The following is a 57,671-nucleotide window of genomic DNA, read 5'->3' on the forward strand; positions in this document are numbered from 1 at the left end:
GAGCGTTTTGCAGATTTATAAGGCCTTGTAGGACAAGGGGTGTGAAGACATGAAAAAGGACTTCACCCCAACCTTCGAGAAGATTTCAAGTGACCAAACCCGAATCTTCGAGGAGGGAAGTCCCACTTGTATCTTCTCCAGCCATCGCTATTTTCCTTTGAAGACTGGCTAGAAATTGAGTCCAGTGACCGATTACCGCTATTTTTCGGTGTATTGAACTTGCAGCCTTATACTTCGAAGTTGAGGAAACAGTCACCCCAAGGTGCGAAGCCCATTAACCGTGAAGCCATTCTACGCGCACTTTTGGCTGCTCCACTTGAGGGGATTTCAACGTTCACAAGGCTTCATGAACGGTTAGCGAGAGACATTCGGTTTCGTTACCAGTGCGGTTTCAGAATAGACGAAGCCGCCCCGTCGGTCTCCACCCTGAGTCGCGTGTTTGCGGCCATCGTAGAGATGAATCTCGCAGAGAAGCTCTTCATTGACCTGGTCAGTCAATGCAAAGAAGCGAACATCATTGACGGACGCCATTTGGCTGTGGACAGTGCCGGTGTGAAGTCGTACGAGAAAAAGCAACCCAAGTCCAGGAGCCAACAAACCGGCAATGCCAACTGGGGTGCAAAATACGATACCTTCGGTAACAAACTCGCTTGGTTCGGGTACAAAATCCACCTGGCTGTCGATACCGCGAGTGAGCTGCCGGTCGCTTTAGAGGTCACACCTTCAAACGTCTACGACGGGGAGATGGCCGCGCCATTGCTGGAACACGTCGTGAAGGCGCACGGTTGGAAAGTCGATTTCGTCATGATGGATGCTGGGTATGACCAAGTGAAAAACTACGAAGCTGTTCGTGATTATGGTGCACAGGCGATTATTGCAATGAACAAGCGCGGCGAAAAGGAACCACCGGAAGGCATGGCATCGGACGGGACACCGCGTTGCACAATGGGATACGACATGGTGTATTGGGGTGCTGACGGTGATCGACTGAAGTTCCGCTGCCCTCACGCGGTTGGGAAAGTGGACTGCCCGCTTGGTACAGCGGCTTGTTCACAGTCCAACTATGGCATGGTAGTCAAAAAGCGGATTACGGACGATGTACGGCGTTACTGCGCTCCTCATCGGGGCACGCAAAACTGGAAGCTGCTGTACAACGAGCGCACTGCAGTCGAGCGTTGCAACGCAAGGCTCAAAACCCACTTGACGGCGAATGATGTCCATGTGAGAGGGATCCAAAAAGTAAAGACGCACATGGTTCTCAATGCAATTGTAATGCTCGCGTCCGCGCTTGCCGTGAACGGAATCAAAGGACAACAGAAGACCGCGTAAAAAACGCACCATGAGATAACTTGTGGAATTTACACAGAAATGACCGACCGATATCCACTATATGTAAGGCGCTTTAGCTGTACTGCGATGCTGATTCTTTTTTCACTTCAACCAAAAACGCCATTCTGCAAAACGCTCGGAAGCAACTGTTCGTCCGCACCTAAGGCGTAAATGCCATAACTTTCGCCGAGATCGGCATTTAAATCGACCGTAAGCAAAGCTCCTTCCCTCGCTTTCTTTTCACGCCTCGATCAAGGCCGCAGCATGCGCGCGTATTTGTCCCAGCCAGGCGCGCAGCATGCGACGGTGACGGCGATAGAGTGTGATGGCGTCGCCAAACGAAATCTGGCTAAACCGCAGTTGCGCACCTGGCCGAACTTGCGCTAAACGGTCGAGATCGACACTGATGACGGTCGCAATTTTGGGGTAGCCGCCTACGGTTTGGCACTCTCGCAATAAGACGATGGGCTCCCCAGAAGAGGGCACCTGCACCGCTCCCGGCAACACGGGTTCGGACGTCATCTCGCCGGCAGGCACTGCGATGGTTTGTCCAAGCAAGCGCACGCCCATGCGATCAGACTTAGCATCCACGCGAAAGGGCGCACTCCAGAAGGTCTCTTTGGCCGCAGACGAAAACGCGCTTGCCTGCTCGCCGGCAACCGCACGCAGCCAAACGGGATCGTCCCCATCCTGCTCCTGCGCCCAGGCTCCCGCGAACCATTTCGCGACATAGGCATCCGTAGTCACCGCTCGCCAGGGACCATCTGGCCGATTGCGAGCGACAGGCCGATAGACAAGCCGGTCGCACGCCGAAAGCGGCTTGCCGATGCCATAGCGGGCTAGCGTACTGCGGCTGCCTAGTATCTTCTCTGTCTGCCAGCCACCGTTTACCGCCAGATACGCGCGGTAACCGCGTGCAGCCGCGCCTATGCGCAACCTGCTGCCCGAACACAGCCAAATCGGCCGCGCGGTCGGCAAAGGCGTGCCATCTGCGGCAAACAGCGCAAACGCTCCGCCGCATACCGCAACGACGGCACTCTCCGGGAAATCGATCTCCGGTCCCACTGCTGTGCATTCGATCACGGCCGCATCCGGCGCGTTGCCCACTAATGCGTTTGCCAACGCGGCAGACGTCGCGTCGAGCGCACCGCCCAGGGGTACGCCATAGCGCATGAAACCAACGCGACCTTCGTCTTGTACCGTGGTATACAGCCCTGGCTGTGCCACGCTTGCCTCAGCCAGCGGCCGCTCCTCATGTGTACGCCCGACGGATCCCATCGTATTCCTCCTCGTCGATGGCCCGAAACGTCACGCGCATGCCCGGCTCCAACCATGTCGGCGGCCAGCGCGCCGGATTGAACAAGGGCACTGGCGTGCGGCCGATAATTTGCCATCCCCCAGGCGTCGCAAACGAGTAGATGCCCGTCTGCCTCCCGGCAATGCCGACGGATCCCGCTTCGACCCGTGCTCGCGGCGTCGGCTTGCGCGGGGCGGCAATGCGTGGATCAAGCCCTGTCAAATATGGAAACCCTGGCGCAAAGCCAATCATCGCCACGTCGTACGATCCCGCCGTGTGCAGACGAACGACTTCGTCGGGTGCAAGCTTGGCATGGCGCGCGACTTCCTCCAAATCCGGGCCGAACGATCCGCCATAGCACACGGGGATGGTGATGGCATCTGGCCTTTCTACGTTTGTACTGGCTGCGGTGGCGCCCTCCAGCGCGGCGTCCACACGGGCGCGTAATGTATCGGGCGAGATTTCATCTGGATCGAAATAAATGGCGAGCGATCGGTAGGCGAGCACGCAATCGCGCACACCGGGCACCTGTGCAAGATGCTTTCGCAAGATCTGGTCTATGGTCAACAAGACTGCCGCAGCCTGGATGGATGCATTTGAAAAGGACTCTGGCAGGCGAAGCAGCAAGGCGGTATCTCCCATCCACGAGCGCTCGATGCTCCATGTTTCTGTCACCGGCGGCACGCCCCTGTCTCCATCGTTTACACTCATTCTAGCGAATTCAAATCGCAGAAGGGTGGAGAACGATGTCGCAGATGCAAAGAAACATCGCCAATGGCGGCACAGTGGATGGCGGCTCACCGCGCGTGACAGTGCTGATTCCGGCGTATAACCGGGCGGATTTGTTGCCGACGGCAGTGACAAGTGTTCAAGCGCAGACAGAAGGGCGCTGGCGATGCATCGTGATCGACGACGGGTCGACGGACGATACACGCGCCGTGGCAACACGCTTTGCCCAGAGGGACGAGCGGATAGAGGTTTTGGCGCTGTCGGAAAACCGAGGACTTGGAAACGCCTTACAAGCAGGCTTAGAACGTGTGAAGACGCCCTATTTTGTCATTCTCGACAGCGATGATTGGTTTTCTCCAGACGCCATTTCCCGCTGCCTAAACAAGATGGAACAAGCAGACGATGACGTCTCACTCGTCTGTGCAGATGGTGTGTATTGGGTTCAGGCGGAAGACGGCAGCCTACACCGGGATCGCGTGCAAAAGGGGCGCGCGTTTGCGGATAAGTACGAGTTTTTCTGTTATGGGCCGAATCTCGTACCGCGCTTTTTGCGCACCGAGGCTGTGCGCGCCGTAGGCGGCTTTGAGAACGATCCCGCGGGCCATGGCCGCTACCTGGAAGATAAACTGCTGTTGCTCAAACTGATTGCCCATGGTCGGTTCGCGTATGTCGAGCAGGAGTTGTACAACATCCGCCAGCACGCCCATAACATGACGCACCCAAGTGATCGCGCGCGGTTTCAGGCCATTAAGCGCCAAATGTATGAGCGCATGATGCGCGAATGGGGAGACGAATACGAGATTGAATGGGAGGAACATCCGGAGGGTTGGTTGGATGTCAAAACGTTGCACCCGCGTCGCAGATCGTAAGCGACCGTGGGAGCGGATCAACTGTGCCGCTCCCAGCGGATCGTGAGCTCGATGCGTTCCGGCTGTTCGCCCTGCCCTGCCATGCGCATGCGATAGGCAAGCTCAATGGCACCGCCAACAGGGGAGATGTCGACCGCGAGGCGCTGTGTACACGTCTCGACGGCGAGGGCGCCGTGGCCGACGGCCATCCGCGATGCCGCGATGTCTCCGGCACGAAACGTGTGTGTCCAATCGACGGCACCACGGCGCATCCAGGTGACGCAGTTGGGCTCAATGCGCAAGGTGATGGATGCGACCGCGTCTGCGGGCTCCTGCCAGTGCAAGAAGTGCACACCCCGGCGCTGGTACCAGACGGCCGCTTCGACCACCGCGTGCTCCGCGCCGCTCTCCCCCTGCGCCTTGGCATCGGTTTGGCGATGCCACGTCACGGTACAATCCCACTTTGCCGCATCCTCGCGGTCAGCTAACCAAAACATCGGCCATCAGGGCACAAACGCGAGCAAGGCCTCGCGAATCAGCTTGGCGGCGAGAATCTGCGTCTGCTCGGTGGGATCGATCTGTGGCGCGACCTCGACGAGATCAAAACCAACGACGTTGAGCGACTTCATGTATTGAATGGCACGAAAACCTTCGGGCGCGAAGATTCCACCGTGCTCTGCGGTGCCTGTGCCAGGGGCCGTCGCGGGATCGAACACGTCGATGTCCCATGTCACGTACACTGGCTTGCCATGGAGTTCAGGCAGCACAGAACGCAGAGGCGCGGCCAACTCGAATGGCGCAAAATGCGTATTTTCCCGCGCCCAAGCAAACTCTTCCCTGGTACCGCTGCGAATACCGAACTGGTAAACGCGATCCGGCCCGATGGCGTCGCAAACTTTCTTGATCACGGTCGCGTGCGAAAAAGGCTCGCCTTCGTAGTGATCGCGCAAGTCTGTGTGCGCGTCGATATGAATGACGCGCAAGTCGGGATACCGCTCGATGGCAGCTTGAATGGCTCCCCACGAGACGAGGTGCTCGCCGCCTAGGCCGATGGGCAGCTTGTCCGCCTCGTACAGCGCCTTGACGTATGCATAAATGCGCTCGATGCTCGCTTGTGGGTTGCCAAATGGCAACGGGACATCCCCCGCGTCAAAATAGCGGATATCGCTTAAGTCCCGATCAAGATACGGGCTGTATTCCTCAAGGCCCAGGCTGACTTCACGAATGCGCGCTGGACCAAGCCGCGCACCACTGCGAAACGACACCGTCCAATCCATCGGCATGCCATAAATCACAGCTTGTGCTTCATCGAAATCATGGGTGGCACCTATGAAGACATTGCCACTGTACGCAGGCAAAAACGGTTGCTTCACATCAAATGGAAAGCTCATTCGCCGACAAGCTCCTTCACAAAGTTCGGCAATGCGAGTGCCGCGTGATGAATGCCGAGATTATAGTACTTGGTATCCTCGACGCGAACGGCCTTGACGTCCTCAGGGCGATGCACCTTGCTGCCCATCGTGAAGCTCCACATGCCTGTTGGATAGGTCGGTACAAACGCCACATACAACTTGGCAATGGGGAACGTGCGCGCGACGTCACCGTAAACCCGGCGAATCAGCTCCTGGTTGACAAACGGCGATTCCGTCTGCGCTGCCATCAAGCCATCTGGTTTTAAGGCCGTATGTACGGACTCATAAAACGACTTGCTGAACAAGCCTACCGCAGGCCCGACCGGATCGGTGGAGTCAATGAGGATGACGTCGAATTCACCAGGATGCTCCTCCACGTAACGAATGCCGTCGACCACCTGTACGTCGACGCGCGGATCCGACAAGCCAGCGGCGATTTGCGGAAAATAGGTCTTAGATGCCTCGATGACACGGCCATCGATCTCGGCAAGCACCGCCCGCTCGACAGATGGATGCTTGATGACCTCGCGAATAATGCCGCCGTCACCCCCGCCCACGACCAATACGCTTTTCGGATTCGGGTGCGTGTGCAAGGGTACGTGCGCCAGCATCTCGTGGTAGACGAACTCGTCTTTATCGGTCGTCATCACACAGCCATCGAGCACCAGCAGCTTGCCGTACTGAGCCGTTTGATACACGTCGAGCTGCTGAAATTCGGTGCGCTCGCTATGAATCGTCTTTTCTATCCGCAAACCAATCGAAAGATTTTCATTTTGAAGCTCTGTAAACCACAAATTCGATTGCGCCATATGTATCCACCCTTTCTCGCGACGGTATTATACCAAACTCACAGGTTTGGTAAACGAGCGAGCGCGATCGCAGAAATATGGAATAGTATTCCTGCCCATGATGTACAATACCTGGAAACGGAATTCTTTCCTGTAACCGGAGGTGGCAGCATGGACCGATCCTGGCCTTCGTTCGCGGCGGACAAGCGCGAGGCAACTAAAGTGTTCCGCCGCCGCAAGTCGACGGCGCGGATTTTGCTGTCGGCCTTCTTTATCCCGCTTGGCATCGGCTTTGGCGGCATGTCCTTGCTTTTGCTTGGGTTGCGGCTGATGCCTTTGCCCGCGGGCGGCAGTGCGATGCCTACAGAAATTGAGAGCGCCGACGGCACGCGGATTGCAAACTGGACGACAACGGGTGAAGCGCCGCAGAACGTTCCACTGGCGAAGATCCCAGAACCACTCATCGCCGCAACTATCGCCGTCGAAGATCAAAATTTCTACCACGATCACGCCATCAGCCTCAAATCGACCGCCCGTGCACTGATCGTTAACCTACGTCACGGCGGCGTGGTTGAAGGCGGATCGACAATCACCCAACAACTTGCCAAAAACCTGTATCTGTCACAGGATCGAACGCTATCGCGCAAACTTCGCGAAGCCTTGTTTGCCATCCAGCTCGAATTGCACAAATCAAAAGATTGGATTTTGGGCCGCTACCTGAACGTCGTGTATTACGGCCACGGCGCATACGGCGTACAGGCGGCAGCGAAGCTGTATTTCAACAAACCTGTCCAGGATCTCGATCTCGCGGAGTGCGCCATGCTCGCCGGGCTGCCAAAAGGCCCGTCCATCTACTCACCCATCGATCACTTCGAGCGCGCCAAACAGCGCCAACGCGTGGTGCTCGAACGGATGGTTGCCACGGGTTACTTGACGCAGGCACAGGCGCAGGCGGCCGCAGCCGAGCCGATCCACGTCGCCGTGCATCACACACCGGTCGTCACGGCGCCGTATTTCACCGATCTCGCCGTCCGCGAAGCCAAACGCGTCGCCCATTTAAGCGACGCGGATCTCGATGCGGGTGCGGTGCGCATTAAAACGACGCTCGATCCTCTTTTGCAACGAGCAGCCGAGCGCGCCATTGCGTCTACACTGCCGTCACAGAGCGGCATTCAGGCTGCACTCGTCGCGATGGATCCGAAGACTGGCGCGATTCGCGCCCTGGTGGGCGGACGCGATTTCCGGACGAGTCCGTTTAACCGGGCGTTGGCGCCACGGCAACCGGGATCGACTTTTAAGGCGGTCGTCTACAGCGCGGCACTAGAACACGGCTGGACGCCGGCCAAGCAAGTCGACAGCAAATTGACGACCTTTGTCTATGGAACGTCGCCCGCCGACAGGTACACGGTGCACGACTATGCAGACGTGTACGCCGGAAGGCCTTTGACATTGCGCGAAGCCATTGCGCGATCCGACAACGTGTACGCTGTGCACACCAATCTCGCCATCGGCCCGCAAAACGTCGTCGAGATGGCACACCGCTTGGGCATCTCCGATCAGATGAAGCCGTACCCATCGCTGGCTCTGGGCGTTTTCCCTGTATCGCCCGTCGAGATGGCAGGTGCGTATGCGGCATTGGCCAACGGAGGATTGCGGGTGAGCCCGCACGTTGTCGACGAGATCGACACGCCGGAAGGCCGGACGGTGGTCGACGCACCAAGCGAACGCGTTCTGTCTTCGGATGTGGCGTTTCAGATGTCCGATCTAATGCAAAGCGTATTGGGTGACGCGGGGACGGGCTATGGAGCGCGGCCGTACTTACACGCGCCGGCGGCCGCCAAGACAGGTACCACCGACACCGACGCCTGGATGGTAGGCTATACGCCAAACCTCGTCTGCGCCGTGTGGGTAGGATATGACTCGAACCGCCCGTTGTCGGTGCCTGAATCGCATTTGGCAGCGCCGATTTGGGGGAAGTTCATGGGGACCGCGCAAGCGCACATGCCCGGCGGTTGGTTTACGGCACCTGCCGATTTGAAAGCTGTGCGGATCGATCCGCTGTCGGGCGGCGTGGCGACGCCAGAATGCCGGGTCGCAGAAACCGACTACTTCCGCCCAGGTACGGAACCGACCGAGCCATGCCCGTTGCACAGTCCTTCGACGCCGCAGCAGACAAAGCCCAAGTCTGGTTTGTTTGGTTGGTTGCGCAAGTTGTTCTAAGCGCGCCGGAGCCGAAATTGTGTGCTACAATGGCGGCAACACATGTAGGGGGCGTGTCTTGTGGAACAACGTTTGTCCGCGCGAGTACGAAATATTCGACCTTCGGCGACGATGGCCGTCGACAGCAAGACCAAGCAATTGCTGGCGAAAGGGCAGCCGGTTATCAACATGAGTGTCGGCGAACCCGACTTCGATACGCCCGTGCCTGCGGCGTTTGCCGGTGTCCGCGCCATCGTCAATGGCCAAACCCGCTATACCGAAGCAGCCGGTACCATCGCACTGCGCAAAGCGATTGCGCAAAAACTAGCGACGGAAAATGGCCTATCGTACGCACCTGAGCAAATCATTGTCTCCAACGGCGCGAAACACACGCTTTACAACATCTTCGCAAGCATTCTCGACGAAGGCGACGAAGTGGTTTTACCCGCGCCATATTGGACGTCATATCCCGAACAGATCAGCGTCGCTGGCGGCAAGCCGGTCATTGTGCAGTGCGGTGCACAAGCGGGCTTCAAAATGACCGCAGAAGCCTTGGAGAAGGCCATTACAACTAGGACGAAAGCCGTTCTCCTCAACTCGCCGTCCAATCCAACGGGCGCTGTTTATCACGAAGAAGAATTGGCGGCGCTCGGCGAAGTGTTGCGCCAACATGACGTGTATATCGTCCTTGACGAGATTTACGAACGCCTGGTTTACGGCGTCAAACAGGTCAGTCTGGCGGCCGTTTGCCCAGACTTGCACGACCGCGTACTCGTGGTCAACGGCTTCTCCAAGGCGTTTGCAATGACGGGTTGGCGGCTTGGTTACGTCGCGGCTCCAGCTGATGTTGCGAAGGCCATCGCCAGCTTTCAAAGTCATTCGACTGGCAGTCCAGCGACGATGTCACAGTACGCCGGGCTGGAAGCGCTCAAACATTTCGATCCGAGCGTCGTCGAAGTCTTTCGACGTCGGCGCGACACCTTGGTCTCCGGCCTCAACAGCCTAGATGGCATCCGTTGTCTGATGCCAGAAGGTGCCTTCTATGCCTTCCCGGATGTCACGGGTGTGTTCGGCTCGAAATACGATGGTCAAACCATCGAATCGAGTAGTGATTATTGCGAGTTGCTCCTTGAACATGCACTCGTGGCCAGCGTACCTGGCGAAGCGTTCGGCGCCCCGGGTTACGTGCGCTTTTCCTACGCCGTCGCCGACGGCGATGTCGTCGAAGCCATCGACCGGATGCGAGCCTTCCATCAAAAGTTGACGCGCTGAGCGACTTTCGTCTTCCAATATGCATGAGCCGCCCAACGGGCGGCTTTTTGCGTATTGATGAGGAATGCGGTTACTGGTCGGGCAAACTCATCTTGGCTCGCTCGATGACCCCGGCTCTGCAGGGTGAATTTCTCCTTCGTGATCAAGAATTTGATGATCATTTTGAATGGCAATCAGCCCAGCTTGGTCAAGCTCATGCAGAACTTCGAACAAACTGTCGCGCTTTGCCTCTGGAAGCGATCTGACAAATTTGTTGATATCCTGCCCCGGCGCCAATTGTACAAAATGAACGCCGCCGTACTTTGCATATAGGTCTCTGCGATATGTCAATCAGGCCAGCTCCTTTCCCCACTGCACACTTCGTCCGTAGTCTGTGCGCCAAGGCATGGGCTATGCACGTGCGATGGACGCCAGTCTGCTGGCACAGAGTCATGGCGACCGCCATACGATGTAGGAGCATCGAAGGGGAAGCGAGGTGTACCCCGATGAATTCGAAACGCCCTGCGGGGAAAACGACACAAACGCGAAAGTCGGCGACGAGGCCTGAACGCGGGCAATCGGCGCCGGGGCCTGCTCTGCGGCTTCCTGACGCGGTGCTGACCAAAAGCAGAGGTCCGCGTTCGGCCGCAGGTTCAAAGGGGCGAAGCAGTGGTCCTCGTAAAACACAACAACGAACAAGCCAAGGCGGATCGTCGTCCGTCGCTACCCCGAGCAAAAAGTCGCCCTCACTCTCGCAGTTGCTGTCGCCGAAAAACATGCAGGACACCTTAAAAACGGTGGGCAATCTGCGGAATATGGTGAAGAATTGGCTGAACTATTTGCAACAGGCGGACAAAATGCTTGATACGGTCTATGTCACTACGGGCACGCTCAAAGAGAGCGGCGTTCTCGATAAACTGCTTAAACACCGTGGCAAAAATTTGACCACCGAGGATTTCACCAGCATTTTAGCGGCCTTGATGGCGTCTCCACTGGGCGCCGGTTTGCTGGGCGGATCGAACGACAATGAAAGCAACCAAGCGACAAAGGCGAATCAGCAGCCTGTTCAAGCGCAGCCGCAGCAACAGCCACCACAGCAACCTGCGCAGATGTATGCGGGAGCACAGCCGTACCAGACACTGCCGCCTGCACCTATGTATCCACAACAGAATGCGGCACCTGGCTATCCAAACGCCTACGCACCGCCCGGAGGTTATCAGGCGCCGGTGTACGGTCCTGCACAGCCCTACACGCCACCGCCCCTGCCCCCCGGAAACGGGCAGCAAAGGCCACAGCCTGAGGGCGAATAGGCGCGTGAAACAATACGATTTGCCGGGGAAATTAGCTGTCCTTGCTTCTATGGCAGGCAGCTATTTTTGTGTTACTGGACTAAGGAACAAAGATCCTTCATGGGATGCCTTGGCTGACGATAGTCAGCGTTTGGCCCGAAGGTTTGGCCCGAAGAGCCAACCGCACGCACCGGACCAGCAGGTTTCGATTTAGGACGCCATTGTGCAAAGAGAGCTGTGCATGCATCAGCGGCCCAGTTGTTACAGTGTCCTCTGCCGCATCATCTGACGCCCAACCGACCATGGCGCGAAATGAGGACTCGCACAAACACCCAACAACGCCATCAACAACCCTGAGTTAAAGTCAGTCGCCAATGGCTCGAAAATTTGCCCGAATGATTGACCGAACCACCAGAATAGAATGGATAAGATGATTGAGAGCGAGGCAGCGAGCCGAGTTCTGTATTTGAAGAGCAGCATGCTCCCTAGGGTCAGTTCAATAAGCCCTAGCACAACTGATACAATGGCTCCTGCTTTGCCGATGGCCCCTGCCAGCCAAGGCGTTGCAATCATCTGCGTCAAGCCGGTTGGTGTTAAAAAGCTCGGCTGCAACTGCATAACAAAGCCGGCAATCATTAAAATCGCCAGTGAGATTTGCGCAAAACGGATGCTTCCGGCCCGCCACTGACGCGAATAACCGTCGTCTGTCGGCCAAATGGATATACCAATCAATGCGTAGATGAAAACCGCTCCCGGTGCACCTGACAAAAGCAACGTTTGGCCGGTAAATATCTGTCCAACGCCTTCGCCAAATACCCACACGATGCTACTCCAAATCACTGACGCAATGATGGCTGGCTTCAGCCAGTAATTCAACATCATGGCGACGCCCAGTGCCAATTGCACGAGTGCAAACAGCGTGTCCCATACAACAATGTGCCCAGTCACAAGGTGGGCACCCCAATTCACCAAGGTTGAAATCCAACAGGGCTGACCTTCGGCTGTGGGTAAAATGACTTGTTGAACGAAGGATGGACTGAACATCTGCGGTTTCAGTTGAAACACCCCGTCAAGGAACCAGATGCTTCCCAAAATGAACTGCACCGCACGACGTGAAACCATAGACTTCCCCCTCCTCGCCACCTTACTTTGATTTTCTCTCCGCAAGTCATGCCGCTACAAGCCGTTTCCCTCAACAACTTTGAACGTTTTGTCAATCCACCATGACGGCGATTTAACATCTCCTATGCGCATCGGACACTGAAGCCTCTAGCTAGACAAATGGACCTGCCCAAGCATTCCGCCATTCCGCGCAAATCGAACTCGCGAACGCTGACGAAGATACGCAAACCGCCCGGGGCTACTTCCCCGGGCGGTTTGCGTTCAGTCCTTTGTATTTTTCGGAACGAACTTCTTGATTTCCTTGAGCGTCTTATCGTCGACATTCTTGCCATACTTCTTGACAATCTCGTCGACGCTTGCGTTGGGTCCGTTCTTCGTGGCATCTGAATATGCCTTGACGAATTGCTTAATGCGTTGTTCGGGAACCGGCAAGCCAAGTTTATCTGCGAAATTTTTCGCCAGCGACTCGACCTGATTCGGGTCACGCCATTGATCTGGCGTCACCTTTTTGACGTCGTCGAGAATTTGAAAAATCGCTTTGCGCTTGCCAGCGAGGTTGTTTTTCAACGTGTCCAGCGATCCCGACGGAGCCGCCGCCACTTGCTGCGCTTCCGGCGCCGGCGACGCAGGAGCCGCAGTCTGCCGCTTAGGCCGCGATGAGCCTTTGCGGTTTCGTTTATTTGATGAAGCCGCCATGTCGCATCCTCCTTCTCCGTTTCGCTCCTAGCGGAGCCTCTCCTCAACGTATGTTGAAAGGCCGCAGGATGTCTCAGCGAAACGCCCGAAAGCGACAAAAATCAACGACTTCCATTAGCTGGCGAACCAAGTTTGGATGCCGTTATGGCACCTTGCGCACATGCGGACTACGCAGCCGAATATCGACTGCCGCGGCGAGAACCATCGCGAGCACCATCAAGGCCCCACCGGCACAAGCGAGAACGCCTTTGCTCGACGCCGCAAGGACAAGCATGAAGCCTACAATCATCAGTAAGCTAAGTCCTACGAACGCCAACACAAACGTCCGTACTGCACGTTGAACCGCCTTCATTGCAGAGTCCCTCCATCGCGAGTGCAATCGTCCACATCCTCGTTTATACAGGATCTTCAGCCACCTACGCGAGACATTTCGACTTTGCCCATCCGCTTCGTCTCCTGCGTGCGCAGAGCGGAGTATGCATCGCGGCGTCGGCGCCACAGGTCGGCAAGAAACTCCCGCACCTCGTCGTCGGAAGCGCCGGATCGCAATAACGGCCGAAGTGGCTTCCCACTGGTGGCGAACAGACAGGTGTACAGTTCGCCGTCCGCCGTCAGGCGCAGGCGGGTGCAACCCCCGCAAAACGGATGACTGACCGAGTGAATGACGCCGATCTCGCCCATGCCATCGAGATATCGGTAGCGCGTCGCCACCTCGCCGGGCACGCGCGGCGGCACGGCCTCCAGCGGATGAACCTCGCCAATTGCACGCAGGATTTCCTCCGCTGGCACCACATCTTCTAAGCGCCACCCATTGCTTGTACCGACATCCATGTATTCAATAAATCGCACGATTACGCCTGTGCCGCGAAAGCGCTCTGCGATGGGTACAACTTCCGACTCATTCCATCCACGGCGAACGACCACGTTGACCTTCACTGGTGTCAAACCTGCGGCAAGGGCCGCGTCAACGGCTTTGAGAACGCGTTGGACGGGAAAACCTACACCATTCATACGCGCAAAAATGTGCGGTTGAAGTGCATCCAGGCTCACGGTCACCCTGTGCAAACCTGCATCAGCCAAGGCCTTTGCACGGGCCGGTGTCAGTAAACTCCCATTTGTCGTCAGCGCGATATCTTGAACGCCTTTGATCTCCCGAATGGCGCCCACGATGTCGACAATCTCTTTTCGCAACAACGGCTCCCCGCCAGTCAGTCGAATCTTCTCGACGCCAAGTTCCACGAGAAGGCGCGCAGTGCGTGCCAGTTCTTGCGTCGTTAGCAACTCATCGCGCTGGAGAAATGGGTGGTTGGGACCAAACTGATCGATTGGCATGCAGTAGGGGCAGCGAAAATTGCAGCGATCCGTCAAGGAAATCCGCAGATCGCGCAAGGGACGTGACAGTGCATCAAGCAACTTGTGCTGATCTTCCCTCGTGTCAGCCATCGGCCAATCCCCCATTCCTATCGCCATTAGTGTACCACGCAATACGCAATCCTCCATCATTCCCCCAATGTGCTGTTTGCGGTACACTGATAGCGTGAAGCATCGCCGAGGAGGCAAGACGATGAACGTAGCATTGATAGCGCATGACAACAAGAAAGACGACATTGTAAACTTGGCCATCGCGTACCAAAACATTTTGAAGAACGTCAATCTCTTTGCAACCGGAACCACGGGACGTCGCATTCATGAGGCAACAGGACTGCCCGTCCACCGCTTTCAATCCGGTCCGTATGGCGGCGACCAACAAATTGGCGCGATGATTGCGAACGACGAGATGGATCTCGTCATCTTCTTGCGCGATCCACTCACCGCCCAGCCACACGATCCCGACATTACGGCCCTCCTGCGCATCTGCGACGTACATAACGTGCCAGTGGCAACGAACCTGGCGACCGCAGAGGCATTGGTGCGTGCGATGGAACAGGGACTGGTTGATTTCAAGCCGCGCGGCCCTGAAACCGACCGCTGAATCCAATCGCGAAAAAGGAGTGAAAAACCATGATAGAATCGCAGGCCTATGTTGAGCGCCGCCGGCGGCTATTCGAACTTTTGCCCGAGCGGTCGTTCGCCCTGCTATTTGCCGGTCAAGCGCCTTACATGTCAGGAGATCACCCATATAGTCCGTTTCACGTCAATCGCAATTTTTTGTATTTGAGTGGCATTGCGCAGGAGCACTCCATCCTGTTGCTAGCAAAATTGGACGGGCAGGAACAAACCCTGCTCTTTACCGAGCACGTCTCACCTACCGAAGAAAAGTGGACAGGAAAGCGCTTATCCGACGATCAAGCAAGATCCATTTCCGGCATCGAGACGATTCAGGACGTCGCCCAGTTTGAAGGGACACTCGGCAGACTTCTGCGCACGGGAGAATACGAGGAACTTTATCTGGATGTCGAACAAGACAACTGGGCGCAGACGGAGACGCCGGCACACCGCTTTGCCCGCGCGTTCCGCGACAAATACCCGGCGGTGCCGATTCGCAACCCCTATCCCCTCATCTGTCGGTTGCGCAGCGTGAAGGATGAAAGCGAGATTGCCCAGATTCGCGAAGCTTTGCGCATTACAAAAGACGGCATTCTGCGCATGATGCAGCATGCCAAACCGGGTATGAAAGAATATGAGTTAGAGGCGCATTTCGATTATGCTCTGCGTTCGCAAGGAGTGCGCGAGCACGCGTTCCCAAGCATCATCGCAGGTGGCGAACGCGCAACGGTATTGCACTATGTGACCAACGACCAGACCATTGCGGAAGGTGACTTGGTGCTTTGCGATCTCGGTGCGGCCGTCGGCGGTTATTCGGCGGACATCACGCGAACATTCCCGATTACCGGGAAATTCACCGACCGCCAACGCCAGTTATACGAAATCGTGTTAAAGGCGATGGAGGCGACCTTTGCTGCCATCCGACCGGGGATTACACTCGCTGAACTCAATGATGTGACGAAGATTACATACGCACGGGAACTGAAGGCCATTGGCCTCATTCAAGAGGACAGCGAGGTTTCTCGCTATTACTACCATAGCGTCAGTCACCGCCTTGGCCTCGACACGCATGACGTCGGATCGCCCAAATGGCCGTTGCAGCCGGGCGATATCATCACGGTCGAACCAGGCTTGTATGTCGCAGAAGAAGGCATTGGTATCCGCATCGAAGACGACGTCGTGGTGACAGCGGAAGGATATATCAATTTATCAGAGGATATCCCGAAGAGCGTGGATGATATCGAACGGCTGATGGCGAACCGCTAAGGTTGCATGGGGTGGGTTCCGCCCACCTCATGTCCCTTTGTCCTATGGGTTGCATCTTCTAGCGCGCCAGTTTAGACTTGAGATAGTCATGAAAGCGCATCCAAACAAGTTCATTCGTGTATGGCTTGAGCACGGGAATGGCCACACTGCTTCGCCTTATCAAATTGGGGGCGGATGCTCTGTGGCCATTGTTGTACCCATCGCGATGAACGTTGCCGAGGGAGGCTCGCCTTATGAAGAAACTGATGAACCAGCCGGATCAATACGTCGATCAGATGCTGGAGGGCATCGTCGCGGCTCATCCTGAACTCAAACGCATAGCTGGCACACAGGTGATTGTCCGCGCACATCCAAAGGCCAAGGTGGCGTTGGTCAGTGGCGGTGGCAGCGGCCATGAGCCCGCACACGCAGGCTATGTCGGTGTGGGCATGCTCGACGCGGCTGTCTCCGGCTCTGTCTTCACATCTCCGACGCCGGATCAGGTGCTTTCGGCCATCCGCGCGGTGGATCAAGGACAAGGCGTGCTACTTGTCATCAAGAACTACACAGGCGACGTCATGAACTTTGAAATGGCGGCTGATTTGGCGAGCATGGAAGGTATCGCGATCGAAAAAGTCATCGTCGCCGACGACGTCGCTGTCGAAAACAGCACCTATACGGTCGGCCAACGCGGCATCGCGGGAACGGTCTTCGTGCACAAGATAGCCGGTGCGGCGGCGGAAGCGGGAATGGATCTGGCGACAGTGAAACGGATTGCCGAGAAGGTGATTGCAAACGTACACAGCATGGGCATGGCCCTGTCGCCGTGCACCGTGCCCGCGAGCGGCAAACCCAGTTTCGTCCTCGGCGAAGATGAAGTGGAAATTGGCATTGGCATTCACGGCGAGCCAGGGACACATCGCGAAAACCTGCGTCTTGCCGACGAGATCGTCGACACGTTGCTGGATCGCATTCTCGCACACAGTGGCGTGGTGGATGGGGATGAGGTCGCCGTCATGCTCAATGGCCTCGGCGCGACGCCGCAAAGTGAACTCTACATCGCGTATCGTCGCGTGGCTGAGCGCCTAAGAGCCCGCAATATCGCAGTACACAAGGCGTTGGTTGGGGAATATATGACGTCTCTCGAGATGGCCGGGTTCTCCATCTCGCTGCTCAAACTGGACGACGAGTTGATGAGTCTTCTGGATGCCCCAGCCGACACGCCAGCCTATCGGCAGAGCTGACGAAGGAGGTGACACAGATGCTGACGTTGGAGACTTTGCAGGCGTTCATTCAGGCTTATGCCGCCCGTCTCGCAGAACTTTGTACCGTTTTGGACGATCTCGATAACCGCATCGGCGATGGCGATCACGGCACGAACATGGCCCGCGGGTTCCGCACAGCGGCGGATCGCATCACAGGCGAAACGTTTGCGGACCTTGGTGCGCTTTGTCAGGCTGTCGCGATGGCTTTGCTCGCAAGCGTCGGCGGCGCGTCGGGACCGCTCTACGCGACAGCATTTATGCGGTTCGCACAAAGCTGGAAGGATTGCACGAATGTCGACTTTGGGCAGGTGGCTACAGGCGTCGCCAATGCCTGTGAAGGCCTGCGAGCGCGCGGCAAGGCCGAAGTCGGCGAAAAGACATTGCTGGACGTATGGACGCCTGCGTCCGAGGCACTCGCGGCACAACCTGACGAGTACGGCATGCGCGCGGCAGTTGCACGTGCAACAAAAGCCGCCCTGGCCTCGCGCGACATTCCAGCCACAAAGGGCCGCGCCGCGTACTTGGGTGAGCGGAGTGTGGGTACGTGCGACCCCGGAAGTATCTCGAGTGCCGTATTCTTCGAAGAATTGGCCGATGCCACCGTAGGAGGTGTGACGAAAACCTCATGGCAAACGTCAGCCTGGTAATTGTGTCACACAGCAAGCAGCTCGGGGAAGGACTCGTGAAGCTATTGCGCCAGGTGGCGCCTGGAGTCGATATTCACGAGGCAGCGGGCCTCGGGGACGAACTTGGCACCGACGCGACGGCCATCATGGCCGCGTTGCAACAGTGCCCTAACACCCATGACATCCTCGTCTTTTTCGATCTCGGAAGCGCCGCAATGAACGCGGAGATGGCGTTGGAATTGGTACCTCCATCTGTCGCCGAACGTACGCGCATCGTCGATGCTCCACTCGTCGAAGGAGCCGTCGCCGCCGCGGTCGCAGCCAGAAGCCAGTTGCCGCTCGATGACGTGATGCAGCAAGCCGAAACAGCGCGAATCATGCAGAAAAGGCTGGGCTGAGCCGCGAGACTCATGCATAAAGAATGTGTCCACTCGGCCGCTCGCCATTGCCTAACGGCATGATTGCCCGGTTATGGCGCCGGGCGCGGCCGAGTTGCGAATATGATTTATCCATTAGGTGGTGACATTTGTGCGAAAGGCGATGCGCATCTCGGCGATGGTTGTTCTCCTTTTGGCATTCGTCGCATGGGTTGCAACGCTGGCTGTTTCCTACGTTGTCTGCAAGCAACTGACACACCCCGCGCGCAAACCGGTAACCGAAACGCCTGCGATCGATGGATTGGCCTATCAAAACATCCGTTTCCCCTCCCGCATCGATCACTTATCGCTTTCCGGATGGCTCATTCCGGCCGCGACAAAAACGGATCGCATCGTAATTGAGGCACACGGATACAGGCAGAACCGCATTCTGGATCACCCTGCTCTGCCCGTCGCCAAGGCGTTGCATGATGCAGGCTTCGCGGTACTCATGTTCGACTTTCGCGATGAAGGCAATTCCCCTGGCAACGAGGTGAGCGTTGGCGAGTACGAGGTGCGCGATTTGCTGGGCGCGATCGACTACGCACACGCCCACGGATACGCTGAAATTGGTATCATCGGCTATTCGATGGGTGCTTCGACGGCGCTCGAGGCGACCGCGCTCGATCCAAGCGTCGGTGCGACGATTGCCGACAGTCCCTTCGCCAATCTGCAAACCTATTTGCAACAAAATATGGGGACGTGGACACACCTCCCTGCCTTTCCGTTTGACGCGGAGATTTTTTGGGAGGCTAAACACGTGTTTCACCTCGATCCGACTGCGGTCGATCCGTTGCGCGATCTCGCCTCTGCCAAGCCGCGACCGATTCTGCTGATTGCAGGTGAAGCCGATACGACGATCCCGATGCAAAATAGCGAGGAAATCTACGCAGAATTGAAGCACAACCCAGAAGACAGATTGTGGCTCGTACCCAAGGCCGTACACGTCGGCGCTTATGACGTCGAGCCGGGCCCCTATCTCCACCGAGTTGTACAATTCTTCTCCACTTATCTACCTCGCACACGTTGAATTGTGCGTGCATGACGCAGACGACTTCCTGATTCGGCGGCATTGGTTGGAATACCGTAACTTCCCCTTCCGTTCTTCGGAATACCACCAGGCCGCCCGAAGCCATCCGCATTGATCAAACAGCATCCGAGAAAACCCTTTCCACGAAATCTCATTGCATCTGTGCGCAAACTATCGTAGATTATGTATAACGTTTTCGTAAAACGTTTTCCTTATTTGCGCATGCCGCTCATTTCCGCTTGCGTCGGATGCCATCCACGCTCGCGGATGTGGCAGCGGCCTTGAGGAAATTGTAAAAAAGCGCCCATGGCGCAACGAAAGAGGGGGAACATCATGAAAAGGTGGGGCATTGGCCTGTTAATCGGCATTGGCGTCCTCATCAACTACTTTGACAGGACAAACCTGTCTGTCGCGCAACAGCCACTATCCAATCTATACCACTTAAATGATGCACAGATGGGCATTATTCTCTCGGCATTCGGCTGGTCCTACGCGGCGTTTCAGTTGCCAGTCGGCGCCTTGCTCGACAAGGTCGGCGTCAAATGGCTCAACCGAATTGGCGGTATCATTTGGTCCATCGCCACATTTATGACCGCGCTTGTCAGCGGCATGGGACTCATCATTCTATCGCGCGTGCTGCTCGGTGTCGCCGAAGCGCCGGTCTTTCCCGCGGCGTCTAAAGCGACAGGTTACTGGTTTCCTGTGCGCGAACGCGGACTCGCAACATCGCTCTTCGATGCTGCAGCGAAGTTCTCCAACGTCATTGGCACACCGCTCATCGCCTGGGCCATTACACAGTGGGGTTGGAAAGGCGGCTTTTGGTTCACCGGCATCCTCAGCGTTCTCTACCTGATTGCGTACTGGATTTTTTATCGCGATCCGAAAGAGGCGCGCTTGTCCCCTGAAGAAGCGCAATTGCTGCGCGAGGGTGGTGCCCAAGAGGTCGGCGAGGCGGAAGGCGGCGTTGGCCGTAACTTGGCCTACCTGTTGCGCCAGCGCAAAGTGTGGGGCTTAACACTGGGTTTTGCCGCTTACGGATATTCATTTTACCTGTTCCTGACCTGGCTGCCCGGCTACCTTGAGAAGCAAATGCATATGTCCATTCTTAAGTCCGGCTGGTACACCGCGGGTCCGTGGCTCGTCGCGACCATCACCGACTTGCTCATCGGCGGTTGGCTCGTCGACAAACTGATTCAGCGCGGCCATGATGTTACGCGCGTGCGGAAAACAGTGCTCGTCATCGGTATGATTTTGGGTCTGGCCGTTATCCCAGCAGCCTTCACGTCGAATCCGAATGTCGCTGTCATTTGGATTGCCATTGCGCTTGGCGGTCTCGCATTCTCCGCACCCATCGGTTGGAGTATTCCATCGCTGATCGCGCCGAAAGGGACGGTCGGTACTGTAGGTAGCATCATGAACTTTATCAACAACCTGATGAGCATCGTCGCGCCAATCGTCACTGGCTTCGTCGTGCAGCGCACCGGCTCGTTTGAATCGGCGTTTGTCATCGCGGGCATCGTGCTTGTCCTTGGTATCTTGTGTTACGTATTCATGCTCGGTAAAATTGACCAGATCCCAGAACAAAGGGTGTGACCCAAACTGAACAGCAACCTGTGTATCGTGGGGCTCGACATGGGCACCACGTCGCTCAAAGTTGTCGCATATACGCTGGCTGGCGAGGAACTCGCCAGCCGTTCGACGTTGATGGAGACACATACCGATACGCACGGGCAGGCGGTGCAGGATCCCGAGGCCATCGTGCGCGCAGCAACCTCAACACTGACGGAGTTGGCTGCCGATCTCGCCGCACAAGGCGCCGCCATTGCGGCGATTGGCATCAGTGCCGCAATGCACAGCCTGATTGCGCTCGATGACCACAATACCCCCCTCACCCCGGCCATGACGTGGATGGACGCGCGCCCACACGCACAGGCACAAGCCTTGTGGCAAACCGAGTTGGGCAAGGATGTGTACCGACACACCGGCACGCCCGTCCACGCCATGGCGCCGGTCGTGAAGCTGGCCTGGCTACACGCGGACCAGCCTGAGTTGTTTGCAAAGGCCAGGCGCTTCGTGTCCATTAAAGAATACGTTTGGCACAGTTGGTTTGGCACCTGGGAGGTCGACTACGCCATGGCCTCTGCCACCGGCTTGCTCGACATCCAAACGCGCACATGGTACGCTCCCGCACTCGCATACGCGGGCATTGACAGCAGTGCGTTGTCGACCTTGGTTCCAGTCGACTTCGCTCGGCCCGCTTCGACTTTGCCTTTTGCGGACCAATTGCCGCTCGCCGATGAGGCCCTATGTGTCATCGGCGGTTCAGATGGAGTCCTCGCGTCGTTGGCCGCTGGCGCCATCGATGGCCGCGTCATGGTATTGACACTTGGCACCAGCCTGGCTCTGCGCACGGGTCACGACGAGCCGTCGACAGATTTGGAAAGCCGGTCATTCTGCTACATCTTGGATGATCATCGCTTCGTTCTAGGCGGGCCGAGCAATAGCGGCGGGGTCGTTCTCGATTGGCTGTACCGCAATGTGTTATCCGAAAGTGGAGAGGGGTTTGCGGAAAAGTTTCCCGCTCTCTGTGCAGAGGCCGGAACGACAGAGGCCGACGACCTCTATTGCGTTCCTTACATCACAGGCGAACGAGCGCCGATTTGGGACGAGACGACGAGCGCCGCGTTCGTCGGGCTCAAAGTCTACCATCGCCAACCGCACCTCATGCGAGCCGCCATCGAGGGCATTCTCTTTAATGCGTACTGGATTGCGCAACAACTGGTGAAGCAGCGAGGAAAGCCAGAACTGCTGCTGGTGTCGGGAAAACTGTTTCAACAACCGTGGGTGTTGTCATGGATTGCTAACTTATTCGAGTTGCCACTTGCCACGCAAGCTGAAATCGACGGTGCGACCTATGGCGCCGCCATGGTGGCCGCCCGCCGCGCCGGATTGGCCTTGGCCGCTCCACCGCTCCAACTGCTACCGACAAAGGTGGATGCAAAGGCTTCACAACAGGTACACCGCCGTTACAAACAATGGCGTGAACTGGTGCGAAAGTTACTCTGAGAAGGCCATAGCTACAAGGTCGATCCGCCCGGTACGATGTGCGATGGAAGGATGATATGGGCGGCTTCTGCCGGTTCGTCACTGGCCGCTTCGCTGCCATTCACGCGCTTCAGCAGAAGGCGCCCAGCCTCTGCCCCCATCTCTTCGACAGGTTGGCGCACGCACGTCAGGGTTGGGTCGACGAGTTGCGCCCAATCCGGTTCGTCGAACGTGGCCATCCCTAGCTTTCCCGGTACTGTTAAGGGCAATTGGCGCAACAACCGATATAACTGCATCATAATGAGGCCGTTTGCCGTATAGACGGCAATCGGCTCACCCTTATGGGCTTCTGCCATCTCACGTACGGCCCGTGCAGCTCGCTCCATCGTGCCAACATTCTGGCGATTGACATGAACCACCGTCGCGTCGGCTTTTCGGGCCACACATGCGTCCTCATAACCCTGCAGGCGCTCGACGCGAGTGGGAATCCCAGCTTCGTCTTCGGTCACGTAGACCACATGGCGATAACCTCGATTGAACAAGTGTAAAGCCATTTCGCGAGAGGCCTCACGATTGTTGGTCGCGATGGTATGCGTACCCTCAATAGCAAAAGCCCGGTCCACCAAGACAACTGGCATCTGCTCGGCCATCGCCGCGAGCAAATCGCCATTCTCTCCCCCAGTCTGCAACACCATCGCCTCGACGCGCTGCGCCAACAGCGACTGCACGACGTCTCGCTCGATGGCCGCGTCACCGCCCGTTTCACTGACGATGAGATGGTACCCGCTTTGTGTCAGGATGAGGCTGAGAGAGCGCAAGAAACCTACACAAAACGGATAGCTCATGTTGACCACGACAGCCGCAATCGATTTTGTGCGGCTCGCCTTCAAGCCTTGCGCCAACGCATTCGGCCGGTATCCCAACTCTTCGATCACCGCGCGAATGCGTTCCCGCGTCTTCTCGCTCATCGATTCGTAACGCCCATTTACATAGCGAGAAACCGTCGTGATCGACACACCAGCGCGATCCGCCACATCTTGAATGGTCACCCGTTTTCCCACATTCTGTTCCCCCATCGCCAGCCCCTATGACAACAGGCGGTAGAATGAATCCACCGCCTGCATGTCCATTATCCGGACCGTTTGAACAAGTGGTTGATCCCCCGTTTCAAACGCCCATCTATCGATCCCGCCGCAGGTCTTACACCTTTTCGACTGCGTGGCCGCCGAACTGGTTGCGTAACGCCGCCTGTACCTTGCCCGTAAACGTATCGTCCTCCTGCGAACGATAGCGCATCAGCAAAGACATCGCGATAATTGGCGTCGCCGCCTGAATGTCGAGGGCCTCCTGCACCGTCCATTGACCTTCGCCAGACGAGTGCACGACACCCCTGATTTGATCCAAGCGCGGATCGGCACGGAACGCTTTTTCGGTGAGTTCCATCAGCCAGCCGCGAATGACGGAACCGTTCGACCAGCAGCGTGCGACTTCCGCAAAGTCGTAATCAAACGGGCCTTTTTCGAGCACCTCAAAACCTTCGCCAATGGCAGCCATCATGCCGTATTCAACGCCGTTGTGCACCATTTTGCAGTAGTGGCCACTGCCAGCACGTCCCGTGTACACGTAACCGTTTGGCACTGCCGTATCGCGGAACAGCGGCTCGATGGTCTTGAAGACTTCGGCGTCGCCGCCAATCATATAACAAGCGCCGTGACGGGCACCTTCCATACCGCCCGACGTCCCGACGTCGAAAAAGTAAATCCCCTGCTTGGACAATTCCTCAGCGTGGCGGACGCTCTCTTTGTAGTACGAGTTCCCGCCCTCGATGATGATGTCGCCCTTGCTGAGCAGTGGCGTCAGTTGATCAATCAGGTTGTCGACCGGCTTGCCGTGCGGTACCATCAACCAAACGATACGCGGAGACTCCAGTTTGGACACCAAATCGGAAATCGATTCGGCTGGCGTCGCCCCCGCCTCGGCCAAGCGCGCAACGGCGTTCTTGTCGAGGTCGAACGCAACCACCTTGTGATTGTGATCCATCATGTTGAGGGCCAAGTTATGCCCCATCTTGCCAAGCCCAATAAGCCCGACTTGCATAGAGAACACCCTTTCCTACTCCTAGTCAGCTGTCTTTCTGATTTCAGTGTCCCGGCCGCGTCCTCTCCCTATACCAACGGCCGACTGGACAGAAGCGCCGATTTGCGATCACGCAGATATGTACCTTGCAACAAACGCTGTTCCACAAGCAGGTTTGCGCGATATACTTGGCACGTGGCGAACCATATAACGAGTACTTTCGGCCCGCGTCTTTCTTTGTGCCGTTGCGAACGCCCTTGGCGCTTCCTCCTGCACACAACTTCTATCATACCACATGCTGCGCACGGCTACTTCCGAGCGAGCAGTAGAAGCTGACAAAGGAGTTCAAACCATGCAAACAGCTGAAGAGATCATTCGCTTTATCGCAGAAAGCAAGAAGAAGACACCTGTGAAGGTATATCTTCGTGGCCAATTGGAACACATTCAATTCCCCGCCACCGTGCGACCGTTCGTCGACGGGAAAGCGGGAGTGGTATTCGGTGAATGGAGTGACATCGCGGCACTGCTCGAAGCGAACCGCGAAGTGATTGAGGATTTTGAAATCGAGGCGGATCGTCGCAATAGCGCCATTCCACTTCTCGATACCAAGGACATTCCGGCGCGCATCGAGCCTGGCGCCATTATCCGCGACAAAGTGAAAATCGGCGAGAATGCGGTCATCATGATGGGCGCCATTTTGAATATCGGCGCGGAAGTCGGGCCTGGGACGATGATCGACATGGGCGCAATTCTCGGCGGCCGGGCAACGGTCGGTGCCAACTGCCATATCGGTGCCGGTGCGGTGTTGGCTGGCGTGATTGAACCACCGTCGGCACAGCCAGTCATTGTCGAAGATGGCGTGCTCATCGGTGCCAACGCGGTCGTTTTGGAAGGCGTGCGCATTGGCAAAGGATCCGTGGTGGCGGCGGGCGCCGTCGTGATCGAGGATGTGGCGCCAGGAACGGTGGTTGCTGGCGTGCCCGCGCGGGTCATCAAGCGGATTGAAGACGTCGACAGCAAAAAAATTGAGCTGAAAGAGGAACTGCGGCGCCTATGAGCCGAATTGACGTTCACGCGGCGCGGCGGGCCCTTCATCGCATTCCAGAGCTTGGCTTTCAAGAGTACGAGACACAGGCGTATTTGCTGTCGTTGTTAAACGGGCTGCCGATGGAACATCTATCGATTGCGACTTGGCGCACGGGGATCATCGTCCATATCCGCGGGTCTGAGCCCACAGCGCGCATTGGTTACCGCTGTGACATCGACGGCCTGCCAATTCGCGAGGAAACCGGCTGTGACTTCGCCTCGACGCACGACGGCATGATGCATGCGTGCGGGCACGATGTACACATGGCGATCGCGCTGGGTCTGGTCGATCACTTCGCGCACGTGCAGCCGAAGGACGACCTGGTTGTCGTCTTCCAGCCGGCTGAGGAAGGCCCTGGCGGTGCACAGCCGATGCTGGCAAGTACGGCGTTTCAAGCTGTGCGCCCGGAAAAAATCTTTGCTCTGCACGTGCAGCCGGATTTGCCAGTCGGCGAGATCGGCATCCGGCCGGGCATCCTGTTTGCTAACACGTCGGAGCTCTTTATCGATCTCGTTGGCCAAGGTGGCCATGCGGCGTACCCGCACCGGGCCAACGACATGGTGGTCGCCGGAGCGCATCTGGTTACGGCGTTGCAATCGATTGTGGCACGCAATGTCGATCCGCTCGACGCGGCGGTCATCACGATTGGCCGCCTCGAGTCTGGCACGAAGCAGAATATCATCGCTGGTAAAGCGCGGCTTGAAGGGACGATTCGCACACTTGCGGCGGCTACGATGCCACGCATCAAACAGCGGATTGAGGCCTTGGTGGCGGGTATCGGTGAAATGTTTGGATGCGCGACCGAAATCGACTACGGTGCAAATTATTATCAGGTCTTTAACGATGAGGAACTGACGCAATCGTTTATGGACTTTGTCAGCAAACGAGATTTAGCCGTCGTGCGCGAGGTGCCAGCGGCGATGACCGGCGAGGACTTTGGGTATTTCTTAAAGGAGATTCCCGGTTTCTTGTTCTGGTTGGGCGCGTCGACGCCGTACGGACTGCACCATGAAAAAATGCTGCCCGACGAACGGTGCATCGATACGGCGCTGCGCGTCCTTATTCCGTATTTCAGCGAGCGCGGCTACCGCTGATTCGATGAATGCATACTCGTCGCGGGCGTTGCACTCACATCCAATGTTCGATGAAGTACCGGTGCACGCTCGACAGCATGACGAGGATGGCAAGCAGGGCAAAAATCACGGCGCCAACGGCGACTTGCGTTTTTCTCGACTTGGATCGCATCGCTTCGCCCCCAACCGGATCGGAATTCGGGCTTAGCTTGAGCCAACCCCACGCGTTTCATACGCAGGGGTTGGCTTTTTTGCGATCACGCCCGGCGTTCTTTGGCGACAAAGGCCTCGATGCGGCGAAGCGCTTCGCGCAGCACTTCGGGATCACATGCGTACGAAAGGCGGACATGCCCCTCGCCATACGCACTGAAAGCGTCGCCTGGAACGACGGCGACACCTGCCTCGGCGAGCAATCGGTGAGCGATGTTCTCTGACGTGTCACCTAGCGCAAGGGCGAAGGCGGGAAATGCGTAAAACGCACCGTCCGGGCGCACGAGTGGGATCTCCATGGCGGTAAACGCGGCGACGACGAGATCGCGATTGTGGCGATACAAGTCGCGCATCGGACGGGCGTCGCAAGCCCCCTCGGTCAGCGCGGCAAGCGCAGCGCGTTGGCTGATGGAGGACGCACAACTGACGCCATATTGGACAACCTTGGCCATCTCCGCGGCCACGTGTGCGGGTGCAAACGCGAAGCCAATGCGCCAGCCGGTCATACTGTGTGATTTAGACAGGCCGTGGATGACGATGGTGCGCTCGCGCATGCCAGGAAGCAAAGCGACGCTTTGCAGATGGCCGGTAAATTGCAGTTCACAGTATATCTCATCCGATATCACCCACACCTTGGTGTCGGCCAGCACCTCTGCCAGGGCCTGCAACCGCTCCAAAGGATAAACGACGCCGGTCGGGTTGACCGGGGACGCGAGGATGACCATCCGCGTGCGCGGCGATATAGCCCGCCGCAGCGCTTCTGGTGTGAGCAACAGCCCGTCTTGTCGCGTATCGACGTAGACCACCTGGGCACCGAGCAGTTTGACGATACCCTCATAGCCCGGATAGGCAGGCGCGGGAATAATGACTTCGTCGCCCGGCTGCACAAGCGTGCGCATGGCGACATCAAGCGCATGCGTGGCCCCGACGGTGACGAGTATTTCAGTTTCGGGATCGTAATCGAGACCCACGAGACGGCGATAATAAGCCGCGGCGGCCTCGCGCAACGCCAGTGTGCCGCGATTTGGCGTATAGCCCGTATCCCCCTGTGCGATGGCCTCTTGCGCGGCAATCCGAATGTGTTCGGGAGTCGGCAAGTGCGGCTGGCCAATGGTCAGCGACAAGGCATCCGGGTACTTGGCGACGAGCTCAGAAAACTTGCGAATCCCCGAAATCTGAATGGCTTGTGTGCGCGATTGAAACTCCACGTCAAATCCTCCTTCGCGGCAGTTGTGCCGGCATTTGACCGTGCCGGGCGCTTGCAGGCCGCCGCGATCGCTGTTATATTCACTGTGGATAGCGTAACACGAAACGACAATCACAGCGCTGTGTAACTGGCGGCTTTGCGTGGAGCACCACGAGGAAGCACAGCGAAAACAGTCGACCGCCTGGGCAGAACGTTACCCAGGCGGTCTTTTGCGTATATACAGGAATACTGAACATAGACAAACGCGGATACGTTTGCAGGAGGGGTAGACATGGCAGAACAGTTACTTGGTCGGCCGGTCGCATTGGCGCTCAGTGAAGACGTTGCCGCTGAGGCCGCGACATGGCAAGCTCGTGGCATTCAACCCAAGCTGGTTACGCTGCTCGTCGGCGATGATCCCGCTTCCAGCGTCTATGCTGCACAAAAGCGGCGCACAGCAGAGCGCCTTGGCGTCGAATTCGAGATTGTTCGCTTGCCACAAGCGTGCGACACGCATGAGCTCATTCGCCGCATCGAAGCGTTGAACGCCGATCCGCTGGTCCACGGCATCATGATTGAGATGCCATTGCCTCGTGGCGTCGATGTTCAACGGGTCGTCAGCGCCATCGACGCACTTAAGGACGTCGATGGCCTCTCCCCATGCCACTCCATTGCCAAACCCACGCCGGAGGCCGCCTTGTACCCGGCCACGCCACTCGCCTGCATTCGCCTGTTGAAGCACTATGGTTACAAGCTTCAAGGTGCCGACGTCACGCTGGTCGGCTGCGGCCAGACAGTTGGCTTGCCGCTGTTGCACCTGCTCATCGCCGAAGGTGCAACCGTCGCTGCATGTCACGAATTCACGCGCGATGTCAAAAGTCACTTGCAAAATAGCGAGATCGCCATCGTGGCTGTCGGTAAAGGTGGCTTGTTGCATGGGGAGATGGTTCACGAAGGCCTGACTGTCGTTGACGTCGGCATTTCGCAAGGCGAGGACGGCGAAGTACAAGGCGATCTCGCTCCCGAAGCGGCGCCCTTGACCAAGGCCTACACACCCACGCCTGGCGGCGTCGGAGCTGTAACAACCGTTCAGATCTTTGCCAATCTCATGCATGGCATGAAGCTACAGCACGATGCAGGCATGTTATAAAGATGGCACGGATTTTCTCACGGTCGGCCAGTTGACCCAAGCAACCGCCGCCACAGCAGACGACCGGCGATGGGCGCCGCGATTCGAAACACGGTGTTTCGCATATGGGCTATGCCTTTATTTTGCCACTGCATGACATCGCCAAACTGCCGTGTCGCATAAGCCATCTCGCGAACCCTCCTTCGTCGCTGGGCTGCATAGATGCGAAACGCCGCCGGGGAGATACCGACATTGCGTACGACGTACAACCACGTCGCCGCATCCTCCATCGCCAGCGCGCCGCCAAATCCCAGATTCGGCGTGATGGCGTGTGCCGCATCACCCATGAGCACCATGCGCCCCTGGGCCATCGGGCAGCCTGGTGGGAGGTCTTGAACGCGATGGCGCAAGACATCTGCGTCCGGCGTTGCCGCGATGCATGCGCGCACAGGCGCTGGGAAGCCAGCGAAAAGCCGCCGCGCGACGTCCCAACTGGCATCCTGACCGCCGAGGAGCCGATGATTCACCGTCGCGAACCAGTAGGTTGCATGCGGCGAAATGGATGCGTAGCCAAAGCGAACACCCTCTCCCCAATACTCCCACATGGTTGCCGGATCGACCACAGGCCCCTGGGCCATCCCACGCCATGCCGTATAGCGCGTCGGCCGCGGTTGTACGGGATGGATATGGTGTCGGGCTTGCGAATGAATGCCATCCGCGATAACAGCCGCATCATACGCGAATCTTCCATGCGATCCCTCGACCATCACGCCATCTGTCTGCTCCAAGACCGTCTGCACGCGTGCGTGAGCGATTTTCGGCCGCGATAGTGCTTCATACATGGCAAGCAGCAAAACATCGCGCCTGACACAGACCGGAAAACATCCATACTGTTTCCGCATCCAATCCAGCGGCAACTGGTACAACACTGCTCCCCAATCGGTTGCAATTCCCCCTTGGGTAATGGCGTTTGCTGCAACTCCGCTACCCAAATCGCCTATGCCAAGTTCGCTTAAGGCGCGAAGGGCGTTTGGCCACAGCGTGATCGCCGCGCCACCAGCCAATGGATCTGCGGCAGCATCGAAAAGTTGAAACTCGATATCAAGCTGCCGACACGCAAGCCCTGCGGCGAAGCCCGCAATGCCCGCCCCGATAATTGCCACGCGAGCCGTCAAGTTTCACCCCTCCCGCAATTGCTGATGGGCCGTAAATAGCTTTGGGTACGTTAAGAAGCCGATGACAATACTCGTCATGGCCGATCCCGCCAAAATACAGAAGAGGATCATCAATTGATAGCGAACGGCTTGCACCGGATCTGCCCCTGCGATGATTTGGCCAGTCATCATGCCAGGCAATTGGACGAGGCCTGTCGTTTTCGTCGAGTCGATAGTCGGAATCATACCCGCGCGAATGGCCTGTTTCAGTCGAGGGTATATGGCCTGTTTGGGACTACCCCCAAGTGCCAGGACAGCCGTAATCTCCGCGCGCCCATTCTCCACTTCGCGTTGCAACCGGTTGAGCAGGAGACCTGCGGCGACCATCGAGTTGCCGATGATCATCCCCGTGATGGTGATGACGTATCGCGCTTGAAACGGCACAACGCCAATCCCCAGCAACAGCCCTTGGGTAACGATCTCGGTGACGACGAGGCCTATGAGAATGGACCAGATGACACCGGGGATGCCCTTTGCACGGCCGCGTGCATTCCATGCCGCCACTGCGATGATCAGTGCGACCATGAGCAAGATAAAAACGGTCTGATGCGACGCAAAGACAAACTTCAGTATGTATCCAACCACCAGCAACTGAATGGCCGCACGCACCGCTGCGATCACGATGTCGCGCTCGACGCCAAGGCGCAACCACAGCGAAAGCACGAGTGACACGACGACAAACAGCAGCGTGAATGAGAGTGACAGATAACTCACGCTTCCCCCTCCTCTGCTTGGGCAAGAAACGATCGCAATTCCGCAGTCGCAGGTTCCACCAACAGGCGCTCGGCAGGTCCATCCTCGACCAAGCGCCCAGCTGTCAAGAACCATATATCGTCCGCCACTCGCCGAGCCTGGCGCAAATCATGTGTCACCCAAAGCATCGTGGTATGCAAGCGGGATCGGATTTCAAGCAGCGTTTCTTCTACCTCCCGCTTTGCATGCACATCCAGCGCCGAGGTGACTTCGTCAAGTAGCAGCACTTCCGGTTCCATCGCGAGCGTCCTCGCTAAAGCGACACGTTGTTGCTGGCCACCGGAGAGATCGCTCGCAGGTTTCGTCAGTAATTCTCGTGGGAGATCGACCAGTTCGAGAAGCCGCCCCGCATCCGTCAACGGACGATTGTGCAGTTTCAGCCCAAACAACACGTTGTCTTCGACGCTGCCCGGAAACATCGTGGCGGCTTGAAACACCATTCCGACCTTTTGCCGCAATCGTTGCACCGGCCAGTCGCGGATGTCCTGACCATCCACCTCAATCCGCCCTGCAGTCGGCGTACGCAACAGATTGCATAGTGACAACAGTGTACTCTTGCCCGCACCTGATGGGCCGATCACGGCCGCGGTACGGCCTCTTGCCAAGGTTGCAGTGACACCTTGCAGCAACCACTTATCGCCGCTTTGATATCCGACGTCCGCCATGTGTATCGCCACTTCATTCACAGATTTCTCCTCCGTCCTTTTCATGTTGTATACTGGCTCGGTGCAAGACTGTTGCAAACAACTTGGTCGTGCACGACAAATGGAGGTGTTCCTGATGTCTGACACACAAGCCTCTCGTATTGTGTTGGCGAAGCGCCCTACCGGTACGCCAGCCCAAGATTGTTTCCGCACGGAAACGGTCGCCCTCGGTGAGCCTGCCGACGGACAGGTACTGGTCAAAACGCGTTATCTTTCTGTCGATCCCTATATGCGCGGGCGCATGAATGACGTCAAATCGTATGTGCCGCCCTATCGCCTCGATGAGCCGATTTCCGGTGGTGCCATCTGCGAAGTTATCGCCTCGCGCGCTTCTCACTTACAACCTGGAGACCTCGTGCTCACGCAGACGGGCTGGCAGACACACGCCCTCCTTGCAGCTGAAAAGGTTCGCAAGCTCGATCCTGTGCCACAACCTGTAACACTTGCCCTTGGGTTACTCGGCATGACCGGTTTGACGGCGTATTTCGGCCTCATCGATATTTGCGATCCGAAGCCAGGCGAGACTGTCGTCGTCTCGGGTGCCGCTGGCGCCGTGGGTATGGTCGTCGGGCAAATCGGAAAAATCCTTGGCTGCCGTGTGGTCGGAATCGCCGGATCGGACGCCAAAAACCGATATCTGACCGAGGAACTTGGCTTTGATGCGGCCGTCAACTATAAATCGCCTACGTTCTATGAGGACTTGAAGAGGGCATGTCCCGACGGAGTCGATGTGTATTTCGACAACGTGGGTGGCCCGGTCACGGACGCGGTGATGAAACGAATCAACGACTTTGCACGCATCTCAGTATGCGGTCAGATCTCATTGTACAATCTTTCCGAGCCTGACGTTGGTCCCCGTATTGCGCCCATCTTGCTCACACGCAAGGCAAAGATGCAAGGGTTTATCGTGGGAGATTACCACGCCCGTTTTCCGGAGGGCATGGCTCAGCTATCGAAATGGTACAACGATGGTAAATTGAAGTCTGAAGAGACCATTATCAAGGGTTTCGACAGAACCATCGAAGCATTTTTGGGGCTGTTCACCGGTATCAATACTGGCAAGCTGATTGTGGAAGTCGAATAAGCTCATTGCGAAGGATTTCGTCAAAACCAAGGGCAAGCCGCATGTCTCACGGCTTGCCCTTTTTCCGCTTCAAATCTGCAATCCAGATCACCCGTGCCTTTTGTTAGAGCCGTACCAAAGATGATCATGAAAAAACTGACGATACATCCAAAGGGTAAGTACCCCGCCAAGTGCACAATGAAGCGCGAGAAACACGTATTTTCCAAGGAAAGGATGCGGTGAGTACAAATAGCGAAACGCAACGACGCCAACCAATTCGAAGTTGAACGCAAACAGAATACCGACCGTCAGTAGCGTCAACAGAACCTTGGTAACTCCGGACATGGTGCGAATCGCAAATGCCCCCCAAACTGCGACACGTTCTTTCGAGGATATGATTATAGCACGCAAATGGCCGAGCGTCACTGAATAGAAATAAGCGTTGATGACGCGGCGTTCGACAGCATGTGACGCACAGACCTTGTTAGACTGAAAGCTGCAGTATTCGCGACATGAACAATACGTCACAACATACAGTTGTTTCCGGTCAGAACGGACGCAGGATGGAGAGATGGCAGATGCGCAAAACATGGTGGACACGTTGTTTGTCAGCGGTGATTGCCGCTACGGTGTGGCTCACGCCTTGGGGCATGTCGGGAGACGACAGCGCCTCCTTACAACCCGTCCTTGCAGCCCAGACGGCATCGACAAAGAGCGCATCAAGTGTCACGACCCACGCGACAAGTCATACAACCACCAAGCTCGAACAGGCAAACGTACCGCAACGGCCAAAACCAGTTATTATCGCCATCGGATCGACAGGCAATGCGGCTCTTTGGATGAACGAGGCGATGGCGGAGTTAAATCTGCTGCCGTTGACATTCAAACCAACAAATGGCGAAAGCTCGCAAGCCGTGTGCAAGCAGCTCGAGCTTGCGCTTGCCGCCGGCACGTTGACGCCGATAGCCGGCTCATGGTCATGGAAGGCCACAGAACCACAGAGCCTCGTGCATCTGTGGAACCCGAACCTTGTGTCAGCGATCACAGAAGGCGCCATCATGGCTTTTGAGTCCGCACACGGGCTGGCGGTGGACGGCATTGCAGGACCACAGGTGGACAGCGCGTTGAAACAGGCGTTGCTCTCGGATCAGGCGGCCTCATTGCAGCCGTATACGTATATCACAGTCAGTGAGGCACGACCGGAGACGCTGCGCATCTGGCAAAACGGGAAAGTGGTCTTGACGACGCTCGCCAATACGGGTATTGCTGCTTCGCCAACTCCTATCGGAACGTTCCCGGTATTTGCGCAATATCTGTCACAGGACATGCGCGGTAAGGATCCAAACGGCGTTCCCTACAATGACCCAGGTGTACCCTATGTGAGCTACTTTGATGGAGGCTGTGCCATCCACGGCTTCGTTCGCGCTGGCTATGGCTATCCGCAAAGCCTTGGCTGTGTCGAATTGCCGCTCAGCATTGCAGAAAAGGTGTTCTCATACATCCATATTGGTACGCTCGTCACCATCCAAAGCTAAATACATTAGCTCGATAACAGGTTGATTTGGTAGAATGGGCGCAATCTCTTTCAGAGATTTGCAACGTAAAGGTGTCTATACGTTCAAGGAGCTCATCATGACCAAAACGACCCTTGCTTACGGCCAGCCGAGCAATGAGATGGATCATCAAAAACGTCTCGACTGGCCGTTGTTTGCACTACTTTTCATCTCTATCTTGATACATCTGCCTACTCTCAACATGCCGCTTATTTCTATTGACGCCTGGCGACAAACGGACGAAGAGAGTATTGTCTACCACTTTGTCCATAACTCGATGAACATCCTCCATCCTGCTGTCTTTTACGATGGTCTGGGCCCACAGCGGGTACAACTCGAACTACAAATCATACCTTGGCTCACAGCCTGCTTGGTGCACGTTCTCGGTTGGCATATATGGCTTCTCCACCTCATTCCGGACGCCTGTTTTAGCTGCAACGTATGGTTATGCTATCGAGTGGCCCGCGCCTTCTCTGCACCCGTCGGCATTGCCCGCACGGCAGCGGCCATGTATCTGCTGACTCCCTATGACATCTACTATGGACAAGCCCTCATGCCAGAAGTGGTGATGACCACGGGCATGTTGCTTTCCGTGTGGTCCACAGTCTGCTATGCAAAAAAGCCTACCTGGGAAAGATCCATTGTAACTGGACTGGCAATCTGCCTGATGTTGCTTGCAAAACTCCCATCCGCAACCGTTCTTCCTGCCTTGGCGGTTGTCGTCATCGGAGAACAGGGTTTCAGCATCCTCGCCCGCGCAAGGACTTGGGTACCCGTCTTCGTCGCCATCGCCATCACCTGGTTCTATACCGCGTACGAAGGCAAGCAGGCCGCACACGCATTCATCACAGGCGATACACATGCCTATTTGCTACAACACCTTGGCGACGTCTTTCATCCACAAACGTATCTGCAAGCAGGTTGGTTTGGGGCGACGACAGCCGTCGGCCTCGCCGTCGCGCCAGCCGCTTTATATGGCTGTTTTTGTGCATGCCCCAACGCCCTTGCCCCGTTTCGTCAAGCCTTTGCAGCCTGGCTGAGCGGCGCTTTTCTCTTCACCGCCTGGGTCGCTACGCACAATGCCTTGCATTACTACTACATCGTTCTCACCGTGCCGGCCGCGATGCTCGCCAGCTTGGGTCTATGGCAATTGTGGCGATCCCACCGCCTGCCATTGCGCACGATGGCTGCTGCCATCGTCTGTGGCGCTGTGACAATAAGCGTTGTGGCAACCCCGACTTACTATCAGCCAGCAGAAGCGCCCGCGTATCGGCTTGGAAGGCAGTTGCAGGCCGAGCTTCCCGCCAACGAAGGTATCGCCCTCGTCGCATCAAGTCCCATTCTGTTTGACTATGCGAAACGGGGCGGTTGGCGCTGGTACGGCGGCGACAAAACCGCTGCCTATGCACAATGGCTTCAGCAGAAGTGGAAAGTCGGTGCGGGTGTCGCCGTGATCGAAGACCCTAGGGCATATCCGGACTTATCCGAGTGGCTCAAAAAGCAATATGGCACGCAAGTCCGCGATGGCCATCTACTGGCCTGGCTTCCGCCGCGTGGAATGACGAAGGACGGCCGCGCTTAAAATACATTGCGAATCCGTGAAGACTTTGACTCCTTACATGCACGAGCAATCCATTTGCCAATCGGAGGTACTGTATGCCCAATCGCCACCGCCGCCCAGATCCGACAGAAGCCTTACAACGCCTTGGCGTCCCTCGCGAAGTCGCAGAACTGTGTGAGTTGCCCGGCGTCGGCCCGAAGATTGCCGCCGACTTATATCGCCGTCATCGCATTGCAACGCTCGAGGGTTTGGCGGAAGCTGTGACCCGTTCGCCGCGCACATTCCAGTCCTATGGTCACAACACCGTCGATCGCTGGCAACGAGATCTCCCTGTCCTACTCGAACGTCGCCACAGCTGGCCCATCGCCCTCGCCGCTCCGCAAGCAGACGCCATCTGTGCAGAATTGGCGAACCTCCCCGGTGTCACGGCTGTATCCGTCACCGGCAGCGTGCGACGCCTTGCGGCCATGAATCGGTGTATCGAACTCGTGGTTGCATGTGCGGATCGATCCGCCCTTGATGCGTGGTGCCAGAAGGCTGGAGCTGTGACACGCATGCCTGCCGATTATCCATCGGCCATCGCAACCATCCGCTGCACGACAGGCCGTGGTGCGGACGAATTGCCGGTACTGATCCACGTCGCATTACCGGAGGCGTTTGCGGCGGCACTGTTGCAAAGCACCGGCGATCCGACTCACGTCGAAGTCGTCACGAAACTTTTGGCAGAGGCCGCTTTGACATGGAGCGAAGTGGGACTTATGCATCGCGAAACAGAATCCATTCCGATTGCGTCTGAGGCGGAACTATACGCCCGCATTGGCTTGCCCTGGTTGCCGCCTGAGCTGCGAGAAGGCGAAAGCATGCTGCAATCGCCGTCCTTCCTCATACAGCAAACGGATATTCGCGGCGATTTGCACATGCACAGCACGTGGAGCGACGGCTCGCTGACCATTGCCGAATTGGCAGAGACCGCCGAACGCATGGGCTACGAGTATATCGCTGTGACGGATCACTCGCAGTCGCTCACCATCGCCCATGGCTTGACACCGGATGATTTGCGGCGTCAACGCAGCGAGATCGAACAAGTGCGCCGGCGCGCCAAAGTCCGTATCTTGCACGGCTCGGAAGTCGACATTCTGGCGGACGGAAGGCTCGACTTCCCTGATGAGGTGCTTGCCGATCTCGACATCGTGATCGCCTCCATCCACACCGTGTTCACGCAATCGCGCGATACGATGACGCGGCGCATCCTGCGCGCTTTGGCGAATCCATACGTGCACATCTTGGCCCACATGCATGGCCGGCTGATTGGCAAGCGGTCCGGCTACGCGGTCGACACGGAACAGGTGCTTGCATCTGCAGCGCGCCATGGCGTGATGATTGAGCTAAATGCCAATCCAAATCGCCTTGACATCTGGGATGAATGGATTCGCAAGGCGGTGAAGCTTGGTATTGCTATCCCCATCGACACGGATGCGCACGAGCCCGGCGAGATGAATAACATCACTTATGGCGTCCGCATGGGTATCCGGGGGTGGCTACCCAAGGCCCAAGTGCCCAATACCTTGTCCTATGCAGAGCTTAAACAGCGACTCGACGCGCGACGGATGCAGGCATCGGTCAAAAGATAGATGCAGTTGATCACAAAGGTGTGGCAGATGTCCGAATTTCGCATGATAGCTCCTGACCTGCAGATGGAAAACCTGTAGACTAGCAGTTGTGAGCCGCCAACAGCGGATAGACAACGAAGCTAGGGGGCTTTGTGATGAAGTTCGTATACTGGGTGATTGCCGTTATCATCATCATCGGAGGTTGTCTGTGGCTATTTAACTGGTTGCGCAGGTCCGACAGGCCAAGCGATGACTATTTTGCATTACTCGAAAAGTTGCAGGCTCGTCCCGACGACAATGCCTTACGAGAACAAATTTATGCAGTAGGCCGCAAGTTCTACAAAACCCGAATGAGTGGAATTGACGATGCCATTCAAATGGATGTCGATCTCGCTTTGCGCGGGGAACTCAAAATGCCTGTCGACGACAGGTACTGAGCCGCCGGCAATGGCCGCCACAGTATGGAGACGGCCATTGCCACGCGTCGAAATCTCAGGCCACTTCCAGTTTGGCGACAATAGCCGCCAACACTTGCAGCAGCAACTGTAGCTGGACGGCCAGCTCCGTTGCAACCACCTGAACGCGCACTGCATACGCGTTGTCGACGCGAATCACGCGGCGAATCCGCTGTGCTGTGCAGATCCGTGCGAGCAGGTCTTCCGTCACCTGCGAAGCCGCGTTCCCATCAGCGACGGACACGCTGAGAACAATCGCCAAGGCTAATTCAAGAGCAGCTTGCAGCGATAGAGCCGCTTGCAAGTCGTGGCTGTTAATTTCGACGTTTGCCGAGTCTTTTACAATGATGTCTAGAATGGAAGACTCGTTGTCGTCGATTTCGAGAATCGCATTCTGTGCGATGCCGGGATCCCCTAATGGCAATTCGGCCTGCGGCAACTCGCACGACTTGTCGACGTCGTAGTCAAAATCCGATGCCATAGGGCGAACCGTTGTGCGTCCTGCGTTAAGCAGCGGCATACGGTTGTCATGTCGCCGACGCCGGACATGCCGGTGTTTGTTTTTCCCCTTCACAGAACAATGCCTCCTTCTTGGCCGTTTGCGCGGCCCTCGACGAGGGTCTGCTTCTGGAACGCCCAAACAAGCCGCCTTCTAGGTTTCGTTTCGCTCCCCGCGGTGGACGCTGCAGGATCCGTTTCCTCTGCATTGGACTCCGGCATTCCCATGCGTGCCATGGCGTCGCGATATGCCTCTTCCAATACAGCGCGGATGCGCTCCAGCCGCTGGTTGGGTTCCGCTTCGTGCATACGCTCCCCTCCGCCAATCACAGGATTTCAAGCTTTGCAATGAGCGCCAAAAGCACTTGCAGCAGCACTTGGATATTGACACTTGCTTCCGTTGCCGTCGCTGTGACCGTCACATTGCGGGAATTCTCGATGACGGTGCGTTGTTTAATGCTCTGGCGAGTCCGGATTCGTTCAAGCAAGTCCTGCGCGATGTTGTTGGCTTCATTGCCATCGGCGATCGCGATGCTCAACACGAGTGCAATAGCCAATTGAATGGCCACCTGGAGATTTACGGCCGCCTGTGTGTCGACCGTGGTGACGGTAATTTCACACGAGTCCTTAATCAGAATGTGCTCATCGTTGAGCTGCTCTGTGCGAGCCGATTCCGTCGCTCCCTGTGAGACCCCGCCAAGTGTTGTAGCACATGGATGTGCCTGTTGTGGATCGAGTGCAGACCAAGTTGTGTTGGTTGCCAATGTTCCTCACTCCTTCTGTGGAATTACCACACTGTATGGAGTTTCCTAATAAGCCGTAAAGGACAGGTTCCCTAGGACAAACTCGCCAAATTCCCGTGCCGTGCGTCATTTCTTTCGCTTCGTCTCTACGTCCTCACTTGAGGATACCTTTTGCGATTGCAGAAAGTCCTCGACTTGTGCCTGCAGCGTATGAACGAGATCGCGCAGTTTGTCCCGCTCTTCGGGCGAGATGGGCTTGCGTTTCGCTTGCGAGATGTCGTGCTTGCGAAACACGTCCTCAATAAGTAAATCCGTCAGGTTTTTCGTCACACTGTCCATGTCGTGCATGAGAGATGCCTCCTTAGACTCAGATGTCGAGCTACAGTATGCAGACATAGCCATCCTGTCCACGACGGCCGTCCCACTGACCCGTTAAAATGGTTGATGGTGGAATCGCCAATGCGAGAAACCGGGTCGCCTATGCACAAAAAAAACGTGCGGCCCTGAAAAGAACCGCACGCTTGCACACTTTTCCTTTATATTAATTATTCGGATGGGACTGGAAGTCGAATCACCACAGTCGTCCCTTTACCGGGCTTACTCGCGATTTCAAGCGACCCCTTGTGTTCTTCAAGAATGCGCCGGCAAATCAAAATGCCAAGTCCATTGCCACTCGCCTTCGTCGAATAAAACGGACTGCCAATGCGCTCGAGTTGCTCAGATGTCATGCCTGGACCTTCATCGGTAAATTTGACGACCACCTGGCCATCGTGCCGAAACGCACGCACAAATAGACGCCCGCCCTGCGGCATCGCCTCAATCGCGTTTTTCATCACATTGATAAAAACACGCTTTACTTGATTGGAGTCGCCTGTCGTCCATAAGGGTTCATCCCCGATTTGCCGGACGATCTCGACGCTATGCATGTTCGCTTGCGCGTGCAACAGCGCGATCGACTCCTCCAAGCGCTTTCGGACGTCCAGTTGACCGTGCGTAATAGGCTGCGGCTTGCCGAACAGCAGCATCTCCCCGACAACGGCCTGAATCGACTGAAGCTCAGACTCCATAATTTCGCAGTAACGCACACGATCCTCAGGTGCCGCCTGTGGCATCAACTTCGTGAAGCCAATGAGCGCCGTCAACGGATTGCGGATTTCGTGTGCGACGCTCGCCGCCAATTGGCCCAAAGCGGACAGCTTTTCCGCATCGTAAAGCATCCGTTGCGCTTGCGCCAGTTGACTTTCGGCACGCTTGCGCTCGGTGACGTCAAGATGCGCTGACATGATGGCGGTCTGTCCGCGATAGCGAATGGTGCGCGCGAGCAACGCCGTGACAATCTCGCGCCCGTCGAACGTGCGCATGCGCCGTTCAAGCAAAGGTTTGCTGGCTGCTCCAGTTCGCATGATCCATTCGATCTCGCGACGAACCTCATCGACATCATCTGGGTGGATCACATCGAAAACCGGTTTGCCCAAGATTTGCTCGACGGAAGCCGCACCGAGCATCCATACCGCTTCCCGATTGGCGTATACCCAGCGACCAGCGAGGTGCACGAAGATAGGAAATGGCGCATCATCCAGAAACGTTCGATATTCCAATTCAAGTCGGCGCGCTTGCCGCGATAAGCTGTACGTACAGACGGCGCCTATCGCGAGCATTCCGACAAACCGAAGCCAAACCGAGAATCCGGGCCATTGCTTGCCGTAAATGCTAGATAGCATATAGTTTGCTCCAAAGTGCCACACGAGCGCGGCCACGATAAAATACAAGGTGTACACCGCCGGCGCCATGCGGTCCACGCGTAACCGTCTCACGGAGAAGCGGACGTGATTGCCCGAATTGCGTGATACAAAACCTCATTGACCGGCGTGGGTATGCCTAGCTGACGCCCAATCTGACATACCTTCCCGGCCAACTGTTCAACCTCGGTGCTTCGTTTGGCCTCGACATCTTGCAACATCGACGTTTTCCCGGTTGGTGCCATCGCATGTAGCACATCATCAAAACGAGCGATATCATCTTCTGAAAGATCAATGCCAAGCCGTTGTGCGATGGCAATCACCTCGCGCATGGCCATCGCCATGACCGTATGCGCGTCTGTAGATTGCTGAAAAACCCCGTAGGGCGCTCGCAGAATCGCCGATGTTTGGTTAACGCCAACATTGACCATAAATTTCCACCAAATAGTGTGCAAAATATCCTCGGGAATTTCATAGCCAATGCCTGCGCGCTCAAACAGTTCACGCACACGCTCGACCGCTTCTGCTTGTTCGCCCGACGCATCCCCAAAGCTGATATAGCCCAGGTTGCTAAACGTCACATCTCTGCCGTTGCGAACGGCATCGATGGCGATGCAGACGGCATGCAGGATGGGATTGCGCGGGTAGGCAGCGCGGATGTCATCTTCACTTGCAATACCGTTTAACAGAGACATGAAGATGGTGTTGGGCCCGACTTGCCTGCGTATATCGCGCAGTGCCTGTTCCAAACCATCGTATTTAACCGCAATCAGAATCAGATCAGCCGGTTCCACATCTGCATCCGGGAGTACATAAGGAAACGCGATTTCTTGGCCGTTAACCACAACAGGACGCTCGCAGTATCGGCTTTTGCGTGTTTGGTCAACAACCACGCTCAACTCTGTCTCTGGAGCCACGAGCAGTCGACTGCCGTAAGCAGTTCCAACCGCCCCCAATCCAATCAGCGAAACGCGGCGAATTCGCTCCATTCTCAACTCACCTTTCTCCATCTCTAGCATACGACACGGTGCAAGCCCAAACATCTACAGATTAGGATACATGCGTCCTGTCACCGCATGTTTTTCTGCATTCTGTGTCAGGATAATGTACGTGGACAATTGCATAAAACCGAAGTTTGTATTTATAATTTTGCAGACTAGAATTCATAGGGGTGAAAATGTGAAAAAATCCATCATGTCTTTGACCACTGCAGCTGCCCTCGTCTGTGCGCTTGTCACAGGTTGTGGCACTGCGGCTTCGTCCGACAATACGGTCAGTTCCACCAATACAACTTCCAACACCGCAAATGCGGGTGCCGCCTCCATTTCGGGGACCAAAACGTCGGCACTTGGCTTAAACGCTGTCGTCAATCCCAATGCCATGCCAAAGCCTGGACAAGTCGTGATTGCTGTCGACGATACGTATCCGCCGATGGAGTATACCGATCCAAGCAACCCGAACAAACTGATTGGTTTCGATATCGATCTCGGCGACGCCTTGGCCAAGTACTTACACGAAAAGGTCGTCTGGAAGCCGACGTCCTTTGATGGTATCGTCGAAGGCCTGAAAGCAGGCAAATACGACATGGTCATCTCAACCTTGAACGATACGCCGCAGCGCGAAAAGCAAATCGACTTTGTCGACTACATGAGCTTCGGCCAAGTCATCGTCGTGAAAAAAGGACATGCAGGCAACATCAAGACCATTGCCGATTTGAAAGGAAAGAAAGTCGGCGTTGAAATTGGCACCACAAGTCAAGATGCCCTTCAAAAAGAAGGTGGCATCGACGTCAAGGAGTACAACACCTTCCCAGACGCATTTCAGGACTTGGCTGATGGCCGGTTGGCTGCCTGTGTCGTCGATGAAGTGGTCGGTCGCTACTACGTGAATCTACAGCCGAACAACTATCAAATAGCAGGTAAACCGTTCCTGTCCGAGCCTGTCGGCATCGGTATCAACAAAAAGAATGCCAGCCTCGACGCGAAGGTGAAAAAGGCCATTGCCCAAATGAAAAAGGACGGAACTTACAACAAGATTTATACGTACTGGTTTGGCGCTCAATAACGATAATCCATTCGCCCGCGTTCTGACGCGGGCGAGCGTTTGCTAAAGGAGTGTAGTATGAACTTCTTTCAATTTTTAGCGACGTACGCCGGGACTTTTGCGCAAGGCGCGCTTGTCACGGTCGAGTTAACCCTTTGCGGTCTTATTATCGGTCTTATACTCGGCGTCTTGGTTTCGTTGATGAATTTGTCACACATCTGGCCATTTCGCTGGTTCGCCCGGCTCTACACCTGGGTTGTTCGGGGCACGCCACTTCTGGTTCAGCTGTTCATCGTCTACTACGGCTTGCCACAAGTCGGGCTACAATTGACGCCATTTCTTTCGGCCATTATTGCGTTGGGATTGAACTCGGCAGGCTACGTCGCGGAAATTATTCGCGCTGGCATTCAGTCCATTGATCCTGGGCAAATGGAGGCCGCCGAATCACTCGGCATGCGCTATGGTCAGGCCATGCGCAGAATCATCTTCCCGCAGGCCTATCGCCGCTTATTACCGCCTATTGTCAATGAATTCGTCGCCTTGCTCAAAGACTCGTCACTCGTTTCAACCATCTCGATGACCGAGCTCATGCGCATTGGACAGACGGTGAGTTCCTCCACCTTTCTGCCCATGCAAAGCTACATCACGGCCGCTTTATTCTATTTAGCCATGACCAGTATTATCGTCTTCTTCTCAGGAAAACTCGAACGTTGGCTGGAGGTGCGCGGATAATGCCATCGGACGAATCAATCATCTTGCGCGGTCGCGCCGTGAGCAAGTCCTTCGGTCAGCTCGTTGTGCTTGATGGGATCGACATCGAGGTGCGCCGAGGCGAGGTCGTCGCCATCATCGGCCCCAGTGGCTCCGGCAAATCGACGCTCCTGCGCTGCTTTAACGGCCTGGAGACGCCGACAAGCGGCACCATCGAGGTGGCCGGTGAACCACTTAGCCGCAACCGGCGTCAACTGGCCAAACAGCGCGAACATCTTGGCATGGTATTTCAGCGATTTCACCTGTTCCCGCACCTGACAGCTCTGCAAAATGTGATGGAAGGCCCGCTGACGGTCAAGAAGATGGATCGCCGCCAAGCCGTGGACAGGGCCTACATGTTGCTTGAGAAGGTCGGTCTGCGCGACAAGGCCGACGCGTACCCATCGAAGTTGTCAGGAGGCCAACAGCAACGCGTCGCGATTGCGCGAGCCCTGGCGATGGAACCGGCCGTGATGCTACTCGATGAACCGACCTCGGCCCTCGACCCCGAACTGGTTGGCGAGGTGTTACAGGTCATTCAAAGCTTAGCCAGCGAAGGTATGACGATGCTTCTGGTCACCCATGAAATGGCGTTTGCTCGCCACGTAGCGGATCGTGTCATTTTCATGGCAGACGGAAAAATCGTCGAAGAAGGTCCGCCAGATACGTTGTTCGATCGGCCACAGTCGCCTCGCACACAGCAATTCCTGCAAAACGTAGCTCGGCCCGCACAGATGTGACGGGCCGAACTTTTTATGAACTTCTGACGCACAACTCATATTTTTGCGCCTTCTGGGGTATCCCTTACAGAAAAAGGAGGTTTTGCAGATGGACGAGGATACCCCGAAATTCGTCATTGAGCAAACGGTACAGCGCGTGGAGGCGCGCGAACTTCCGTCAGACCCCCAGGTGGCGGGTAACCTCGCGACCGCTGCCGAACGTCCTCGCGAGGAGGAAGAGGCATAGTCCAAAGGACTCTGCCTCCTTGCACATCTCCTTGTGGTACACTCATCACATCTTCATTTTGCGCTCTATATAGAGAGGAAGCGTGATGAACATGTCCCACCTCGTTCGCGTAACCCGCGGTTCCATCGACGAAAGTTGGCATGACGCGGCCGTCGTCGTGACACATGCAGAAGGTCGGCGTCTGGCGCACGCTGGCGAGATCGATTTTGTGACCTTCGCCCGCAGTTCATGCAAGCCCATTCAAGCCATCCCCACCGTCGAGGCAGGTGCGCTTGCCCGCTATCGCCTCGATTTGGCCGATCTCGCTCTATTCTGTGCTTCGCACAGCAGCGAGCATATCCATACGGATCGCGTGCAATCCATCCTCGACCGAATTGGCCTCGATGCTTCTCTGCTCGTCTGTGGGCCGCATCCGCCGCACAGCCACGAGACATACGAGGAGATCATCCGCAAGGGTGGAGAATTGACCGCTATACATAGCAACTGCTCGGGAAAACATGCTGGCATGCTCACCTATTGCGCAGCCACGGGATCTGATCCGGCAACGTACGCCGATGTTTCACATCCTTTACAACAAAAAATCCTGACAACGCTCGCTGAACTGGCCGAAGTCCCACAAGGCGACATCATCCTCGGTGTCGACGGTTGTGGCGTCCCTGTGCACGCCATACCGCTCGCCGCATGGGGGCGCGCCTTTGCAAAGTTTGTTCGCAATGGCGAGGCACACGGTCCGGCGATGCGCGAAATTCTTAAGGCCATGGGGAGCCACCCGGAGTTGGTGGGAGGCACGAAAGACCGCTTCGATACCGACCTGATGCGAGCGACTTCAGGACGCATCGTCGCCAAAGGGGGAGCCGAGGGATTCCTCATGATCATCGATACGGCGCAGCGTGCGTCCGTGGTCATCAAGGTGCGCGACGGCAACAGCCGTGCGATCCCGCCTATCGCGCTTCGCGTACTCCTCTCCCTCGACGCCCTTACGCCGACGGAACGCACCCAGTTGGCGCCATACGAGAGGCCCATCGTGCGCAATACGCAAGGACGGGAAGTCGGCGAAATCATCGCGGACTTTGAGCTCGTACGCGCATAATTCGCGCATCATCGGTTTCGCCACCTACAACCGTGCCCCGTCGTCATGGCTGTAGGTGAATTGATCAACCTTCCAATAGATGCAGGAACTTGTCAATCAATGTCGAACATCGTTGCCTTGGTGGTGATACGCGTGGCACTGGATCGTGACGATCAGCAATTGCGTCGATGGGAACGCAAAATTGCGTTTGGGTATCGCATGTTCATCGGGCTATACGCCCTTGCGGGTGCAAGTACCTTGCCCGTCGCGTGGCTGATCGCACGCGCCAGTTTTGTTTCATACGTGCAATCGCATCTGCTATACCCGCTTGTGTTGCTGGCTGTCGTGGAAGGCTGTGTGGAATGGGGCTTGAGTCGCCTGCGACGTGGTCGCCACACGCTCTTGATTGTCACAGGAGTCCTGCTGGCAAGCATTGCAATCTATTTTAATCCGCGGCTTCATGCAATCGAGTCGATTCTCTTACTGCCTATTTTGGCTTCTGTCTTTTTTCTGAGCCCGAAGAAAGTATGGCTCGCAGGCATTCTTGCCATGCTCGCAGAGTGTATTCTGTACTGGCTCAATCCGTTTCACGGCCATGAGTCGGGCACCACGCCATACGACTTGATCACGTTTATCGTGGAGCTTGTAGGCGAAACTGTTGTCTGCCATGGCATCATTGCGCGCGGGGCGGAAATTTGGGAGGAACTGCGCAAGCGTGGCCGTTTGGAAACAGAGCTTTTGGTGCGACAAATCGTCTCCGAGAAGGATGCCAAGACGGATGCTCTAACAGGTTTGTACAATCGCAAGTCGTTTAACGAGTATCTTGAATTTGCCCTGCGCATTAGCGCAGAGACGGATACGCCTCTGCATTTAGCCGTGATCGACATCGACAACTTCAAACAGGTCAACGACCGCCATGGCCATTTGGTGGGAGATGATATCCTGCGCCGCACCGCGCGGGCCATTGAATACCACCTGGCGGCCGGAGACTTTCTTGCTCGCTATGGCGGCGAAGAATTTGCACTCATCATCCCCGAAATGAGCCATGAAGAGGCGGTCGCCCATGTGGAGAAAATCCGCGAGAAAATCGCGAACATTCATCATGCAGAACTGACTACGCAGCACGCGACCGTCAGCATTGGACTCTGCACGTACGTGCCGGGCGAAGATAGCCAGGCCTTGTTTCAGCGCGCTGATCAATGCCTTTACCAAGCCAAAAAGTCTGGGAAGAACCGAACCATTGCACACCCCTGACAGCTCAGTCTTGCAAAGGTCCAAATTCAATTTCGCTCCATTCCTCGGTCTCACCCGAATCCCACTCGATGACCAGCGTCCTTAATAGACACGCCGGGTTCGTGATAATGCCAACCACTTGACCCGACTCGTCGCGCTCGGGGTGCTTGACGGTGTCACCAACGCACTTTCTCATCATACGTCCCCCCAACTTCTTGACGCTTGTAAACCTGAGCGCCACATATGTGCAGTCATGTCATTCCATCATACGCATCAACAAAAGGGGTTGTAAGCACTTTCAACTCTATGCTATCTTCATGAATGATGCAATGTTCATATGCCTCAGCCAGTTGTGCAAACGATTGCACAGACAAACCACTCTCTTCTCACCATTGCACACCCGCATCGACGCTTGCGGCAAAACAACACAAAGGGGGATTTTTGTGGGCCAAATCAAGAATACGACCATCGCAGCACTCATCGCCCTGTCCGCGGCTCTGCCAACAGCCGGTTCCGTAAAGCCAGTGCTCGCGGATGCAAACGATTCGACACCATCCATCCAAATTACGTCGGGAAACGACGCTAAGGCTGGCGTGGCGAGTGACACCCTCACCGTCGCCGTGAGTGGTATGGACATTGTCGGAACCACCCCAGACGTCACCTTGGCAGGCGCAGACGGCTCGACGCGCAATCTCACGACCGACACGACCGTCGCGGACAATTCGACACTGCATGTCGAATTGCCCATGGGGGACAGTGGTTTAGGGGCGGGCACGTATACCCTGACGGTCTCTGCTGGTGGCGCCAGCGCATCCGCGACGCTCACCATTGAGCCGTACACCAACGCAAGCACCATTCAGTGGGACGGTATCTACACGGACGATTCTGCAACCTACGTTTCGATCCCCAATCCAAGCCCGGGGCAAAACGTCACCATTCGCCTTCGCGCCTACAGCGGCAATTTGACCAAAGTCGTGCTGAAGGCGTACGACACTGCACAGAGCAAATCGTTTGACGTCGAAATGGCGCCGACGTCGACGTTTGGCCCTTATCAGTTGTGGTCGGCGACTGTGCCGGCGTCGAATGGAGGTACCATCTATTATCGGTTTGACCTGTATGATGGCAATGACTTCGCTTGTCTTTCCGGCGATGGTCTGCACACAAGCGACGACACGAATCAAAACTTCCCCCTCCCTGTAGGCGCTGTGACGCTGTCCACAACCGACGCAAATCCAGGAGACACGGTGACGGCCTCCGATCCCGTAGGGGATTTCTCGGGCAGCGGCCAGAGCCAAACGACCGTCAACTTCCTTGACCAAAGCGGGAACGTCGTCGCAACGACGACCGGATCAAACGCAAGCTGGTCGAGTGTCGATTTCACAGTGCCAAAAGATGTACCCAACGGACTCTACACGGTCGATCTCGATACCACCGCGAAAGACGCGGATGGTGTGACAAACGTCTCGCTGGATCGGCAGGTGCCACTTTTGGTCGGTCCGGAACCAGCCTGGATGCAGAGCTTTTACCACGACTCGTACAGTTCGTTTTATCGCAGTCCGTTTGGTGCTGTGGCCACCGGCACACCCGTGACCCTGCGCCTGCGTGGACCTGTAGATCTAAAATCGGCACTCCTTCGGCTATGGGGTGCAAACGGAAACGGGTCTGAACTCGACTTGCCGATGCAGCCACTCGCGATGTCCGCTACGGAGATCGAACAGGCAACAGGCACGCCCGATGCTACACAATACAGTTGGTGGACCGTGACCATCCCCGCCTCCGATGTGACCACTGCGGGAACCATGTGGTATCAGTTCGCAGGACAACTGGCAAGCGGCCAAACCGTGTACTACGACGACAACGGAAACCAGCTGGAGGGCCCTGGCCAACCGAGCTTTTCTGCCGGCGGGCCCAGCTATCAGTTATCTGTCTATAACCAAGGATTTACGACACCTGACTGGTTGAAACATGCGGTCATCTACGAGATTATGCCGGATCGATTCTACAACGGCGACATAGCGAACGACGAAAATCCAAAGACGCAAAAGGGTATCTACACCGATGCCGTTGGTCAGGAAACGCTGGGTCCTATTCAATTTCATCAGGACTGGAATAGTCAACCATATGATCCAAACATCCCAGCTTCCAGCGATCCAGCCATCCAGGCCCTGCGTGGCAACGGTCAATGGAACATCGACTTTTTCGGTGGCGACCTGAAGGGAATTCAGGATAAGCTCGATTACCTAAAAAGCCTTGGCGTCAATACCCTTTATCTCATGCCTGTGTTTGAGGCCGAGTCCAATCATAAATACGACACGGCCGATTACATGAAGATCGATCCGGGGTTTGGCACCGCCCAGGACTGGCTGAACCTCGCAAAGGCTGCCCATGCAGACGGATTTCACATCCTCCTGGACGGCGTGTTTGAAGACACCGGATCGGACAGCGTGTATTTCAACAAATTCAGCAACATGGGTAGCCTTGGCGCCTGGCAGGCCTATATGCAGAATCAACCGAATCTCTCGCCCTACTATAGCTGGTACGAGTGGACCAACAACCCAGCGAATCCGTACAACGGCTGGTGGAACAACGACACGTTGCCGCAGACAGATACGAATAACCCGTCATTTCAGCAATTTATTTACGGCGGCAAAGACGCCGTCGCGAAACACTGGTTGGCGCTTGGCGCCGATGGCTGGCGCCTTGATTCGGCGGACAACAGCAACTATAACGTCACTTGGTGGAGCAATTTCCGCAACGCCGTAAAATCTATTGATCCTAACGCCGCAATCGTCGGGGAAATATGGAACAATGCGACAAACGACAACGGCACGGACTGGCTCACCGGATCGACCTTCGACAGCGTCATGAATTACTCATTTCGCAACGCCGTGATCGACTTTTTCCGTGGAACGTACAACGACGGAAGCGTCCAACATCACGCGGTCGACGCGGCGGGATTCAACCAGGAACTGATGCGCCTGTACAGCGAGTATCCTTTGCAGTCGTTCTACGCGATGATGAACCTCGTCGACTCCCAAGATACGATGCGGATTTTGACGGTTCTCGAAAACGCGCCCGAGCCAGGCTCCATGAGCGCCTTGCAACAGGCCACCTACCAGCCCACGGCAACCGATCAACAACTGGGTATCAAGCGCTTAGAGCTCGTGTCTGACCTGCAGTTTGGCTTCCCGGGCGATCCGACCATCTGGTATGGTGACGAAGCGGGCGTTTCGGGTTACAGTGATCCGTTGTCCCGTGACACGTACCCATGGGGCCATGAAAATGAGACCCTGCTCAACCACTATCGCTTGCTTGGCGCGATTCGCGCGGCCAACCCCGTGCTGCAAACCGGCACGTTTACGCCCGTTTACGCCCAAGGCGAGGTCTATGCGTTCGCACGCACCATCCAAGGTGGCCAGGACGTATTTGGCAAACCCGCAGCCGATGCGTCGGCGATTGTGGCACTGAACAACCAAAACCAAACGCAAACCGTGAACCTTCCGGTTGCGGGCGTGATCGCCAATGGAACGAAGCTTCTGGACGAACTCAACGACCAATGGTACACCGTGGAGAACGGGGCTGTGCAGTTGACGCTGGCGCCATACGAAGGTGCTATTCTGGTCACGCCCACAGCGAATCCTGTCGCATACCTGCAGACAATCAATGGGCAAACCTCGATTGCCTGGACGCCGGTTGCTGGGGCGAACGGATACTTGTTGCTGCGACACCAAGGCGATGTATGGGTACCCGTAGGCCGCCCGCTTTCGGCGAACACGCTGTCTTCGCCGGTAACCCAAGGTGCAACCGCCGTCGACTATGCGATTGCGGCCCTGCCACCCGTGGCACCAGGCGTCGGCCTTAGCTTGGGCCAACCGCTACAGGCGGTTACGGTGCCGGCCGCATCCCTCGGTCAGCCCCAAGTGCAAGTGGATGTACAGCATAGCGGGGTCAGTCTGCACATCACACCGGTGCCAAACGCGACACAATATGTCGTCTATCTACAACAGCCCGATGGATCTTATCAGGCCGTCGCAACTGTGGCGGCACATGGCGATGTCCACCTCAGGTTGCCTGTGGCGCCTGGAACACAGTCCATATCCGTACGCGTGGCGGCGCAAAATGAAGACGGCCAGGCTGTGACCGATCCGATGGTGATTACGGTAAATCCATCCGCCAAAGCACAGCGCTAACCCACACAACAAACAGGGCGTAACCTGGTGGTTACTCGCCAGGTTACGCCCTGTTGTCTTGTCTTCCTATCATGCCAATCGGTTCAGGCTGATCTCGAAAGACGAGCCGCGGCCTATGGCTTCAGAAACCGTCCCATCGCGCCAGTGCATGCGAATTAGGCACTCCTCGTCCGCCTGCCCATAACCATCGTGGGTCGCATTCGCTCGCACGAGCACGTGGTCTGGGTGAAATTCCGCCGTGAGTTGGCGATCCCGATAGCGCCCCTCGCGATAGGCAAACGTCAACCCATCGTCCTCATAAAGGCGCCCTTCCCCAACTTCGCCCGCCTTACCCTCGTATATTTCCAAGGCCAGCTGACCGGGGCGATTACTCTCGCCGAGATCGACCGGAATGATGGACCCTGCTCGGACAAAAAGCGGTAATGTGGCAAGCGGCGCATCGACCAAGACGTGCCGCCCCCCTTCAAGGTGTTCACCCGTCCAGTAGTTCACCCACGTTCCCGCTGGCAGATAGACGGCTCGACAGCGCAGATCTGGACGACACACAGGAGCGACGAGGATATCGCAGCCGACAAGAAATTGATCGTCAAGGTTGTAGGTCGCGGGATCGTCAGGATATTCGAGCACCAGCGGCCGCATGATGGGAACGCCTGTTTCACTTGCTTCCCGGAACAACGTGTACTGGTATGGCAAGAGTCGATAGCGAAGGCGAATATACTTGCGCACGATGTGCTCAATGTCTTCGCCAAACGACCAGGGCTCCTGACGCAGCGTCTCCAGAGCGCTGTGGTTGCGGAAAAACGGGAAGAACGCGCCCATCTGGGTCCACCGTGCCAGCAATTCACCGGTCGTATGATGCGCGAATCCCCCGACGTCCGGGCCGCCAAACGCAATACCGGACATCCCCATGTTTAAGACCATCGGGATAGCCATCGCCATGTGTTCCCAGAAGCTGCGATTGTCTCCGGTCCACACTGCCGCATACCGCTGTACGCCACTGTACCCCGCGCGCGTCAGAAGAAATGGGCGCTCGCCGCCGAGTTTTTCGGCGAGTCCTTCGTATGTCGCTTTCGACATCAGCATGCCATACAAATTGTGCAATTCCCTGTGCGTGCGCGGATAACCGTTGTTGCGGTGCATCACCTCGATATCCATCGTCTTCGTCTCGTTGAAGACGGCCGGCTCATTCATGTCGTTCCAGATGCCGCGAATGCCTCGTTGCAAGTAGAAGTCGTGTTGATCCGCCCACCAGCGCCCAACGCGATCGTCCGTGAAATCAGGAAACGCACTCGGCCCCGGCCACACATCGCCGATAAAGATGTCGCCTTCGACCGACTTGCAAAACACGTCGTTGGCGATCCCGTCGCGATACACGTGATATTCTGGGTCTCGCTTGACCCCCGGATCGACAATGGTCACGACGTTAATGCCCATGTCCCGCAGTTCGTCGCACATCTGTTGCGGATTCGGAAACCGATTTCGATCAAACGTAAACACGCGATAGCCGTCCATATAGTGAATATCCAAGTAAATGGCATCCAGCGGGATCTCCTTGTCTTGAAACGTATGCGCTAATGCCAATACTTCGTCCTGCGTCTCGTAACTGTACCTAGACTGGTGGTAGCCCATAGCCCAACGCGGTGGCAACTCTATGCGCCCCGTCAACCGCGTGTATGCCGAGATCACATCTTTAAGCGTCGGCCCTGCAAACAAATAGCAATCAAAGCCGCCCGTCGCGGCCGACACCTCGTAGGCGGGAAAGCGCGATCGAAAATCGAACTTCGTCTTGCCTGGATTGTCGAGGAATAGGCCCGACGCAACGCCCGCATCAAAGCGAATGACGAATGGAATGGAGACGTACAAGGTCTCTATTTCTGGAACATGCGGGGCATACACGTCCGAGTTCCACATCGTGTAGGCTTCGTGACGCTTATCAAGACCCCCTGCTTCCTCCCCGAGCCCATAAAAACGCGTGGCCGGGGCCGCTTGCAACACGGCACCCACACCGCCTGTGGCCGGTGAAAACAGTTGCATCCCTGCCGCAGTCACGCTGCCCCTGCTATCGGTGACGTCAAACTTGCCAAGTTGCCGGTCAATCCTTACCGTCCACGACTCGAGGCGAAGTGTGACCTCCTCATCCGTCTCCTCGACGGCACACCTGCCTGCCCTAGACTGCACTGCATCCGGCAGCACCGCGACGGTGGAAGCAGGAATATGTCCACTGTCGTCACACAATACCAAACGCAGGATGTCGTTTGAGATGGCCTGTAACGCCAATTTGCGCTGTCCCAGCGTCAGCGTGACACCCCAGTCATGCGCATGCCATCCCCCCAAAGGTGCAAGTGCTCGCTCTGCGAGCACCGGTTGTTTCACTCGATCCGGTTTGATCGATTCACTTGTCTGCATGTCTGCACCTCGTCTCTAGCATTCACTCCGTGTCGGGCGTTCTTCGCGCCCGCTCATCGCCAAACTGTAATTGCACAACCTTCGCTGAATGCCAAAGCCTGCTCGCCTTGCGCAACATAGGGCTCTGTTTGTTCAGCGAAAAGGACCCTGGCCGTTTTCGGTATTCCCGCTCCAAGGCGGTCGATCGCCGCAAACTGAACCCACACGCGCTCCCCCGTTTGCCCTTCGCGGACATAGCGCAACAAGCCGGGTTCCGCACACTCCACCCGCATGAGCCCACCCGCCAAGGCCGGTTCCGAGAGTCGCAGCTTGACCAACCGCTTGACAACGTCAAGCAACGCCTTGTCCCGGCGGTCGTCGTCCCAAACCATGCCTCCGCGGCACAGCGGATCGGCCCCACCTTGCATGCCGATCTCGTCGCCGTAGTAAATCATCGGAATCCCCGGAGCCGTCATCAGCAACGCCATGGCCTGCACGACAGCCGCAACCGATCCGCCGGCCAACGTTCGTATCCGCTCGGTGTCGTGGCTTCCTAACAAATTGAGCATCGCGCGTTGGGCTTGCGCGGGATAAGCAAATTGCCAGTCCGTGACGCGCTTTGCGAACTCGTCCTCCGTTACCCTGCCGCGTACAAACAAGTCGAGGATGCACTCGCGCAGCGGATAATTCATGACGCCGTCGAATTGATCTCCTTGCAACCAGGGCAAGCTGTTGTGCCATACTTCGCCGATGATCAAGGCATCCGGTTTTAATCGCTTGATCGTTTCGCGAAACTTCCGCCAAAAGACGTGATCGATCTCGTTGGCAACATCCAACCGCCACCCGTCGATGTCGCACTCTTCCAGCCAATATTCGGCCACCTTGAGCATGTAGCGCTCGACCTCTGGATGAGCGAGGTTGAGCTTTGGCATATTGCGCAATTTGGTCGCGAACGTCTCATAATTGACCGCTTCGGTGTCAATCTCATCGCCCTCGATAAAAAACCAGTCCCAATAGCGAGACCTGCGGCCATTGCGAATGACATCCTGAAACGGCCGAAAGGAATATCCGCAATGATTCAACACGGCGTCGAGCACGACGCGCATCCCCCGCGCATGTGCATCAGCCACCAAAGCCCGTAAATCGTCCTTGGTACCAAACTGCGGATCGATCTCAAAGTAGTCCGCTGTATCGTACTTATGGTTCGATCCCGCCCGGAAAATGGGGGTTAAGTAGATAAGGCGAATCCCTAATTCATGCAGGTAATCGAGTCGCTGCCGGATGCCTGCTAAATCGCCGCCGTGAATGCTGGTGGAAGTGGGCGTGTCGTACCAACCACACGCACCATCCGGTGTCAGCAGCGGATTGCCGTTTGCAAAACGCTCGGGGAAGATTTGATATGCTACCGTTTGATCCACCCAATCCGGTACGGTAAAGACATCGCGCTTGCAAATGTACGGAATATAAAAGGGCACCGCTTCATCACGCTCGCGCGCCCACCCCATCTCTCCGAACCACTGTGATACGTTCTCAGCCAAAACAACCTCAAACGCGTATTTCAAGCGCCGTGTCGGCACCGGCACATCCGCGACAAAGTAGTCAAAGTGTGTACCTTGCCCCGCGCCTTGCATGGTCAGTACGTCGGTGTAAGTGGTCTCATACTTATCTCCGTAATGTACCCTTATCTCCTGCATCCGGTAAGGCCTATGCACCTGCACAACAAGGCGGACAACCTTTTGCCCAAGCGGGTACGCAAAGGGATTATTTGACTGATGCTGTAAACCAATGTCCATCGGGTCATCTCCTTACCCATTGCGCGCTGCGGCGTGAGCGCCGCAGGAATAGCGAATGACCAACTCAAAGTCTACGATTTCCGAAATGTAAGCCGGGCTCCCCGACTCGATCTGTTTCAATAGCAGTTCGGCACAACGCACCCCTAGTTCATGCATGTTGACACGGACGCTCGTCAACGCGGGATTGGCCAATTCCGCTAAGCGAATGTCATTAAACCCGACAATCGCCAACTCCTCAGGCATGCGAAAGCCGAGTTCAGCCGCAGCGCGCATGCCGCCAAACGCGAGAACGTCATCGGATGCAAGCACTGCCGTCGGACGATCCGACATCGCCAAGAGCCGCATCATGCCCAGATAACCGCCTTGTTCAAGGAAAAAGCTCGATACTTCAAGTCTTGGATCCGGTTCAATCCCCGCCTCCAGCAGTGCATTGCGATAGCCTGTAACGCGGTCAATCGTAACCACCATTTCGGAAGCGCCGCCAAGAAAACCAATGCGCCGGTGTCCGAGGTCGATTAAGTGTTTTGTGGCGCAGTGTGCGGCCTTCACATTGTCGTTGTTCACCCAACTCACAGGAATCGGATCAGCAGGACGGCCGAGTAGCACAGCCGGGAACTTCTGGTCAGACACGCGGCGCAATACCGGATCGCCCGGGCGCGTGCCCAAGAGCAACAGCCCATCGACACGCCGACCACGCACCATGCGATCGACGACCTCTTCCTCGTCGCGAGCAGACGTCGAGAGCACCGTATCGACGCCGTGCTCGCGCGTCACTTCGGACACCCCGCTCATCCACTCGGCAAAGAACGGGTTGACGAAAAACTGATTCATCGAGGGGGGAATCAAGATCCCGATAGCGCCAGTGCTATTGGTCACCAATCCGCGTGCAAACACGTTTGGATGGTAATCGAGTTGTTCGAGAGCCTCGCGCACACGTCGCTTTGTCTCTTCCGATATCCGCGACGAATTCGAGAGCACCCGCGATACAGTCGACGGTGACACATTGGCCAAGCGTGCTACATCTTTGATGGTAGCCATGGCGTTGATCCCCTCTCAAAACACAAATTAGCTTGTCATTATCCTTTCACCGATCCGGCGACCAAGCCGGTCGTCAAATACTTTTGCGCCAACGCGAACACGGCGGCGAGCGGAACGGCAGACAAAAGCGCCGCAGCGGCAAACTCACCCCAGTTCTTTGCGAACTGGCCGCTAATCAAATTGTACATGCCGACGCCGAGCGTGTAGTTGCTAGGCGACTGCAAAATGGTTCCCGCAAACAGGTATTCGCCGAATGCCCCGACGATCGTCAAGAAGAATATAACGACGAGCATCGGCAAACACAGCGGCAACTGTACGCGAATGAACCGTTGCCACGTGTTTGCACCATCGATCAGGGCCGCTTCGTCGAGTTCCTTCGGAATTGAATCCATGAACCCTTTTAACAACCAGACGTTGAACGCGCTAGCCCCCAACATCACCAGAATATAGGATCCAAGATAGTCGATCATGTTCAATTTGGCGAGCGCAGAATAAAACGCCGCGATCGACAGGATGTTCGGAAACATTTGTAACAACAAGAGCACCATTAAACCGTATTTACGCCCGTAAAACCGAAGTTTGGAAAACGCGAATGCGGACAGAGCCGTAATGAATGATTGGGCAATCGCGACCGTTAAGCCAACGAACAAGCTGTTGCGCACCCAAACGAGGAACTGGCCGCCTTGAAACAGCGCTCTGTAGTTCGCAAATGTCGCGTGTGCCGGGAAAAACGACACTGAGATGTACGAATTCGACGGATCAAATGACGCTGTGAAAACGAACCACATCGGGATGAGCACGACGATGATGACAGCCCAGATAATGACGCGCGATATCCAAAGGCGCAACAGCTGCCCGGGCTGCAAGCCCCGCTTGCGCGGGCGCGGCGAGGCTCCCGCTTGTGAAAGACTGCCATGCGTGACCGCCATTAGGAATCGACCTCCTGGAACGCCCCGGTGTAGCGCATCTGGAGCCAA

At 56.4% G+C, this 57,671-nt stretch carries 57 protein-coding genes and 1 riboswitch (1 of these 58 running past the window's edge); of the genes, 28 read left to right on the forward strand and 29 right to left on the reverse strand.

Annotated features, from left to right (window positions below):
• The first annotated feature begins 126 nt into the window (after positions 1 to 126).
• Entirely contained in the window at positions 127 to 1,329 is a 1,203-nt protein-coding gene (locus BLU70_RS09660) for a transposase (protein WP_074691304.1), read from the forward strand.
• A gap of 107 nt (positions 1,330 to 1,436) precedes the next feature.
• Here BLU70_RS09660 and BLU70_RS14385 read toward each other — a convergent pair whose 3' ends face one another.
• Genes BLU70_RS14385 through pxpB form a run of 3 tightly spaced genes read right to left on the reverse strand, consistent with a single transcriptional unit; the run spans position 1,437 to position 3,310 of the window.
• Complete coding sequence (locus BLU70_RS14385; RefSeq protein WP_244885167.1) at positions 1,437 to 1,547, reverse strand: LamB/YcsF family protein; 111 nt, start codon at positions 1,545 to 1,547, stop codon at positions 1,437 to 1,439.
• Between the two features lie 22 nt (positions 1,548 to 1,569).
• Positions 1,570 to 2,607 carry a 5-oxoprolinase subunit C family protein gene (locus tag BLU70_RS09670; RefSeq protein ID WP_074693327.1) on the reverse strand — a complete coding sequence of 346 codons (1,038 nt, stop codon included), beginning with the start codon at positions 2,605 to 2,607 and terminating at the stop codon, positions 1,570 to 1,572.
• A complete protein-coding gene (pxpB, locus tag BLU70_RS09675) occupies positions 2,582 to 3,310 on the reverse strand; it encodes a 5-oxoprolinase subunit PxpB (protein ID WP_244885168.1) in 729 nt (242 codons plus the stop codon). Before pxpB ends, BLU70_RS09670 begins: the two co-directional genes overlap by 26 nt.
• Before the next feature lie 62 nt (positions 3,311 to 3,372).
• Between pxpB and BLU70_RS09680 the strand changes: the two genes are divergently transcribed.
• Positions 3,373 to 4,224, forward strand: a complete 852-nt coding sequence (locus BLU70_RS09680; RefSeq protein ID WP_074693328.1) for a glycosyltransferase family 2 protein — start codon at positions 3,373 to 3,375, stop codon at positions 4,222 to 4,224.
• Positions 4,225 to 4,241: 17 nt separating this feature from the next.
• Here the strand turns inward: BLU70_RS09680 and BLU70_RS09685 are convergent, their stop codons facing one another.
• From BLU70_RS09685 to speE, 3 genes are read right to left on the reverse strand one after another with little or no spacing between them, the layout of a single operon-like run.
• Positions 4,242 to 4,652 carry a DUF1934 family protein gene (locus BLU70_RS09685; protein WP_176780877.1) on the reverse strand — a complete coding sequence of 137 codons (411 nt, stop codon included), beginning with the start codon at positions 4,650 to 4,652 and terminating at the stop codon, positions 4,242 to 4,244.
• Positions 4,653 to 4,706: 54 nt separating this feature from the next.
• Positions 4,707 to 5,594, reverse strand: a complete 888-nt coding sequence (gene speB / locus BLU70_RS09690) for an agmatinase (protein ID WP_006445936.1) — start codon at positions 5,592 to 5,594, stop codon at positions 4,707 to 4,709.
• Entirely contained in the window at positions 5,591 to 6,424 is an 834-nt protein-coding gene (gene speE / locus BLU70_RS09695) for a polyamine aminopropyltransferase (RefSeq protein ID WP_006445937.1), read from the reverse strand. The genes speB and speE overlap by 4 nt, the downstream gene beginning before the upstream one ends.
• Positions 6,425 to 6,574: 150 nt before the next feature.
• Between speE and BLU70_RS09700 the strand changes: the two genes are divergently transcribed.
• The gene (locus BLU70_RS09700) at positions 6,575 to 8,623 is read left to right on the forward strand and encodes a transglycosylase domain-containing protein (RefSeq protein WP_244885169.1); all 2,049 of its coding nucleotides are present in this window, start codon (positions 6,575 to 6,577) and stop codon (positions 8,621 to 8,623) included.
• A gap of 60 nt (positions 8,624 to 8,683) precedes the next feature.
• Positions 8,684 to 9,874 (forward strand): pyridoxal phosphate-dependent aminotransferase, encoded by a 1,191-nt coding sequence (locus BLU70_RS09705; protein WP_074693330.1) that lies wholly within the window; start codon positions 8,684 to 8,686, stop codon positions 9,872 to 9,874.
• A gap of 87 nt (positions 9,875 to 9,961) precedes the next feature.
• On the opposite strand, the gene BLU70_RS09710 is transcribed toward BLU70_RS09705, so the two are convergent.
• On the reverse strand, positions 9,962 to 10,204 hold the full coding sequence (locus tag BLU70_RS09710) for a hypothetical protein (protein WP_040288664.1): 243 nt from the start codon (positions 10,202 to 10,204) through the stop codon (positions 9,962 to 9,964).
• A 155-nt stretch (positions 10,205 to 10,359) separates the two neighbouring features.
• Between BLU70_RS09710 and BLU70_RS14765 the strand changes: the two genes are divergently transcribed.
• Positions 10,360 to 11,163 carry a hypothetical protein gene (locus BLU70_RS14765; RefSeq protein WP_074693331.1) on the forward strand — a complete coding sequence of 268 codons (804 nt, stop codon included), beginning with the start codon at positions 10,360 to 10,362 and terminating at the stop codon, positions 11,161 to 11,163.
• Between the two features lie 240 nt (positions 11,164 to 11,403).
• Here BLU70_RS14765 and BLU70_RS09720 read toward each other — a convergent pair whose 3' ends face one another.
• The 4 genes from BLU70_RS09720 to moaA form a co-directional block, all read right to left on the reverse strand.
• The gene (locus tag BLU70_RS09720) at positions 11,404 to 12,264 is read right to left on the reverse strand and encodes a hypothetical protein (RefSeq protein WP_074693332.1); all 861 of its coding nucleotides are present in this window, start codon (positions 12,262 to 12,264) and stop codon (positions 11,404 to 11,406) included.
• A gap of 261 nt (positions 12,265 to 12,525) precedes the next feature.
• On the reverse strand, positions 12,526 to 12,960 hold the full coding sequence (locus tag BLU70_RS09725; protein WP_040288667.1) for a hypothetical protein: 435 nt from the start codon (positions 12,958 to 12,960) through the stop codon (positions 12,526 to 12,528).
• Between the two features lie 142 nt (positions 12,961 to 13,102).
• On the reverse strand, positions 13,103 to 13,312 hold the full coding sequence (locus BLU70_RS09730) for a hypothetical protein (RefSeq protein WP_006445944.1): 210 nt from the start codon (positions 13,310 to 13,312) through the stop codon (positions 13,103 to 13,105).
• A gap of 56 nt (positions 13,313 to 13,368) precedes the next feature.
• Complete coding sequence (gene moaA / locus BLU70_RS09735; RefSeq protein ID WP_074693333.1) at positions 13,369 to 14,403, reverse strand: GTP 3',8-cyclase MoaA; 1,035 nt, start codon at positions 14,401 to 14,403, stop codon at positions 13,369 to 13,371.
• Positions 14,404 to 14,524: 121 nt separating this feature from the next.
• Here moaA and BLU70_RS09740 point away from each other — a divergent pair, with 121 nt between their 5' ends.
• The 8 genes from BLU70_RS09740 to BLU70_RS09775 all read left to right on the forward strand — a co-directional run bounded on the left by BLU70_RS09740 (position 14,525) and on the right by BLU70_RS09775 (position 22,594).
• The gene (locus tag BLU70_RS09740; RefSeq protein WP_040288670.1) at positions 14,525 to 14,932 is read left to right on the forward strand and encodes a methylglyoxal synthase; all 408 of its coding nucleotides are present in this window, start codon (positions 14,525 to 14,527) and stop codon (positions 14,930 to 14,932) included.
• Between the two features lie 32 nt (positions 14,933 to 14,964).
• On the forward strand, positions 14,965 to 16,212 hold the full coding sequence (locus BLU70_RS09745; RefSeq protein WP_074693367.1) for an aminopeptidase P family protein: 1,248 nt from the start codon (positions 14,965 to 14,967) through the stop codon (positions 16,210 to 16,212).
• A gap of 233 nt (positions 16,213 to 16,445) precedes the next feature.
• Complete coding sequence (gene dhaK, locus BLU70_RS09750; protein ID WP_006445948.1) at positions 16,446 to 17,435, forward strand: dihydroxyacetone kinase subunit DhaK; 990 nt, start codon at positions 16,446 to 16,448, stop codon at positions 17,433 to 17,435.
• A gap of 17 nt (positions 17,436 to 17,452) precedes the next feature.
• Positions 17,453 to 18,103 (forward strand): dihydroxyacetone kinase subunit DhaL, encoded by a 651-nt coding sequence (gene dhaL, locus BLU70_RS09755; protein WP_074693334.1) that lies wholly within the window; start codon positions 17,453 to 17,455, stop codon positions 18,101 to 18,103.
• Positions 18,082 to 18,480 (forward strand): dihydroxyacetone kinase phosphoryl donor subunit DhaM, encoded by a 399-nt coding sequence (gene dhaM, locus BLU70_RS09760; RefSeq protein WP_074693335.1) that lies wholly within the window; start codon positions 18,082 to 18,084, stop codon positions 18,478 to 18,480. The genes dhaL and dhaM overlap by 22 nt, the downstream gene beginning before the upstream one ends.
• Before the next feature lie 130 nt (positions 18,481 to 18,610).
• A complete protein-coding gene (locus BLU70_RS09765; protein ID WP_244885170.1) occupies positions 18,611 to 19,528 on the forward strand; it encodes an alpha/beta hydrolase in 918 nt (305 codons plus the stop codon).
• 333 nt (positions 19,529 to 19,861) lie between these two features.
• Complete coding sequence (locus BLU70_RS09770) at positions 19,862 to 21,121, forward strand: MFS transporter (RefSeq protein WP_074693336.1); 1,260 nt, start codon at positions 19,862 to 19,864, stop codon at positions 21,119 to 21,121.
• 27 nt (positions 21,122 to 21,148) lie between these two features.
• Positions 21,149 to 22,594, forward strand: a complete 1,446-nt coding sequence (locus BLU70_RS09775) for a gluconokinase (protein ID WP_083341242.1) — start codon at positions 21,149 to 21,151, stop codon at positions 22,592 to 22,594.
• 11 nt (positions 22,595 to 22,605) lie between these two features.
• Here the strand turns inward: BLU70_RS09775 and BLU70_RS09780 are convergent, their stop codons facing one another.
• On the reverse strand, positions 22,606 to 23,634 hold the full coding sequence (locus BLU70_RS09780; RefSeq protein WP_244885172.1) for a LacI family DNA-binding transcriptional regulator: 1,029 nt from the start codon (positions 23,632 to 23,634) through the stop codon (positions 22,606 to 22,608).
• A 139-nt stretch (positions 23,635 to 23,773) separates the two neighbouring features.
• On the reverse strand, positions 23,774 to 24,670 hold the full coding sequence (gene gnd / locus BLU70_RS09785) for a phosphogluconate dehydrogenase (NAD(+)-dependent, decarboxylating) (RefSeq protein ID WP_006445957.1): 897 nt from the start codon (positions 24,668 to 24,670) through the stop codon (positions 23,774 to 23,776).
• Between the two features lie 331 nt (positions 24,671 to 25,001).
• Between gnd and dapD the strand changes: the two genes are divergently transcribed.
• Both dapD and BLU70_RS09795 read left to right on the forward strand, forming a co-directional pair.
• Positions 25,002 to 25,706, forward strand: a complete 705-nt coding sequence (gene dapD / locus BLU70_RS09790; RefSeq protein ID WP_074693339.1) for a 2,3,4,5-tetrahydropyridine-2,6-dicarboxylate N-acetyltransferase — start codon at positions 25,002 to 25,004, stop codon at positions 25,704 to 25,706.
• Positions 25,703 to 26,830 carry an N-acetyldiaminopimelate deacetylase gene (locus tag BLU70_RS09795; RefSeq protein ID WP_074693340.1) on the forward strand — a complete coding sequence of 376 codons (1,128 nt, stop codon included), beginning with the start codon at positions 25,703 to 25,705 and terminating at the stop codon, positions 26,828 to 26,830. Before dapD ends, BLU70_RS09795 begins: the two co-directional genes overlap by 4 nt.
• A 236-nt stretch (positions 26,831 to 27,066) precedes the next feature.
• Here the strand turns inward: BLU70_RS09795 and BLU70_RS09800 are convergent, their stop codons facing one another.
• Positions 27,067 to 28,227 carry an aminotransferase class I/II-fold pyridoxal phosphate-dependent enzyme gene (locus BLU70_RS09800; protein ID WP_074693341.1) on the reverse strand — a complete coding sequence of 387 codons (1,161 nt, stop codon included), beginning with the start codon at positions 28,225 to 28,227 and terminating at the stop codon, positions 27,067 to 27,069.
• A 112-nt stretch (positions 28,228 to 28,339) separates the two neighbouring features.
• Positions 28,340 to 28,420: riboswitch (ZMP/ZTP riboswitch) on the forward strand.
• Positions 28,421 to 28,497: 77 nt separating this feature from the next.
• Between BLU70_RS09800 and BLU70_RS09805 the strand changes: the two genes are divergently transcribed.
• Positions 28,498 to 29,355, forward strand: a complete 858-nt coding sequence (locus BLU70_RS09805; protein ID WP_040288676.1) for a bifunctional 5,10-methylenetetrahydrofolate dehydrogenase/5,10-methenyltetrahydrofolate cyclohydrolase — start codon at positions 28,498 to 28,500, stop codon at positions 29,353 to 29,355.
• A 17-nt stretch (positions 29,356 to 29,372) separates the two neighbouring features.
• On the opposite strand, the gene BLU70_RS09810 is transcribed toward BLU70_RS09805, so the two are convergent.
• Genes BLU70_RS09810 through BLU70_RS09820 form a run of 3 tightly spaced genes read right to left on the reverse strand, consistent with a single transcriptional unit; the run spans position 29,373 to position 31,987 of the window.
• Positions 29,373 to 30,509, reverse strand: coding sequence for an FAD-dependent monooxygenase (locus BLU70_RS09810; RefSeq protein WP_074693342.1), 1,137 nt, complete (start codon positions 30,507 to 30,509; stop codon positions 29,373 to 29,375).
• Between the two features lie 3 nt (positions 30,510 to 30,512).
• Entirely contained in the window at positions 30,513 to 31,262 is a 750-nt protein-coding gene (locus BLU70_RS09815) for an ABC transporter permease (protein WP_074693343.1), read from the reverse strand.
• Entirely contained in the window at positions 31,259 to 31,987 is a 729-nt protein-coding gene (locus tag BLU70_RS09820; RefSeq protein WP_244885173.1) for an ABC transporter ATP-binding protein, read from the reverse strand. Before BLU70_RS09820 ends, BLU70_RS09815 begins: the two co-directional genes overlap by 4 nt.
• A gap of 94 nt (positions 31,988 to 32,081) precedes the next feature.
• On the opposite strand from BLU70_RS09820, the gene BLU70_RS09825 reads away from it, so the two are divergent.
• The 5 genes from BLU70_RS09825 (at position 32,082) to BLU70_RS09850 (ending at position 38,229) form a co-directional block, all read left to right on the forward strand.
• Positions 32,082 to 33,089 (forward strand): NADP-dependent oxidoreductase, encoded by a 1,008-nt coding sequence (locus BLU70_RS09825; RefSeq protein WP_074693345.1) that lies wholly within the window; start codon positions 32,082 to 32,084, stop codon positions 33,087 to 33,089.
• 557 nt (positions 33,090 to 33,646) lie between these two features.
• The gene (locus BLU70_RS09835; RefSeq protein ID WP_040288680.1) at positions 33,647 to 34,603 is read left to right on the forward strand and encodes a L,D-transpeptidase family protein; all 957 of its coding nucleotides are present in this window, start codon (positions 33,647 to 33,649) and stop codon (positions 34,601 to 34,603) included.
• Positions 34,604 to 34,700: 97 nt separating this feature from the next.
• On the forward strand, positions 34,701 to 36,203 hold the full coding sequence (locus BLU70_RS09840) for an ArnT family glycosyltransferase (RefSeq protein ID WP_176780879.1): 1,503 nt from the start codon (positions 34,701 to 34,703) through the stop codon (positions 36,201 to 36,203).
• Between the two features lie 74 nt (positions 36,204 to 36,277).
• Positions 36,278 to 37,813: a DNA polymerase/3'-5' exonuclease PolX gene (locus BLU70_RS09845; protein WP_074693347.1), complete on the forward strand. Its 1,536-nt coding sequence runs from the start codon at positions 36,278 to 36,280 to the stop codon at positions 37,811 to 37,813.
• A 134-nt stretch (positions 37,814 to 37,947) separates the two neighbouring features.
• The gene (locus BLU70_RS09850; RefSeq protein WP_074693348.1) at positions 37,948 to 38,229 is read left to right on the forward strand and encodes a hypothetical protein; all 282 of its coding nucleotides are present in this window, start codon (positions 37,948 to 37,950) and stop codon (positions 38,227 to 38,229) included.
• 55 nt (positions 38,230 to 38,284) lie between these two features.
• On the opposite strand, the gene BLU70_RS09855 is transcribed toward BLU70_RS09850, so the two are convergent.
• The 6 genes from BLU70_RS09855 to BLU70_RS09880 all read right to left on the reverse strand — a co-directional run bounded on the left by BLU70_RS09855 (position 38,285) and on the right by BLU70_RS09880 (position 42,216).
• Complete coding sequence (locus tag BLU70_RS09855) at positions 38,285 to 38,821, reverse strand: spore coat protein (protein ID WP_052012197.1); 537 nt, start codon at positions 38,819 to 38,821, stop codon at positions 38,285 to 38,287.
• Positions 38,818 to 39,054, reverse strand: a complete 237-nt coding sequence (locus tag BLU70_RS09860) for a hypothetical protein (protein WP_006445974.1) — start codon at positions 39,052 to 39,054, stop codon at positions 38,818 to 38,820. The genes BLU70_RS09855 and BLU70_RS09860 overlap by 4 nt, the downstream gene beginning before the upstream one ends.
• Before the next feature lie 17 nt (positions 39,055 to 39,071).
• Positions 39,072 to 39,509, reverse strand: coding sequence for a spore coat protein (locus BLU70_RS09865; protein WP_006445975.1), 438 nt, complete (start codon positions 39,507 to 39,509; stop codon positions 39,072 to 39,074).
• A gap of 105 nt (positions 39,510 to 39,614) precedes the next feature.
• Positions 39,615 to 39,836 carry a hypothetical protein gene (locus tag BLU70_RS09870; RefSeq protein ID WP_074693349.1) on the reverse strand — a complete coding sequence of 74 codons (222 nt, stop codon included), beginning with the start codon at positions 39,834 to 39,836 and terminating at the stop codon, positions 39,615 to 39,617.
• Positions 39,837 to 40,033: 197 nt separating this feature from the next.
• Positions 40,034 to 41,278 (reverse strand): ATP-binding protein, encoded by a 1,245-nt coding sequence (locus BLU70_RS09875; protein ID WP_244885177.1) that lies wholly within the window; start codon positions 41,276 to 41,278, stop codon positions 40,034 to 40,036.
• Positions 41,279 to 41,298: 20 nt separating this feature from the next.
• Positions 41,299 to 42,216, reverse strand: coding sequence for a ketopantoate reductase family protein (locus tag BLU70_RS09880; protein WP_074693351.1), 918 nt, complete (start codon positions 42,214 to 42,216; stop codon positions 41,299 to 41,301).
• A 190-nt stretch (positions 42,217 to 42,406) separates the two neighbouring features.
• On the opposite strand from BLU70_RS09880, the gene BLU70_RS09885 reads away from it, so the two are divergent.
• The 6 genes from BLU70_RS09885 to BLU70_RS09905 all read left to right on the forward strand — a co-directional run bounded on the left by BLU70_RS09885 (position 42,407) and on the right by BLU70_RS09905 (position 47,309).
• Positions 42,407 to 43,291: a substrate-binding periplasmic protein gene (locus tag BLU70_RS09885; protein ID WP_040288686.1), complete on the forward strand. Its 885-nt coding sequence runs from the start codon at positions 42,407 to 42,409 to the stop codon at positions 43,289 to 43,291.
• A 57-nt stretch (positions 43,292 to 43,348) separates the two neighbouring features.
• A complete protein-coding gene (locus BLU70_RS09890) occupies positions 43,349 to 44,002 on the forward strand; it encodes an amino acid ABC transporter permease (protein WP_006445980.1) in 654 nt (217 codons plus the stop codon).
• Positions 44,002 to 44,760 (forward strand): amino acid ABC transporter ATP-binding protein, encoded by a 759-nt coding sequence (locus BLU70_RS09895; protein WP_244885174.1) that lies wholly within the window; start codon positions 44,002 to 44,004, stop codon positions 44,758 to 44,760. The genes BLU70_RS09890 and BLU70_RS09895 overlap by 1 nt, the downstream gene beginning before the upstream one ends.
• Before the next feature lie 88 nt (positions 44,761 to 44,848).
• A complete protein-coding gene (locus BLU70_RS14615; RefSeq protein ID WP_157785442.1) occupies positions 44,849 to 44,986 on the forward strand; it encodes a hypothetical protein in 138 nt (45 codons plus the stop codon).
• A gap of 85 nt (positions 44,987 to 45,071) precedes the next feature.
• On the forward strand, positions 45,072 to 46,076 hold the full coding sequence (locus BLU70_RS09900; protein ID WP_244885175.1) for an asparaginase: 1,005 nt from the start codon (positions 45,072 to 45,074) through the stop codon (positions 46,074 to 46,076).
• Positions 46,077 to 46,208: 132 nt separating this feature from the next.
• Complete coding sequence (locus BLU70_RS09905) at positions 46,209 to 47,309, forward strand: GGDEF domain-containing protein (RefSeq protein WP_176780880.1); 1,101 nt, start codon at positions 46,209 to 46,211, stop codon at positions 47,307 to 47,309.
• 4 nt (positions 47,310 to 47,313) lie between these two features.
• Here the strand turns inward: BLU70_RS09905 and BLU70_RS14620 are convergent, their stop codons facing one another.
• A complete protein-coding gene (locus tag BLU70_RS14620) occupies positions 47,314 to 47,484 on the reverse strand; it encodes a hypothetical protein (RefSeq protein ID WP_157057201.1) in 171 nt (56 codons plus the stop codon).
• 247 nt (positions 47,485 to 47,731) lie between these two features.
• On the opposite strand from BLU70_RS14620, the gene BLU70_RS09910 reads away from it, so the two are divergent.
• On the forward strand, positions 47,732 to 51,478 hold the full coding sequence (locus BLU70_RS09910; protein WP_244885176.1) for a glycoside hydrolase family 13 protein: 3,747 nt from the start codon (positions 47,732 to 47,734) through the stop codon (positions 51,476 to 51,478).
• Positions 51,479 to 51,547: 69 nt separating this feature from the next.
• Here the strand turns inward: BLU70_RS09910 and BLU70_RS09915 are convergent, their stop codons facing one another.
• The 5 genes in view from BLU70_RS09915 to BLU70_RS09935 are tightly spaced (at most 53 nt apart) and all read right to left on the reverse strand, a layout consistent with a single transcriptional unit that may run on beyond the window.
• Complete coding sequence (locus BLU70_RS09915; RefSeq protein ID WP_074693352.1) at positions 51,548 to 53,884, reverse strand: glycoside hydrolase family 31 protein; 2,337 nt, start codon at positions 53,882 to 53,884, stop codon at positions 51,548 to 51,550.
• Between the two features lie 53 nt (positions 53,885 to 53,937).
• A complete protein-coding gene (locus BLU70_RS09920; protein ID WP_074693353.1) occupies positions 53,938 to 55,656 on the reverse strand; it encodes a glycoside hydrolase family 13 protein in 1,719 nt (572 codons plus the stop codon).
• A gap of 12 nt (positions 55,657 to 55,668) precedes the next feature.
• Positions 55,669 to 56,694: a LacI family DNA-binding transcriptional regulator gene (locus BLU70_RS09925; protein ID WP_074693354.1), complete on the reverse strand. Its 1,026-nt coding sequence runs from the start codon at positions 56,692 to 56,694 to the stop codon at positions 55,669 to 55,671.
• A 38-nt stretch (positions 56,695 to 56,732) separates the two neighbouring features.
• Positions 56,733 to 57,623 (reverse strand): sugar ABC transporter permease, encoded by an 891-nt coding sequence (locus tag BLU70_RS09930; protein WP_074693355.1) that lies wholly within the window; start codon positions 57,621 to 57,623, stop codon positions 56,733 to 56,735.
• On the reverse strand, positions 57,623 to 57,671 hold the final stretch of the coding sequence (locus BLU70_RS09935; protein WP_081503867.1) for a carbohydrate ABC transporter permease. The gene runs 917 nt beyond the window's last position; only the last 49 of its 966 coding nucleotides appear in the window; its start codon lies off the right edge, out of view; it ends in the stop codon at positions 57,623 to 57,625. Before BLU70_RS09935 ends, BLU70_RS09930 begins: the two co-directional genes overlap by 1 nt.

The sequence above is a fragment of the Alicyclobacillus hesperidum genome, assembly GCF_900107035.1.
Taxonomy (GTDB): domain Bacteria; phylum Bacillota; class Bacilli; order Alicyclobacillales; family Alicyclobacillaceae; genus Alicyclobacillus; species Alicyclobacillus hesperidum.

What these genes read in the sequence shown, in the direction of transcription:
- BLU70_RS09930 (WP_074693355.1), bottom strand. Translation starts at nt 57,623, where the DNA reads ATGGCGGTCACGCATGGCAGTCTTTCACAAGCGGGAGCCTCGCCGCGC.
- gnd (WP_006445957.1), bottom strand. Translation starts at nt 24,670, where the DNA reads ATGCAAGTCGGGCTTATTGGGCTTGGCAAGATGGGGCATAACTTGGCC.
- moaA (WP_074693333.1), bottom strand. Translation starts at nt 14,403, where the DNA reads ATGGCTGACACGAGGGAAGATCAGCACAAGTTGCTTGATGCACTGTCA.
- BLU70_RS09700 (WP_244885169.1), top strand. Translation starts at nt 6,575, where the DNA reads ATGGACCGATCCTGGCCTTCGTTCGCGGCGGACAAGCGCGAGGCAACT.
- BLU70_RS09875 (WP_244885177.1), bottom strand. Translation starts at nt 41,278, where the DNA reads ATGGCGCCGGCGGTGTACACCTTGTATTTTATCGTGGCCGCGCTCGTG.
- BLU70_RS09825 (WP_074693345.1), top strand. Translation starts at nt 32,082, where the DNA reads ATGTCTGACACACAAGCCTCTCGTATTGTGTTGGCGAAGCGCCCTACC.
- speB (WP_006445936.1), bottom strand. Translation starts at nt 5,594, where the DNA reads ATGAGCTTTCCATTTGATGTGAAGCAACCGTTTTTGCCTGCGTACAGT.
- BLU70_RS09680 (WP_074693328.1), top strand. Translation starts at nt 3,373, where the DNA reads ATGTCGCAGATGCAAAGAAACATCGCCAATGGCGGCACAGTGGATGGC.
- BLU70_RS09740 (WP_040288670.1), top strand. Translation starts at nt 14,525, where the DNA reads ATGAACGTAGCATTGATAGCGCATGACAACAAGAAAGACGACATTGTA.
- BLU70_RS09870 (WP_074693349.1), bottom strand. Translation starts at nt 39,836, where the DNA reads ATGCACGACATGGACAGTGTGACGAAAAACCTGACGGATTTACTTATT.
- BLU70_RS09720 (WP_074693332.1), bottom strand. Translation starts at nt 12,264, where the DNA reads ATGGTTTCACGTCGTGCGGTGCAGTTCATTTTGGGAAGCATCTGGTTC.
- BLU70_RS09920 (WP_074693353.1), bottom strand. Translation starts at nt 55,656, where the DNA reads ATGGACATTGGTTTACAGCATCAGTCAAATAATCCCTTTGCGTACCCG.
- dapD (WP_074693339.1), top strand. Translation starts at nt 25,002, where the DNA reads ATGCAAACAGCTGAAGAGATCATTCGCTTTATCGCAGAAAGCAAGAAG.
- dhaK (WP_006445948.1), top strand. Translation starts at nt 16,446, where the DNA reads ATGAAGAAACTGATGAACCAGCCGGATCAATACGTCGATCAGATGCTG.
- BLU70_RS09840 (WP_176780879.1), top strand. Translation starts at nt 34,701, where the DNA reads ATGACCAAAACGACCCTTGCTTACGGCCAGCCGAGCAATGAGATGGAT.
- BLU70_RS09880 (WP_074693351.1), bottom strand. Translation starts at nt 42,216, where the DNA reads ATGGAGCGAATTCGCCGCGTTTCGCTGATTGGATTGGGGGCGGTTGGA.
- dhaL (WP_074693334.1), top strand. Translation starts at nt 17,453, where the DNA reads ATGCTGACGTTGGAGACTTTGCAGGCGTTCATTCAGGCTTATGCCGCC.
- BLU70_RS09860 (WP_006445974.1), bottom strand. Translation starts at nt 39,054, where the DNA reads ATGCACGAAGCGGAACCCAACCAGCGGCTGGAGCGCATCCGCGCTGTA.
- BLU70_RS14615 (WP_157785442.1), top strand. Translation starts at nt 44,849, where the DNA reads ATGGACGAGGATACCCCGAAATTCGTCATTGAGCAAACGGTACAGCGC.
- BLU70_RS09850 (WP_074693348.1), top strand. Translation starts at nt 37,948, where the DNA reads ATGAAGTTCGTATACTGGGTGATTGCCGTTATCATCATCATCGGAGGT.
- BLU70_RS09925 (WP_074693354.1), bottom strand. Translation starts at nt 56,694, where the DNA reads ATGGCTACCATCAAAGATGTAGCACGCTTGGCCAATGTGTCACCGTCG.
- speE (WP_006445937.1), bottom strand. Translation starts at nt 6,424, where the DNA reads ATGGCGCAATCGAATTTGTGGTTTACAGAGCTTCAAAATGAAAATCTT.
- BLU70_RS14765 (WP_074693331.1), top strand. Translation starts at nt 10,360, where the DNA reads ATGAATTCGAAACGCCCTGCGGGGAAAACGACACAAACGCGAAAGTCG.
- BLU70_RS09795 (WP_074693340.1), top strand. Translation starts at nt 25,703, where the DNA reads ATGAGCCGAATTGACGTTCACGCGGCGCGGCGGGCCCTTCATCGCATT.
- BLU70_RS09835 (WP_040288680.1), top strand. Translation starts at nt 33,647, where the DNA reads ATGCGCAAAACATGGTGGACACGTTGTTTGTCAGCGGTGATTGCCGCT.
- BLU70_RS14620 (WP_157057201.1), bottom strand. Translation starts at nt 47,484, where the DNA reads ATGAGAAAGTGCGTTGGTGACACCGTCAAGCACCCCGAGCGCGACGAG.
- BLU70_RS09805 (WP_040288676.1), top strand. Translation starts at nt 28,498, where the DNA reads ATGGCAGAACAGTTACTTGGTCGGCCGGTCGCATTGGCGCTCAGTGAA.
- BLU70_RS09770 (WP_074693336.1), top strand. Translation starts at nt 19,862, where the DNA reads ATGAAAAGGTGGGGCATTGGCCTGTTAATCGGCATTGGCGTCCTCATC.
- BLU70_RS09900 (WP_244885175.1), top strand. Translation starts at nt 45,072, where the DNA reads ATGAACATGTCCCACCTCGTTCGCGTAACCCGCGGTTCCATCGACGAA.
- BLU70_RS09890 (WP_006445980.1), top strand. Translation starts at nt 43,349, where the DNA reads ATGAACTTCTTTCAATTTTTAGCGACGTACGCCGGGACTTTTGCGCAA.
- BLU70_RS09915 (WP_074693352.1), bottom strand. Translation starts at nt 53,884, where the DNA reads ATGCAGACAAGTGAATCGATCAAACCGGATCGAGTGAAACAACCGGTG.
- BLU70_RS09845 (WP_074693347.1), top strand. Translation starts at nt 36,278, where the DNA reads ATGCCCAATCGCCACCGCCGCCCAGATCCGACAGAAGCCTTACAACGC.
- BLU70_RS09730 (WP_006445944.1), bottom strand. Translation starts at nt 13,312, where the DNA reads ATGAAGGCGGTTCAACGTGCAGTACGGACGTTTGTGTTGGCGTTCGTA.
- BLU70_RS09670 (WP_074693327.1), bottom strand. Translation starts at nt 2,607, where the DNA reads ATGGGATCCGTCGGGCGTACACATGAGGAGCGGCCGCTGGCTGAGGCA.
- dhaM (WP_074693335.1), top strand. Translation starts at nt 18,082, where the DNA reads ATGGCAAACGTCAGCCTGGTAATTGTGTCACACAGCAAGCAGCTCGGG.
- BLU70_RS09725 (WP_040288667.1), bottom strand. Translation starts at nt 12,960, where the DNA reads ATGGCGGCTTCATCAAATAAACGAAACCGCAAAGGCTCATCGCGGCCT.
- BLU70_RS09895 (WP_244885174.1), top strand. Translation starts at nt 44,002, where the DNA reads ATGCCATCGGACGAATCAATCATCTTGCGCGGTCGCGCCGTGAGCAAG.